This is a genomic window from Allobosea sp. BH3 (assembly GCF_025499465.1).
GTDB lineage: Bacteria > Pseudomonadota > Alphaproteobacteria > Rhizobiales > Beijerinckiaceae > Allobosea.
In genome coordinates, this window is record NZ_JAIMCA010000007.1 from 108,382 (window position 1) to 165,321 (window position 56,940).

Here is a 56,940-nt window from a genome sequence, read left to right on the forward strand (position 1 = left end):
AGACCTCGGTTAGCCTCACGCTACGCGACGGCGTCACCTTCCACAGCGGCACCCCGTTCAAGGCGGATTCCGTGCTGGCGACGCTGCAGAAAGGCGCCGATCCCAAGCGCGGCAAGAACGTCTTTCCGACGATGTCGATCGTGAAGGACTGGTCGGCGCCGGACGACCGCACCGTCGTCATCAACTTCAAGGCGCCGGTGCCGGAGCGGCAGATCCTCGACCTGCTGCAGTTCCTGCTGCCGATCGATCCGAAGGGCATCGACATGGTCGAGACGGTGCCGGCCGGCACCGGGCCCTATACGCTGGTCAGCCGGGCGGTCGGGCAGGGGCTGCGGCTCAAGGCCAATCCGAAATACTGGCGGCCGAACCAGCCGGTGATGCAGGACCTCGTCTTCACCGTCTTCACCGAGGATGCGGCCGCGACCGCCGCGCTCGAATCCGGAGCAGTCGACATCGTCTATGGCGGCTCCTCGCGCAGCGCGGTCCGGCTCAAGAACGGCGGCTATCAGGTCTTTGCCGGGCCGGGACCGCTGGTGCAGGTCTTCCGCATCAACTCGACCCGCGGACCCTTCCGCAATAAGTCCTTCCGGCAGGCCTTCAACCATCTGATGGACCGCGCCAGCATCCTGCGCGTCGGCTATGCCGGGATGGGGCAAGAGGTGGCGCTGCCCTGGGCGCCGGCAAGCCCGGCCTTCGACGCCGCCTATACCAAGACCTATGGCTACGACATCGAGAAGGCGAAGAAGCTCATCGCCGCCTCCGGCCTCTCGGCCGACGAGATGAAAGGCTGGAAGCTCCTGGTGAACGGCAGCGACGAGGCTTCCGTCTCGATCAGCCAGATCGTGCAGGGCTCGCTGCAGAAGGCCGGCATCCCCGTCGAACTCGACATGCGGCAGGGCGCGGAATACGTCACCGCGCTGCTCGGCGGCGATTTCGCTGCGACATTCGGCGCAGTCGGCAATGTTCAGAAATTCCCGTCGCGGGTCGCCACGAACTCGATCTACCGGACCTCCGGCAATCCAGTCCTGAAGGACCCGCATCCGCATCCGGACTATGTCGCAGCCATTGCGAAGGTCGATGCGGCGACCGGCAGCGCGGCCGAGGTCAAGGCGTCCTATGACAACCTCAACAAGGTCATGGTGGAGGAGGCCTTCGGCGTCCCGACCAACTCCTACGACGTCGGACTGATCGTGGCCTCGGACAAGATCGGCGGGATCACGCTCGACATTGACAACCTGCTCGTCGCGCGGACCATCGGGTTCAAGTGACGGGGCTTGCTGCGGCAGGGCGCCTGCTGCGCCGGCTTCTGGCCCGGCGCGGCGCGGCGCTCAGCCTCGCCTTCCTGACGGTGGTGGGGCTGGCGGCGCTGTTCGCCGGCCTCATGCCGCTCGATCCGTTGCGGCAGAACATCGCGGAATCGCTGAAGCCCCCGTCTCCGGACGCCTGGTTCGGCACGGACGAACTCGGCCGGGACATTCTTGCGCGTGTGATCTATGGCGCGCGAACCTCGCTGGTGACCGCCTTCGGCGCGGTCGTCATCGCGGCGCTGATCGGCGTGCCGGTCGGGCTCGTCGCCGGTTTCTACGGAGATTGGCGCGATTCCATCCTGATGCGCTGCATCGACGTGCTGCTGGCGCTGCCGAACATCCTGTTCGCCATGGCGCTGATCGCGGTGCTCGGCCGCAGCCAGGGCGCGGCGCTGGTCGCGGTCGGCGTCGCCGGCATCCCGGGCTTCGCCCGCATCGCGCGGGCGCAGGTCATGGCGCTGCGGCAACTCGATTTCGTCATGGCGGTGCGCGGCTTCGGCGGCGGGCCAGCCTACATCATGTTCCGCACGATCCTGCCCAACGCCCTGAGTCCATTGGTGGTTCAGGCGATCGTGCTCGCCTCGATCGCGATCCTGCTGGAAGCGGCGCTGGCCTTCCTCGGGGTCGGAGTGCCGCCGCCGACGCCGAGCTGGGGCGAGATGCTGCGCACCGGCAAATCCTATCTCTACGAGGCGCCGAGCTATGCCGTGCTGCCCGGGCTTGTGCTGACGCTGACGATCCTGTCCTTCGACACGATCGGCCGGGCGCTGACGGCGATCATCGACCGCGACGAGACCGACGGCGTCCGCGAGACGGCCGGGGGCGGCCGATGACGGGCTATATCCTGCGCCGCCTTGTCCAGATGCTGCCCGTTCTGCTGCTGGCCTCCTTCGCGATCTTCGCGATGATCTATGCCGTGCCGGGCGGGCCGGTTGCGGTCATCGTCGGCGAGAACGCCTCGCAGGAGGAGATCGCCGCCGCGATCCAGCGCTACGGGCTCGATCGGCCGATGGTGGTGCAATATCTCGACTGGCTCGGCCGCGCGCTCACCGGCGATTTCGGGCTTTCACTGCATAGCCGCCAGCCGGTGCTGCAACTGATCGGCGAGCGGCTCCCGGCGACATTGCAGCTCGCGCTCGCCGCCATCGTCGTGGCGCTGGTGCTGGGCGTTCCCGTCGCCATCGCCAGCGCTGTGAAGCCGAACTCCTGGCTCGACCGGGTTCTGAGCGGCTGGAGCGCGCTGGCGCTCGGCGTGCCGACCTTCTGGCTCGGCATCCTGCTGATCCTGCTCTTCGCGGTGGAGCTGCGCTGGCTGCCTTCGGCCTCGCGCCATGTGCCGTTCTGGGAGTCACCCGTCGAGGCGCTGCGCAGCCTCGTGCTGCCGGCGCTCACGCTCGGCACCTATGTCTCCGGCATCCTCGCCCGCTTTCTGCGCGCTTCGCTGATCGGGGAGCAGCGGGCGGACTATGTCCGCACCGCCCGCGCCAAGGGCGTGCCGGAGAGGCGCATCGTCGGCCTGCACATCATGCGCAACGCGCTGCTGCCCTTCGTGACCATCGTTGGGCTGATGATGGCGAACTTCATCGGCGGGGCGGTGGTGACGGAAGCCGTCTTCACCTATCCGGGCATCGGGCGCCTGCTCATCCAGGCCATCAGCACGCGCGACTACCCGCTGATCCAGGGCTGCATCCTGATCATCCTGGTGGCCTATATGCTGATCAACCTCGGCGTCGACCTGCTCTATGCCTGGATCGATCCGCGGATCGAATACCGATGAGCGGAGCGTCAGCCCGGCGGGTGCGAGCCGAGCGTGGCCGAGATGCCGGCCGCGACCTCTCGCAGTCTCACGCCCGCCTTGGCCGCCAGAGAATGCGGCATCCGCATCAGCGGCGCGGAGATGGACAGTGCCGCGACAGGGTAGCCGTCCGCGTCGAGGATCGGCACGCCGACGCACATGGCGCCGTCCTCGTTCTCTCCCATCTCGGTGGCGTAGCCGGAGCGCGCCACCTGCCTGAGCTGCCGCTCGATCTCCTCGCGTTCCAGCAGGGTTCGGCCCGTGCGCTCGGTCAGCGGCAGGTCGAGCTGGTGCTGGCGTTCGGCGTCGGGCAGGAAGGCGAGGATCGCCTTGCCGAGCGCGGTCGAGTGCATCGGGTGGCTGTCGCCGATGCGCGCCTGCATCCTGAGCGAGCGGTTGGCCTCGACGAGGTCGATATAGACGATCGTGCCGTTGCCCTTCACGGCGAGGTTCACGGTCTCGTTGAACTCCTGCATCAGCCCGATCATCGCCGGCCGGGCCAGTTCGCGGACCTTGCTGACGCTGGCATCCGCGCGCGCGATGGAGCGCAATTGCGGGCCGAGATTGTAGCGGTCGGTCGCGCGGTTGTGGTCGAGGAAGCCGGCGGCCGTCAGCGTCTGCAGATAGCGGAAGGTCGTCGTCTTCGGGATCTTCAGTTCCTTGCTGACGGCGGTGAGCGCGATCTCGTGGCTGTGGCGGGCGACGAGCTCCAGCACCTTCAGCGCCTTCATCACCGGCTGCACGACGTAGGGATTGTCCGGCTTCTTCGCCATGGCGGCTGCGCCCTTCCTGGCCTGTCTGCGGGCCGAATAGCCGCCTGAAACAAATTCCGCAAGGCGAAACGAGTGTTCCTTTACACGGTCCGGACGCTCTGGTGAGGTCGTAGGAAAGCAGCGAAGGACAGCAGGGGAGAGACGCCAGTGGCAACGAATGGCACCGAGCTCAGCTTCGCGGAATCGGCCCGGCAGATCGCCGAGAATGCGCGCTACATCGCGGGCGGCGCGAATAGCAATTTCCGGCTCGGCATGGCGGGTGGGCCGCTCGTCTTCGAGCGTGGCGAGGGCCCCTATCTCCATGACGCCGACGGCAACAGGCTGATCGACTATTACTGCGCCATGGGCGCCACCGTGCTCGGACACACGCCCGGCCCTGTACTGGAGGCGGTGCGCAAGCAGAGCGAGAAGGGCATCCTCTACGCCGGCCAGGCGCCGATCGAATACGAGGCGGCGAAGCTGATCTGCGAGCGTATTCCCTGCGCCGAGCGCCTGCGCTTCGGATCGTCCGGCTCGGAGGTGGCGCAGGCCGCGATGCGGCTGGCGCGGGCCTTCACCGGCCGGAACAGCATCGTGAAGTTCGAGGGGCATTATCACGGCTGGTTCGACAACATCCTGTGGTCGACGGCCCCGGGCCTCAACGCGGCCGGGCCCGAGGACGCGCCGACGCCGGTGATCGGCTCCAAGGGGCAGGATCCGGCGGCGGGCGAGGGGCTCTCGATCCTGGGCTGGAACGATCTGGCGGTGCTGGAGGCGCGGCTCGCCAAGGGCGATGTCGCCGCCGTGCTGATGGAGCCGGCGATGTGCAACCAGGGCGCCATCGCGCCGGCGCCGGGCTATCTGGAGGGCGCGCTCGCAGCCTGCCGCAAGCACGGCGCGCTGCTGATCTTCGACGAGGTCATCACCGGCTTCCGCCTCGCGCGCGGCGGGGCGCAGGAGCGCTTCGGCGTGACGCCGGACCTCTGCATCATGGCGAAGGCCATCGCCAACGGCTTCCCGGTCGCGGCCATCGCCGGCCGGGCGGACGTCATCGATCTCTTCGCCGACGGGGTGCTGCATGGCGGCACCTTCAATGCGCAGCCGATGGTGATGGCGGCGCTGGTCGCGACGCAGACCATGCTGACGCCGGAGCATTACGCGCGCAGCTCGGTCAACGGCCAGCGCCTGCAGGACGGCATCCGCGCCATCCTGGCCGAGGAGGGCATCAAGGCGCAGGTCGGGGGCTTCCCGCTGATGTTCCACGTCGCCTTCGGGCTCGACCAGCCGGCGCGGAACTACCGGGACGTGGCGCGTGCGGACAAGGCGACTTACGTCCGCTTCGCCCATGCGCTGCTCAAGCGCGGCGTGCGTGCGCTGGAGCGTGGCGCGTGGTTCGTCTCGTCCGAGCATGATGCCGGGGTGGTCGACGCCACGCTCGAGGCTGTTCGCGGCGCGGCGCGGGAGGTGAAGGCGGCGGCGTGAGGGTTTCGCGCGACGTCGGTATGCTGCATGCTGGGCTTGACCCGGGCCTCGCCTGGACGAGATTCTCGGGTTCCCGCTGCGCTGCGCCCGAGAGAGAGGCGCCGGTTGCGGCATGACCGAACGGGAGCGCAGCTTGAACGACGAAATCCTCTATGCGGTCGAGGGCGGGATCGCGACGATCACGCTCAACCGGCCGCAGGCGCGCAATGCGCTGACCTTCGCCATGTATGAGCGCATTGCCGAAATCTGCCGCGACCCGGCGGCGCATGGCGATCCGCGCGTCATCGTCATGACCGGGGCGGGCGAGAAGGCTTTTGGCGCCGGCACCGACATTTCGCAGTTCCGCTCCTTTTCGACTGGCGAGGATGCGCTCGCCTATGAGGGGCGCATCGAGACGGTGATAGGCACGATCGAGCGCTGCCCCGTGCCGACGCTGGCCGCGATCTCGGGTGCGGTCACCGGCGGTGGGGCGAGCATCGCGCTCGCCTGCGACATCCGCATCGCGACGGTGACGGCCCGCTTCGGTTTCCCGATCGCGCGCACGCTCGGCAACTGCCTGTCGATGGAGAATTACGCCCGGCTCTACGCCCTGCTCGGGCCGGCGCGGGTCAAGGACATCGTCATGACCGCGCGGCTGGTCGAGGCGGAGGAGGGGCAGCGGATCGGGCTCTACAGCGAATTGCTGCCGGACCATGCGGCGCTGATGGCGCGGGCAGGCGAACTGGCGAAGACCATCGCCGGCCATGCGCCGCTGACCATGCGCGCCACCAAGGAGGCGATGCGCCGGCTGACGGGCGCTGCGGCCGAGGGGCTCGATGGCGATGACCTTGTCAGGCTCTGCTACACCAGCGCCGATTTCCGCGAGGGCATGGAAGCCTTTTTGGGCAAGCGGCCGCCGGTCTGGCAGGGGCGCTGACACGTCGTCATTGCGGGGAGCGTAGCGGCGAAGCAATCCAGGGGCGGCAGAGTTCTGCGTCGTCCTGGATTGCTTCGCTGCGCTCGCAATGGCGGCGCGCGCTACCCGTAACGCCCCTGCATCCGGCGGTCGATCGCCAGCGCCGCGAGCGTGCAGAGCGCGCCCGAGAGCAGGTAGACGCCGACCCAGGCGAGGCCGAAGTCACTGGATACAAACAGCGCCACCAGCGGCGCGAAGCCGGCGCCGAGCAGCCAGGCGAGGTCCGAGGTCAGGGCCGCGCCGGTATAGCGGTACTGCGCACCGAAGCTCGAGGCGACGGCGCCCGCCGTCTGGCCGTAGGAGAGGCCGAGCAGGCCGAAGCCGATGATGACGTAGATGGTCTGGCCGGCGAGGCTATCGCCGAAGAGCAGCGGTGCGAAGATGCTCGAAAGGCTGAAGCCGGCGATCATCGCGCCCGACAGGATCAGCGTGGCGCGGCGCCCGATCTGGTCGGCGATCAGGCCCGAGGTGACGATCGCACCCGCGCCGACCACGCCGCCGGCGGCCTGCACCATCAGGAACTCCGAGACGGAACGATCAGTGAAGAGGTTGATCCAGCTCACCGGGAAGATGGTGACGAGGTGGAAGAGCGCGAAGCTCGCCAGCGGCACGAAGGCGCCCAGCACCAGCGTGCTGCCATGGGCGCGGATGAGCTCCGCGACCGAGACCGGCACCAGCTCGCGCGTTTCCATCAGCTCGGCGAATTCATGGGTCGCGACCATGCGCAGCCGCGCGAAGAGCGCCACGACGTTGATCGTCAGCGCGACGAAGAAGGGATAGCGCCAGCCCCAGCCGAGGAAATCCTCCTTCGAGAGCGCGCCCTCGAAATAGGCGAAGAGCCCGGCGGCGAGGATGAATCCGAGCGGTGCGCCGAGCTGCGGCAGCATCGCATACCAGCCGCGCCGGTTCGGCGGGGCGTTGAGCGCGAGCAGCGAGGACAGGCCGTCCCAGGCGCCGCCAAGCGCGATGCCCTGCAACAGGCGGAAGCCGGCCAGGATCACCACGGACCAGATGCCGATCGTCGCATAGCCGGGCAGGAAGGCGATTGCCGCGGTGGAGCCGCCGAGCAGAAACAGGGCTGCCGTGAGCTTGGTCGCGCGGCCGTGGCGGCGGTCAATGCCGAAGAACAGCACCGAGCCGAGCGGGCGCGTCACGAAGGCGAGCGCGAAGATACCGAAGGCGTAGAGCGTTCCCGTGAGCTTGTCGACGAAGGGGAAGACCAGCTCGGGGAAGACCAGGACGCAGCCGAGGCCGAAGACGAAGAAGTCGAAATATTCGGAGGTCCGGCCGATGATAACCCCGAGCGCGATGTCCGCCGGCGTGACGTGATCCCGCCCATGATCATCGGTCCGATGCCCTGATGGGTGGCTCAACGCGTCCGCGCTCATGACCGAGCTCCTAGCTGGCGGCAGGCAGGAGCGATCGGGCTTGCCCGCATGTCCTGTAAATGGATACGGTGGATAGAAGCGAGGCGTCAAACCCCACAATGGGACAGATTGTCCTATGTGCGTTGCGAAAGAACGGACGTAGAGAGCGGCAGTTCCCGGCTTAGGGAGGTCTTGAGTCTCGTGCGAAATCCGCGCTTTTTCCTGCTGTTGCCGCTTTTTGCCGTGCTTGGTGGCTGCCAGATGGTGCTTTTGTCGCCGTCCGGCGATGTTGCGGTGCAGCAGCGGAACCTCATGCTCGCCTCCGTCGCGCTGATGCTGATCGTCATCATCCCGGTGATGGCGCTGACCGTGTTCTTCGCCTGGCGATACCGCGCTTCGGCCAAGGCGACCTATCATCCGGACTGGAACCACTCGCTGCCGCTGGAGGTGGTGATCTGGTCGGTGCCGCTGCTGATCATCGTGGTCCTCGGTGCGATGACCTGGATGGGCACGCATCTGCTCGACCCCTATCGTCCGCTTAACCGGATCAGCGCCAGCAAGCCTGTCGCGACGGCCAAGATGGGCGAGAGGACTCCGGCGAAGCAGCCGCTCGTGATCCAGGTGGTGGCGCTCGACTGGAAATGGCTCTTCCTCTACCCGGGGCAGGGCATCGCCTCGCTCAACGAGGTCGTGGCGCCCGTCGATCAGCCGATCGAATTCCGCATCACATCGTCTGCGGTGATGAATTCGCTCTTCATTCCGGCGCTGGCCGGCCAGATCTACGCCATGCCGGGCATGCAGACGAAGCTCCACGCCGTGATCAACCATGCCGGCGAATTCGAGGGCTTCTCGGCCAACTACAGCGGCGCCGGATTCTCCGACATGCGCTTCCGCTTCCGCGGCGTCGACGACAACGCCTTCGGCGAGTGGGTCCAGACCGCGAGCCGCAATGGCGGCCCGTTGCAGCGCGAGGACTATCTCGTGCTGGAACGCCCGAGCGAGCGCGAGGCGGTCCGCCATTTCCGCGACGTTCCGGCCGATCTCTTCGAGGCCATCCTCAACCGCTGTGTCGACCGGGCCAAGCTCTGCATGCGCGACATGATGGCGATGGACGCCCGCGGGGGCGGCGGCAAGGAAGGCATCGCGACCGTCGCCGCGCTCGAATACGACAAATCCGTCCGGCGAGGCGGGCAACCGCTGCCGCCGCGCCCGTTCGTGCTCGCGATCGCCTGCACGCCGTCCGACGTCTACGGCACGGCAGGCGCGCGCCGGTCGAACTGATGCCGGTCTGCCGGCTCAAGCAATCGAGGGAAGCATGACCTCCTATCCCGACTGGTGGAAGCTTCTTTTCGGGCGCTTCACCCTCGAAGCGATCCCCTATCATGAGCCGATCCTGATCGGCACCTTCGCGGTCGTCGTCCTCGGCGGGCTCGCGCTGGTCGCCGTGGTCACCCGGTTCAAGCTCTGGGGCTATCTCTGGCACGAGTGGTTCACCAGCGTGGACCACAAGAAGATCGGGATCATGTACATGATCCTCGGCGTGATCATGCTGCTGCGTGGCTTCGCCGACGCGCTGATGATGCGCGGCCAGCAGGCGATCGCCTTCGGCGCCAACGAGGGCTATCTGCCGCCGCACCATTACGACCAGATCTTCACGGCCCATGGCGTCATCATGATCTTCTTCGTGGCGATGCCCTTCGTCACGGGACTGATGAACTATGTCGTGCCGCTGCAGATCGGCGCTCGCGACGTGGCATTCCCATTCCTCAACAATTTCTCGTTCTGGATGACGGTCGGCGGCGCCGTCCTCGTGATGGCCTCGCTCTTCATCGGGGAGTTCGCCAAAGTCGGGTGGCTGGCCTATCCGCCGCTGTCGGGAGCCGCGTACTCGCCCGGGGTGGGCATGGACTACTACCTATGGGCCCTGCAGGTTGCGGGCGTGGGTACGACCCTGTCCGGCGTCAACCTGATCGCGACCATCGTGAAGATGCGCGCGCCGGGCATGGACCTGATGAAGATGCCCGTCTTCACCTGGACGGCGCTGTGCACCAACGTGCTGATCGTCGCGACCTTCCCGATCCTGGCGGCGACGCTCGCTCTGCTGACGCTCGACCGCTATGTCGGCACCAACTTCTTCACGAACGATCTCGGCGGCAACCCGATGATGTACGTGAACCTGATCTGGATCTGGGGGCACCCGGAGGTCTACATCCTGATCCTGCCGATCTTCGGCGTCTATTCGGAAGTGGCCTCGACCTTCTGCGGCAAGCGCCTCTTCGGTTATGCCTCGATGGTCTACGCCACCGTGGTCATCACCATCCTGTCCTATCTCGTGTGGCTGCATCATTTCTTCACGATGGGCTCGGGCGCCAGCGTGAATTCCTTCTTCGGCATCACGACGATGATCATCTCGATCCCGACGGGGGCGAAGATCTTCAACTGGCTGTTCACGATGTATCGGGGCCGCATCCGCTTCGAGCTGCCGATGATGTGGCTCGTCGCCTTCATGCTGACCTTCGTCATCGGCGGCATGACAGGCGTCATGCTGGCGGTGCCGCCAGCCGATTTCGTGCTGCACAACAGCCTGTTCCTGATCGCCCATTTCCACAACGTCATTATCGGCGGCGTCGTCTTCGGCGTCTTCGCTGCCATCGCCTACTGGTTCCCCAAGGCCTTCGGCTTCAAGCTCGACCGCTTCTGGGGGCTGCTCTCCTTCTGGTTCTGGGTCATCGGCTTCTACGTCGCCTTCATGCCGCTCTATGTGCTGGGGCTGATGGGCGTGACGCGTCGCCTGAACCGCTTCGAGGACCCGTCGCTGCAGATCTGGTTCGTGGTCGCGGCGATCGGCGCGGTGCTGATCGCGCTCGGCATCCTGTGCTTCATCATCCAGATCGCGGTCAGCATCCTGCGGCGCGAGCAACTGCGCGACACGACCGGCGACCCGTGGGAGGGACGCACGCTGGAGTGGTCGACCTCCTCGCCGCCGCCGGCCTACAACTTCGCTTTCACCCCCGTCATCCACGACCTGGACAGCTGGGACGACATGAAGAGGCGCGGCTACGAGCGCCCGCTTTCCGGCTTCGGGCCGATCCACATGCCGAAGAACACCGGCGCAGGTGTCATCATCGCGGCGCTGGCGACCCTCTGCGGCTTTGCGCTGATCTGGTACATCTGGTGGCTGGCGGCAGCGAGCTTCGTCGGCATTCTGGCGGCCGTGATCATCCACAGCTTCAACTACGATCGCGACTTTCACATCCCGGCCGAAGCGGTTGTGCGCGAGGAAGATTCGCGCAGCCGGGCGCTGGCCGGGGCCTGAGGAAAGACGATGGCCAAAGCGACGACGATGCCGCACACGCCGCAGGGCGACGTTCCGGTCTTTCACCTGATGGAGGGCGCGCCCGAGCATCATCCCGGCGACTCGACGATGCTCGGGTTCTGGATCTACCTGATGAGCGACTGCCTCATCTTCGCGGTTCTCTTCGCGACATATGGGGTGCTGGGCCGCAACTATGCGGCGGGGCCGTCGGGGGCGGATCTCTTCGACCTCAGGCTGGTCGCGGTCAACACGGCCATGCTGCTGTTCTCCTCGATCACCTACGGCTTCGCCATGCTGGCGATGGAGAAGGGCCGCCAGGCGGCGCTGCAGGGGTGGCTCGTGGTGACGGGCCTCTTCGGCCTCGCCTTCATCGGCATCGAGCTCTACGAGTTCTCCCATCTGATCCATGAAGGCGCGGTGCCGCAGCGCAGCGCGTTCCTGTCGTCGTTCTTCGCGCTGGTCGGCACGCACGGCCTGCACGTCACCTTCGGCCTGATCTGGCTCGTGGTTCTGATGGTGCAGGTCCGGCAGCGCGGGCTGATCGCGGCCAATCGCCGCCGGCTGATGTGCCTGAGCCTGTTCTGGCACTTCCTTGACGTCGTCTGGATCGGCGTCTTCACCTTCGTCTACCTGATGGGCGTGCTGAAATGAGCGGAAGCCAGAACCACGCCGAACACCATGACGGGCACGGCAACCACGGCGGCGAAGGGCATGGCAGCCTGCGCGGCTATGTCACCGGCTTCCTGCTCTCGGTCATCCTCACCGCGATCCCGTTCTGGCTGGTCATGAACGACGTGCTCGGCAATTCGACGTTGACGGCCATCGTGATCATGGCCTTCGCGGCCGTCCAGATCGTCGTCCATATGGTCTATTTCCTCCATATGAACAGCCGCGCGGAGCAAGGCTGGAACATGATGGCACTGATCTTCACGATCATCATCGTGGTGATCGTGCTCGCAGGCTCGCTGTGGGTGATGTTCCACCTCAACACCAACATGATGCCGGACGTGCACAAAATGTAAGGCTTCAGGCCGTGCGGCTCGTCTTTGTCGCCGGAGCCTGTCTGCTGACTTTGGTCTGCGCGGGGCTCGGCGTCTGGCAGATGCAGCGGCGGGTCTGGAAACTCGACCTGATCGCCCGGGTCGATGCCCGCATCCACGCCCCGCCGGCGGCAGCGCCGGGGCCGGTGGAATGGCCACGGATCGATGCCGCGGCTTACGAATATCGCCGCGTCGCCTTGCAGGGCCGCTATCTCGACATTCCCGAGACGCTGACGCTGGCGGTGACCGAACGCGGACCCGGCTTCTGGGTGCTGGCGCCGCTGCGGACGCAAGCTGGCTTCACGGTGCTGGTCAATCGCGGCTTCGTGCCGGATGACAGGCGTGGAGCGGAGGAACGGCGCAAGGTTGCGGGCGAGGAGGCGAGGGTGGTCGGGCTGCTGCGGCTGAGCGAGCCAGGTGGCGGCTTCCTGCGCTCCAACGATCCCGCGGCCGGGCGCTGGTATTCGCGCGATGTCGCGGCGATTGCGCAGGCGCGTGGAGTGAGCAGCGTCGCGCCTTATTTCGTCGATGCGGATGTTGCTTCCGAGCCCGGCCCTCTGCCGCAGGGCGGGATGACGCAGACCGGTTTCCGCAACACGCATCTGGTCTATGCGCTGACCTGGTTCTGCCTTGCGCTGATGAGCGCGGCGGCCGGCATCTTCCTCGTCCGCAACAGGGACGAGGAGACGCCGGCCGCCTAGGTTCGGAGCGACCTCAGGCTGCCTTCAACTCGCTTTCTTGCTCAGTGCGGTGCTGCGTCAGCGGGCGGTTGCCCGCCAGCTTGCGCATCAGCACGTAGAAGACCGGCGTCAGGAAGATGCCGAAGGCGGTGACGCCGATCATGCCGGCGAAGACCGCGATGCCCATCGCCTGCCGCATCTCGGCGCCGGCCCCGGTCGAGATCACCAGCGGCACCACGCCCATCACGAAGGCGAGCGAGGTCATCAGGATCGGACGCAGGCGCAGGCGGCTGGCCTCGATCGCGGCCTCGACCGGCGTCCTGCCCTCGAATTCGAGCTCGCGCGCGAATTCAACGATCAGGATGGCGTTCTTCGCCGATAGACCCACCAAGACGACCAGACCGATCTGGGTGAAGACGTTGTTGTCTCCGCCCGAGAGCCAGACGCCGGTCAGCGCCGCGAGCAGGCCCATCGGGATGATGAGCAGGATCGCGATGGGCAGGGTCAGGCTCTCATACTGTGCCGCCAGCACGAGGAAGACGAGCAGGATGGCGACCGGGAAGACGATCACCGCCGAATTGCCGGCGAGGATCTCCTGATAGGTCAGCTCCGTCCATTCGAAGGCGAAGCCCTTCGGCAGGGTTTCGGCCGCGATGCGCTCCACCGCCTCTTGCGCCTGTCCCGAGGAGAAGCCCGGGGCCGCGCCGGCATTGATGTCGGCGGCGAGGAAGCCGTTATAGCGCATCGCCCGCTCCGGGCCGGAGTCCGTGCGCACGTTCAGCACGGCGCTGAGCGGGATCATCTCGCCGCTGCTGGAGCGCACCTTGAGCTGGCCGATATGCTCGGGCTGGGCGCGGAAGGGTGCGTCAGCCTGGACGCGCACCGTGTAGGTGCGGCCGAAGCGGTTGAAGTCGTTGACATAGGTCGAGCCGAGATAGGTCTGCAGCGTGTCGAACACCTCGGTCACCGGCACGCCGAGCTGGCGGGCCTTGGTGCGGTCGATATCGGCATAGAGCTGCGGGACGTTGACCTGGAAGCTCGAGAACATGCCGGCGATCTCCGGCGCCTGCGCGGCCTTGCCCATGAAGGCCTTGGTCGCCTCGTCGAGCGCGGCATAACCCAGGCCCGCGCGATCCTCGATCTGCAGCTTGAAGCCGCCGATCGTGCCGAGCCCCTGGACGGGCGGGGGCGGGAACATGGCGATGAAGGCCTCCTTGATGCCGGCGAACTCCTTGTTGAGCTGCATCGCGATGGCGTTGCCGGAGAGGGCAGGGTCCTTGCGCTGGTCGAAGGGCTTGAGACCCACGAAGACGATGCCGGCGTTGGAGGAGTTGGTGAAGCCGTTGATCGAGAGGCCGGGGAAGGAGATGGCGTTCTCGACGCCCGGATGCTTCAGCGCGATCTCGTCCATGCGGCGGATGACATCCTCCGTGCGGTCGAGGGTCGCGGCGTCCGGCAGCTGCGCGAAGCCGACGAGATACTGCTTGTCCTGGCCCGGGACGAAGCCGCTCGGCACGGCCTTGAACAGCACGCCCGTCATGCCCAGCAGCACGACATAGAGCGCGAGCACCACGGCGCGGTGCGAGATCGCGCGCTTCACGCCGCCGCCATAGGCCTCCGAGGAGCGATGGAAGAAGCGGTTGAAGCCGCGGAAGAACCAGCCGAAGGCGCGGTCCATGAAGCGTGTCAGCGCATCCTTCGGGGCGTGGTGCCCCTTGAGCAGCAGCGCTGCGAGCGCGGGCGAGAGCGTCAGCGAGTTGACCGCCGAGATCACCGTCGAGATCGCGATGGTGAGCGCGAACTGGCGGTAGAACTGCCCGGTCAGGCCCGAGATGAAGGCCAGCGGCACGAAGACTGCGACCAGCACCAGCGCAATCGCGATGATGGGGCCTGAGACCTCGCGCATCGCCTTGTAGGTGGCTTCACGCGGGGCGAGCCCGGCCTCGATGTTGCGCTCGACATTCTCGACCACGACGATGGCGTCGTCGACGACGATGCCGATAGCCAGCACCAGCCCGAACAGGCTCAGCGCGTTGATCGAGAAGCCCATCAGATACATCACCGCGAAGGTGCCCACGACGGAAACCGGCACGGCGATGAGCGGGATGATCGAGGCCCGCCATGTCTGCAGGAAGACGATGACCACCAGCACGACCAGCGCCACCGCCTCCAGCAGCGTCGTGATCACGGCCTTGATCGAGGCGCGCACGAACTGGGTGGTGTCGTAGACGATCGAGTAGTCGACGCCTTCCGGCATGTTCTGCTTGATCTCGCGCATCGTCTCCTGGACGCGGTCTGCAATGGCGATGGCGTTGGAGCCGGGCGCCTGGAAGACGGGGACGGCGACGGCCGACTTGCCGTTCAGCAGCGAGCGCAGCGAGTATTCAGCCGCTCCGAGCTCGATGCGGGCGAGGTCCCTCAGGCGCACCACCGCGCCATCGTTGCCGGTCTTGACGATGATCTCGCCGAACTGCTCCTCGCTCTGGAGGCGTCCCTGCGCGTTGACCGAGAGCTGCAGGTCGAGGCCGGGCGCGTTTGGCGAGGCGCCGATGACGCCGGCCGCGGCCTGGACGTTCTGGGCGCGGATCTCGCGCACCACGTCGCCGGGCGAAAGGCCGTGCTCGGCCACCTTCTGCGGGTCGAGCCAGATGCGCAGCGAATAGTCGCCCGAGCCGAAGAGCTGCACCTGCCCGACGCCGTCGATGCGCGCGAGCCGGTCCTTGACGTTCAGCACCGCGTAATTGCGCAGATAAGTCATATCGTAGCGGCCGTTCGGCGAGGTGATGTGAACCACCATCGTCAGGTCGGGCGAGCTCTTGATCGTGGTGACGCCGAAGCGGCGCACCTCCTCGGGCAGGCGCGGCTCGGCCTGGGCGACGCGATTCTGCACGAGTTGCTGCGCCTTGTCCGGGTCGGTGCCGAGCCGGAAGGTGACGTTCAGCGTCATGGTGCCGTCGGTCGTCGCCTGGCTGGACATGTAGAGCATGCCCTCGACGCCGTTGATCTGTTCCTCGATCGGGGTCGCCACCGTCTCTGCGATGACGCGCGGGCTCGCGCCCGGATACTGCGCGCGCACGACGACGGTGGGCGGCACGACCTCGGGATATTCCGAGATCGGCAGCGCCCGGATCGAGAGCAGGCCGGCGAGGAAGATCAGGACGGAGAGGACCGCCGCGAAGATCGGCCGGTCGATGAAGAATTTGGAGAGGTTCATGGGTTGCGCCCCCTTTCGAGCGGCTTATCGGACGCGAACCGCGGGCCCGCTCTGCGGCGCCCGCGGCCGGTCGTGAACTGTCAGCGTTGTGCGAGTTCGGTCGCGGGCTTCTTGAGTTCGCTCTTCTCGGCCATCGGCACGGGCTCGGCCGCGACGGTGGCGCCGGGGCGGATGCGTTGCAGGCCGTTGACGACGACGCGCTCGCCGGCCTTCAGCCCGGCATTGACGACGCGTAGCCCATCATAGGCGGCGCCGAGCGAGACCTCGCGCCAGGCCGCCTTGCTGTCGTCGCCGACGACGAAGACGAACTTCTTGCTCTGGTCGGTGCCGACGGCGCGTTCGTTGATGACGAGCCTGGGCTCGGCCTTCGCCTGGCCCAACCGGACGCGGACGAACTGGCCGGGCATCAGCCTGCCGTCAGGATTATCGAGCAGGGCGCGGACGCGCACCGTGCCGCTCGCGCCGTCGATGCCGTTGTCGACGAAGTGCAGCCGGCCGCTGAAGCGCGCGGCATCAGTGGTCGCGGTGGTCAGCTGGACCGGTATCTGCTCCAGCGCGCGCGACCCGACCGGCAGCGAGGCCAGCGCATCGAGCACGCTGCGCTCGTCGGCATTGAAGGCGGCATAGATCGGATCGACCGAGAGGAGTGTGGTCAGCACCTGCCCGCCGGCGGCGATCAGGTTGCCGGTGGTGATGTCGAGCCGGCCGATGCGGCCGCTGATCGGGGCGCGGATCTGGGTGTAGTCGAGGTTGAGCTGCGCCGTGCGGCGGGCGGCCTCGGCGGCGCGCTGATTGGCCTGCGCCTCGCGCAAGCCGTTGACGCGGGTGTCGAGATCGCGCTGCGAGAGGTTGCGGCTGGCGATGAGCTGCTGCCCACGCTCGTTCTCGCTTTCGGCAAGCGCGACGCGGGCCTTCGCAGCGAGCACCTGAGCCTCGACGCGCTCCAGCTCGGCAAGGTAGGGCGCCTGGTCGATGCTGACGAGCAGGTCGCCCTGCTTGACCAGATTGCCCTCGCGGAAATGGACGGCCTCGACCACGCCGGCCACGCGCGAGCGCAGCTCGACGCGCTCGATCGCCTCCAGACGGCCCGAGAATTCGGCCCAGGGCACGATCTCGCGGGCCTCGACGGTGGCGACGGAGACGGGGATGGCGGGCGGGGCGGCGGGTGCCGTGTCACCCTGCGCCCGGCCCCCCGAAAGGGTGACGGCGGCGATGGCGGCAAGCGCGACGGAGGCAGTCAGGCCGGCCAGAAGGCCACGGCGGTTCGTTCCCTGAAACATGGGTTTAGGTCCTTGCTTGAAATGGGTCGGAATTCGGAAAGTAATGTCGCCCGAACGGCGCTAGGACGGTGCGGTCCGGGCGTAGAAATCTGCGATGGCGCCGCGCGCGCTACACAGGCAGGAACTCTCGCGCGGCGCTTCGGCATAAGCCTGCGGCCAATGCGTCGGAGCGTTCTCGACGATATGCTTCACCGCGACGCCGGCCTTTGTCAGCAGCATGGCGTATTGAGCGACCTCGTCCCGCATCGGGTCATCCTGCGCGCTGACCAGCAGGGCGGGCGGCAGGCCGGCCAGGCGGGCCGCGTTGAGCGGCGTGGCATAGGGATGGCCGGCTCGCTCGGGCTCGCCGAGATAATCCGCCCAGCCATCGGCCCATTGGCAGCCGACAGGTCCGGCATGGGCCGCGCGCAGCGAGGCGGTGCCGAGGCAGGAATCGAGCATGGGCGAAAGCAGGATCTGGCCGGCCAGCGCCGGGCCGCCGCGATCCCGCGCCATCATGGCGAGCGCCGCCGCGAGATTGCCGCCGGCCTCCTCGCCCGCGACGTAGAGCGGCGCCTTGCGGGTGGCCCAGCGCGCGCGCCCTCTGGCGACAGCGTCGAGCGCATCATAGATGCTGTCGAGCGCCTGCGGAAAGGGATGGGCCGGGGCGAGCGGATAGGAGAGCGAGAAGACGACTGCGCCTGAATCGGCCAGGACCGTGGCGACGGCTTCGCCCTCGGCCAGCGAGCCGCTGTTGAAGTGGCCGCCATGCAGATGCAGCACGAGGCCAGCCGCGTCCGGAACCTCTGCCGGCGCATAGAGCCGGCCGTCGAAGCGGCTGCCCTGCACCAGCAGACTCTCCTTCCGCCAGAAGACGGATGGGACGGTCTGAAATCTCTCGGTGGCGATGGAAGGCATGCTCGCCTCCGCTGTTGCGTTGCAGCATGAGATAATTGCGAGTTATTCGGCAATAAATAGGCTGTTTGCTTATTCATTATTCCTGTATGGAAACAATCTCCATTTGAACGAGGCATTCCCATGGATCAGCTGACAGCGATGCGGGCCTTCGTGCGGGTCGTCGAGGCTGGCACCTTCACCCGCGCCGCCGACCTGCTCGAAATGCCCAAGCCGACGGTGACGAAGCTGATCCAGCAGCTCGAGACGCATCTGCGCGCGCGCCTGCTCAACCGCACGACGCGGCGTGTGACGGTGACCATGGACGGCGCCGCTTATTACGAGCGGGCGCTGCGCCTGCTCTCGGAACTGGACGAGCTCGACGCCTCGATGACGCTCGCACAGGCGCGGCCGAGTGGGCGGCTCAAGGTCGATTGCAGCTCGGCGCTGGCGACTTCGGTCATCATCCCGGCGCTGCACGAGTTCCATGCGCGCTATCCCGATATCCAGGTCGATCTGGGGCTCAGCGACCGCGCGGCCGACTTGCTCGCCGAGAATCTCGACTGCGCCATCCGTGCCGGCGAGATCGTCGACCAAAGCCTGATCGCGCGGCGGGTCGGGGAGATGCAGCTGATCTCATGCGCGACGCCGGACTATCTCGCACGCGCCGGCACGCCGCGCCATCCACGCGAGCTGGAGGAGAGCCACCATATCGTCGCCTATCGGCCGGCACAGACCGGGCGCGTCATGCCCTTCTTCTACCAAAACCACAGCGAGGCGATTGAGGTCACCGGGCGCTACACCGTCTCGGTCAATGACGGCATGGGCTATCTGGCAGCGGCGCTGGCGGGGCTCGGCGTCGTGCAACTGCCGACCTTCATGGCGCGCGCGCCGATTGCGGAGGGGCGCCTGGTGCCGATCCTGCTGGACTGGTGCACGGGGCCGAAGCCGCTGCACATCGTCTATCCGCCGAACCGGCATCTGAGCAACAAGGTCCGGGTCTTCGTCGATTGGCTGGCCGAGCTGTTCTCGCGCGACATGCTGGTGCTGCAGCCGGGCGAGAAGATGGCCTGCATGGTCGAGGCCGCGGCGTAGCAGGCGTCAGGCTGTCATGCTCGGCCGCCCGGCAATGACGCTCTTCCCCGACGTCAGTCCTGCCCCGAGGCCGCCTTCAGCTTCGGCTCGCCCTCGTAGTCGGGCGCACGGGCCTCGATCGCCTGGCGGTTGCGCGACATGGCCTCGATGAGCTGGCGGTTGGAGTGCTCCAGCGTCCCGACATGGTCGATGTGGTGGCGCAGATCGTTGCGCAGCTGCTGGTTGACGCCGGTGAGGAAGTCGGACTTCGACTGCAGCGCCGAGATCTTGATGTCGAGGTCGTAGAGCTTCTTGTCGCGCTGGGCGACATCCTCGGTCAGCTTGCGCTCGCGTTCCGCGGCGGCGGTGGCCTGGGCCTCCAGCTCCTTGATCGTCTGCAGGGCGTGGACGATGCGCGCCTGGGCCGCGCTCGCGGCGTCGTTGGCGTCCTCGCGGTCGGCGACCATCTTCTCGGTCAGAGAGGAGAGGTCCCGCTGCAGGCGCTGGTTCTCGCCGTTCGAGGCGACGAGGTCCGATCGCAGGATCGCGACCTCACGCGAGAGGTTCTGCGTCGAGGCCGATTTCTCAAGCAGCTTCTGCTCGACGACCTGCCGCTCCTCGGTCAACCGCTGGATGCGCGAATCGGAGCCGGAGAGCTTCTGGAGAAGCCCGTTACACTCCCCCTGCAGCTTGCCGTACTCGGTTTCGAGCCCGGAAAGCTGATCCTGCGTCTTGTCGAGCGAGGCGCGGCTGCGGTGCAGCTCCTCCTCGTAGCGGATCGCCAGCGGACGATAATGCTCCAGCTCGATCCTGAGCCCTGAGATCTCGCGATCCTGCTGGTTGCGGATGCCGGAGAGTTCCTCGATCTGCGCCGCCTGGTCCTGCGCCATCTGGACGAATTTCGGCAGCACCTGCTGCATCGTCGCCGTGCGCGTCATCAGCAGGTCGAGCTGGACGGACCAGTTCGAGATCTTGGCGAATTCGGTCTGGAGCTCGTTGGACTGGTCGCTGATCGCGGTCATCAGCTGACCGATCTCATGCGAGCTGTTAGGCCGGGCATGGGTCGGCTGCGGCGCGACAGTAATGAGCGGTGGTTCGCCGGGCTCGTTGGCAGCACGTTCGGGGGTGCGCGACATGGCTGGGTATTCCGGCGCGCGCGGCATGGACGGCTCCAGCCGCGCATGCTGCTCCTCGCCGCGTCCGCTCATCAGACGCTTCAGCCTGTCACCGATCATGACGCCACCCCACCCCTGTCCCCTCGACGCCGGGACACCGCCTTTGGCGTTTGGTCAGCAAAGGGCCCGGCGGGTCGCAACGCAATCCCGCCGGTGCCGATTCCGGTGAGTTGCAAACAACTTCTTAAGAGCTGTGTAGTTTGGGCCTCAGGTACCCCGATCGCCGGGCTCCCACCACGCGTCGGCCGACTGTTCCTGGGCGCCCTTTGCTGTGCCCGAGATGATGTGTGGGCTCAGGAAGCGGTCCGCCTATCAGGCGTTTGATCCGGCCGCTTGAGCGTCCCGGATCGCGCGCCAGACCCGTTCCGGGGTCGCCGGCATGTCGATATGTGTGACGCCGAGCGGCCGGAGCGCGTCGAGGATCGCGTGGATCACGGTCTGCGGCGCGCCGATGCAGCCGGCCTGGCCCGCGCCCTTGACGCCGAGCGGATTGGCATTGGTCGGCAGCTCCACCATCGCGAGTTCGAAGCCGGGCAGGTCGGCCGCGCGTGGCATGGCGTAGTCCATGAAGGTCGCGCTCAGGAGCTGGCCGCTGTCGGGGTCGTAGCGGGCCTCCTCCATCAGCGCCTGGCCGATGCCCTGTGCCAGCCCGCCATGGACCTGGGATTCGGTCAGCAGAGGATTGATCAGCGTGCCGTAGTCGTCGACGGCGACATAGCGCAGCAGCGTCACGGCGCCGGTCTCGGGATCGACCTCGATCTCGGCTGTCTGAGCGCCGTTCGGGAAGGTGATGGGGGCGTCGCGATGGGCGCCATGGCTGGCGAGCGGCCGGCCGGTCGTCTCGGCGACATGGCGGGCGACCGTGGCGAGATCGACCTCGCCGGCGCCCGGCGCATGGAACCGCCCGGCCTCGAAGGTGACGGCCTCGGGCGCGGCCTGCAGCAATTGCGCGGCGGCGGGCTTTGCCGTTTCGATCAGCGCACGAGCCGCCAGAACCAGCGCGCCGCCGCCCATATGGAGCGAGCGGGCGCCGCCATGGCCGCCGCCGGTGGGGACGAGCGCGGTGTCGCCCTGGATCAAGCGGAAGCGCTCGACCGGCAGGCCGAGCTGGGCCGAGAGGAGCTGCGCGAAGCTCGTCTCATGGCCCTGGCCGTTCGACTGGGTGCCGACCGCCATGTCGACGCCGCCATCGGGGCGGAAGCTCAGCCAGGCGTCCTCGTTCGGCCCGCCGCGCGAGGTTTCCAGGAAGCAGCCGATGCCGAAGCCGCGCAGCTTGCCGCGGAGGCGGGATTCGGCGCGCCGGTGCCGGAAGCCGGCGCGGTCGGCGGCCTCGACGACGCGGTCGAGATTGCCGCTGAAGCTGCCGCAGTCGATGACGGCGCCGAACGGCTTCCGATAGGGGAATTTCCGGATGAAGTTGCGCTTGCGGAGCTTGGCGGAGTCGATGCTCAACTTCTGCGCCGCCTTTTCCACAAGCCGCTCGATCAGGTAGTTCGCCTCCGGCTTGCCGGCGCCGCGATAGGCGTCGATCGGCGCCGTGTTGGTGAAGGCGCAACGGACATCCATGGTCATGGCCGGGATGTCGTAGAGCCCGCCCATGGCGGGTGTCGGCGCGGTCGTGGCGCTGCCCGGACCGAGCGACGAGACATAGGCGCCGATATTGGCGATGGTCTCGACGGCGAGCGCCAGGAAGCGCCCCTTCTCGTCGAAGGCTAGCCGGCCCGTCGTCAGATTGTCGCGAGAATGGGCACCGCCGGTGAAATCCTCGATGCGGTCGGCCAGCCAGCGCACCGGCCGGCCAAGGCGCTCGGCTGCGACCAGCAACAGGGCATATTCGGGATAGGTGACGTTCTTCATGCCGAAGCCGCCGCCCACATCGGGGCAGGCGACGTCGATCCGCTCCGGCGCGATGCCGAGAACCTCCGCAAGCTCGCGGCGGATGTCGTGGACGGAGGCGCCGCTGAGCGAGAGCCGGTAGCGCCCGCTCGCCGGATCAAAATGCCCCAGCGCGGCGCGCGGCTCCATGGCTGCGGCCACGATCCGGTTGTTGACGACCCGGCAGCTCACGACATGGGCCGCCTTTTCAAAGGCTGCCGATACCGCCGCCTCGTCGCCGAGGCGATAGCGCAGGGCGAGATTGCCGGGCGCTTCCGGCCAGATCTCGGGCGCGTCTGGTCCCACCGCGGCGGCGAGATCCGTGACGGCTGGCAGGATGTCGTAGTCGACTGCGATCAGCTCGCAGGCCTCGCGCGCGGCTTCGGCTGTCTCGGCCACGACGAAGGCGACGGGATCGCCGACATGCCGGGCATGGCCCCGCGCTAGCGGCGGCCGCGGCGGCACGATCAGCGGCGGCTGGCCGACGATCTTCAGCGAGCAGGGCAGGGAGCCGAGGCCCTCGATCTCCGCTGCCGTATAGACCGCGCTGACTCCCGGCAGTTCGAGCGCGGCCTGTGCGTCGATGGATAGGATCGCGGCATGGGCATGGGGCGAGCGGAGCACCATCGCATGCAGGGCACCGCTGATCGCCTCGTCGTCCTGATAATGTCCCTTGCCGGTGAGGAAACGCTCGTCCTCGAAGCGGCGCAGTGAGCGCGGATCCGCTGGTGCCTGCCAGCCTGCGCCGGCCGTCGTCATGTCAAGCCGCTTCACGGAAGCCGGCCCGGAGCCGGCAGTCGGATCGCTATGCGCCGACGAAATTCAAGGGCAATGGTCGAGAGCACCGTGGAGCCGATCTTCGCGGGGAATGTCCGGCGGAGACTCCACCGTTTCGCCCCCCTTCGCAAGCGCAGCAAACGGATGGTGCTCGGGCGTCCGGCTCATGGAAGCGGATACGGGCTGCCCGCTGCAGGCAAAGCGCGTCAGGCGACGGCGTTCTGCGCATTCTCCCCGCTTTCGCTCATCTGCGCGGCGTGGAGCCTGCGATAGCGGCCTTCCTGGCGGGCCAGAAGCTGGGCGTGGCTACCCTGCTCGACGACCTTCCCGTTCTCGACGACGACGATCCGGTCCGCATTGGCGATGGTCGCCAGCCGGTGGGCGATGACGAGCGTGGTCCGCCCCTGCGAGAGTTCCGTCAGCGATTGCTGGATCGCCTTCTCGGTCTCCGTGTCCAGCGCGGAGGTGGCCTCGTCAAGGATCAGGATCGGCGGGTTCTTCAGGAAGATGCGGGCGATGGCGAGCCGCTGCTTCTGGCCGCCGGAGAGCTTGACCCCGCGCTCGCCGATGACCGTATCGAGCCCTTCGGGCAGGGCCGCGATGACGCCGTCGAGCCGGGCGCGCTTGGCCGCCTCCCGGATCGCCTCGTCGGAGGCGTCGAGCCGGCCATAGGCGATGTTCTCGCGGATGGTGCCGGCGAACAGGAACACGTCCTGCTGCACGATGCCGATATTCGAGCGCAGCGACTTCAGCGTCATGTCGCGGATGTCGATGCCGTCGATCAGGATCGCGCCGCCGGAGACCTCGTAGAAGCGCGGCAGCAGCGAGCACACGGTCGTCTTGCCGGCGCCGGAGGGGCCGACGAAGGCGATCGTCTCGCCGGCCGTGATGCCGAGATCGAGCCCGGCGACTACCGGCCGGTCCGGGCTGTAGCCGAAGCGCACGTCGCGATAGGCGATGTCGCCCCTGAGCCGCGTCATCTCGGCGGCACCGGGCCGGTCGGCGATGTCGGGACGCGTCGCCAGGAAGGCGAGGTAGCGCTGGAAGCCGGCGATCCCCTTCGGATAGCTCTCGATGACGGCGTTGATCTTGTCGACCGGGCGGAAAAACACGCCCACCAGCAGCAGGAAGCCGACGAATCCGCCCGCTGAAAGCTCGCCGCGCACGACGAACCAGCCGCCCGCCAGCATCACGACGACCTGTACGAAGCGCATCGAGAGATAGGAGAGCGAGGTCGAGGCGGCCATCAGCTTGTAGGCGGCGAGCTTGGTGTCGCGGTAATTGCGGTTACTCTCGGCGAAGAGCCGGCGCTCATGGTCCTCGTTGGCGAAGGCCTGGACCACGCGGATGCCGCCGACATTCTCCTCGATGCGGGCATTGAAATCGCCGACGCTGCGGTAGAGCGCGTGCCAGTTCGTGGTCATGCGGCTGCCGTAGCGGATGGTGACGAAGGCCGTGAGCGGTACGACGAGCGCGGTCACGACGGCGAGTTGAGGATGCACCCACAGCATCAGCGCGAAGGCGCCGATCAGGGTCATGATCGCGATGAACAGGTCCTCCGGGCCGTGATGGGCGACCTCTCCGATCTCCTCGAGGTCCTTGGTCAGCCTCGCGACGAGGTGGCCGGTCTTCTGGTTGTCGAAGAAGCCGAAGGAAAGCTTCTGCAGATGGTCGAAGGCCTTGGCGCGCATCTCGGTCTCGATGCCGATGCCGAGCATGTGCCCCCAATAGACGACGATCACCTGCAGCCCGGCGCTGAGCAGATAGGCGACGAGCAGGCCGGCTGCCGCCAGCGCGATCAGGCCGAGCTCCCCGGTCGGCAGGAGCCGGTCGATGAACAGCGTCACGGCGACAGGAAAGGCGAGCTCCAGCAGGCCGGCCGCGACCGCGCTGCAAAAGTCCAGCAAGAACAGGCCGCGATGCGGCCGGTAATAGGCGGCGAACCGCTTGATCAGGTCCATCAAGGTCTCCGCGGGATCGCGCTTCAGGCGGGAAGGGCGATCGGGCGCTGCGTCTGTGGATGCGCGAGGACGCTCATCTCGAGGCCGTAGATACGGGCAAGCTGCTGCGAGGTCATCACCTGATCCGGCGTTCCCCTGACGATCATCCTGCCCGAATGCAACGCGATGATCTCGTCGCAGAAGCGCGCGGCCATGTTGACGTCATGCAGCACGACGACGACGCCGAGCCCGCGTTCCGCCGAGAGCCGGTGCACCAGCGAGAGCACCTCGATCTGATGGGCTATGTCGAGGGCCGAGGTCGGCTCGTCGAGGAGCAGGCATTCGGCGTCCTGCGCGACCAGCATCGCGAGCCAGACGCGCTGGCGCTCGCCGCCGGAGAGGGTATCGACCAGCCGGTCGGCGAAGGGCTCGACATCGGTGAGCGCCATGGCTTCCGCGACCTTCTCGCGGTCCTTCGCCCCGAAGCGGCCCAGCGCGCCGTGCCAGGGATAGCGACCGAGCGCGACCAGTTCCTTGACCAGCATGCCTGAGGAGGGCGGGGTCTGCTGCGGCAGATAGGCGACCTTGCGCGCGAAGGCGCGGCCGCTCCAGTCGTTCAGTGCCTTGCCCTCGAAGCGGATCGTGCCGCCCGAGGCGGGCTGCTGGCGGGCCATCAGCTTGAGCAGCGTCGACTTGCCGGAGCCATTATGGCCGATGAGACCGATCACGCGGCGTGCGGGCAGGGACAAGGAGAGGGGCGCGAGCAGATCGCGACCGGGCACGCTGAAGGAAGCGCCCTCCAGTTCGAAAAGATCGGCTTGGCCGGCCGCATCTGCCCGCGCCAGCGAAAGGGCTGGCGCCGCCAGCGGGCCATTTCCGGCCGGAAGTGCAGGGGCCGTGCTTTCCATGATGACTCGCCTTCGGGTCCGCTGAGCATCGTCAGCGTTTCTTCGACCTACACCGCAGGGACGAAGGGTGAAAGTGGGCGCGCGGCAGCTTCAGCCCACAAGCGCCGAGCCGCGCCGCCAGGCGGCAGGCGTCTCACCGACCATGCGCCGGAAGACCCGCGTGAAATGCGCCTGGTCGGAGAAGCCGGCCTCCGCCGCGATCTCGGTCAGCGGCCGGTCGCCCGCCGCGAGCAGGCGCTGGCCGCGTTCGATCCTGGCCTTGAGCTGCCATTGATGCGGCGGCAGGCCGGTCGAGGCCTTGAAGGCGTGGCTGAAATGGGACTGCGACATGCCGACGAGCTCGGCGAGGTTCTGCAGGCGGATCGTGCCGGCGGCGTGCTCGACGATATAGTCGGTCGCGGCCTTGATCTGAGCGCTGGACAGCGGCGTCCGGCGCCGGGGCGCGCTGCCGCGCACGCCGAAGAGGTCGATCAGCACCGCTAGCACCAGCCCGTCGCCATAGAGATCGTGCCGGGCATGAGGCTCGGCGCATTCGCCGGCGATCAGCCGGGCCAGTGTCTGGATGCGCTCGTTCGAGAACATGATGCGCGGCTGCATCAGCAACTCAGGAGACAAGGCCTCGCCGAGCCGCTCGCTCACCTCGGCCGCGTCGAAATGCAGGTCGAGATGGCGGATGCGCATGCGCTGCTGCGTGCGGCCCCAGACCGGCACGCCCGCCGGCATGAAGCTGATCGAATGGACGCGGCCACGGCTGGAGATGCCGGGATCCGAAGGGTTCAACCGCGTCTCGAAATTGCCGCCGACCTTGTCGAGCACAACGAAGAGCCGCGGATGTTCTGAAACGTATTCGCCGCTCGCCCCGGCCTGGCATTCAGCCTGCCAGAGATCGGCGACGACGCCGTTCCAGACCCGGTATTTGAGCGCGCCGATGACGCTGATGCCTTCGCGAACCGAACGCATGCGCGGCTGGAAACCCATCCTGACCTCTTCCGATGGCGGGGCGGTTGCGCCGCATTGCGTGACCGAAATGCAACGCGAAGGCAAGACTATAGCTGCGCGCCCAAGAACGTTCAATGCATGGCAGGAACGATCAATCCCAATTATCGCAACGATGATACGGGATCGAACAAAGCGTTACTCGCATTTTGAATGATTCTAAATTTGAGTAATTCTGATCAAGGACGCAAGGCTGGGGATTGATCTGAGTATGTGCTACGTTCGTAACATGAAGATGCAATTTATTCTTTGCTCCACTGCGTCTGCGGCCGCGCTTCTTTACGGTGCGGCGGCGTTTTCCCAGACTTCGCCTCAGCCGACGGTGCAGCTCGATACGATCACGGTCGAAGGCCAGGCCGAGACGGCGACCGGCCCGGTTAACGGCTATGTCGCCACGCGCTCGGCCACCGGCTCGAAGGACAACACGCCGATCATTGCGATTCCGCAGGCGGTTTCCGTCGTCGGGCGCGAGGAGATCGACGACCGCAAGGCGCTCAAGGTCGACGAGGCGCTGCGCTATACCGCCGGCGTGGCCGCCCAGACCTTCGGCCCCGATCCCGATACGGACTGGTTCTTCATCCGCGGCTTCCAGGCGACACAGACCGGCGTCTTCATGGATGGGCTGCAGCTCTATTCCTACGGCTTCGGCGGCTTCCAGATCGATCCGTTCCTGCTGGAGCGCGTCGAGGTGCTGAAAGGTCCGGCCTCGGTGCTCTATGGCGGCGCCAATCCGGGCGGCATCATCAACCTCGTTAGCAAGCGCCCCAACGGCAAGAATTTCGGATTCGTCGAGGCCGGCATCAACAATTTCGGCAATGCCTATAGCGCCTTCGACATCGGCGTCAGCGACAAGGCGGGCGTCTGGAGCACGCGCCTGACCGGCAAGATCTCCGGCGGCGACCAGTACACCGATTATTCCAAGGATTTCCGCGGCGTGATCATGCCGCAGATCACCTATCAGCCCACGGGCGCGACCCGCTTCACCGCCTACGGCATGTATGCGGCGCTCGACCAGGTCCACGTCGGCGGTGGCTTCCTGCCTTATGTCGGCACGGTGGTGAACGCGCCCTTCGGCAAGATCCCCCGCAAGGCCTTCTATGGCGAGCCGGCCATCGACGATCAGGAGCGCACCCAGACGCTGCTCGGCTATGAGTTCCAGCACCAGTTGGCCAACAACTGGAACTTCACGCAGAACCTGCGCTACGGCGTGATGACGGGCTCGCAGCTCGGGCCGTATGGCTATGGCTATTTCGGGCCGGATGCGCTCTTCGGCAATCGTTTCCAGCCGCTCGGCCCCGATTATCAGCTTTACCGTATCGGCTTCCAGGAGCGGACGCGGGTCCAGACCTTCACGGTCGACAATCGCGTCGACGGCAAGGTCGACACCGGGCCGCTGCAGCATTCGCTGCTGTTCGGCGTCGACTACAAGTACTTCAATATCGATCACACCCAGGCCTCGGGCGGCGCGACGCCGATCAGCGTCACCAACCCGGTCTATGGCGCGCCGCAGGGCCTGCCCGGGGTCTATCTCGACCAGGACCTCAAGCACCATCAGCTCGGCTTCTACGCGCAGGACCAGATCCGCTTCGGTGGCGGCTGGCTGCTGACGCTGAACGGCCGCTACGACTATGTCGACAAGAAGTCGGTCAGCGCGCCGGGGCTGCTGTTCTCGCCGAGCTACGAGAAGAAGGAGGCCGCCTGGAGCGGGCGCGCCGGCCTCGGCTACGAGTTCGCCAGCGGGCTCACACCCTATGTCAGCGCGGCGACGTTCTTCAATCCTGTGTTCGATGCGAATCCGAACCTCACGGGCGGCGCGGCCCAGCCCTTCCGCCCGGAAGAGGGGCGGCAGTTCGAGGCGGGCGTGAAGTACAAACCAACCTTCATGGACGCGCTGTTCACGGCCTCGTTCTTCCACCTGACCAAGCAGAACGTGCTGAACCCGGCGCCGACCGTGATCAACCCCTTCGCCCAGAACCAGCTCGGCGAAGTGACCTCGCGCGGCTTCGAGTTCGAGGCCAAGGCCAACATCACCAAGGATCTGAAGCTGCTCGCCTCCTTCACCGCCTTCGATCTGAAGACGACCAAGGACATGCGCCCGGCGCTGGTCGACAAGACGCCCATCGTCGTTCCGGAGGTGATGGCTTCGGGCTGGCTCGACTACACCGTGCCGGACGGCTTCTTCAAAGGCGTCGGGCTCGGTGCGGGCGTCCGCTATGTCGGCCGTTCCTTCGCCGATGCCGAGAACACGCTGAAGGTGCCGTCCGCGACGCTGGTCGATGCCGCGATCCGCTACCAGATCGGCAACTGGGGTATGGCGGTGAACGTCACCAACCTGTTCGACAAGGCCTATGTGAAGAGCTGCAACGGCTATTCCGGCTGCGGCTACGGCGATGCCCGCACCGTCACCGTCTCGGCGAACTACCGCTGGTAGTCGGTGCAACCCGCCGCTATCGAAGGCCGCGGCCCGGCGCTGCGGCCTTCGGCTATGCTAAAGTCAGCATGATCCCTACCAAGCCATCTCCCACACGACGCAGCGCGCTGGCGCTCTTGGCCGCAGCCGGCCTGCCGCTGCCTGCGCAGGCCGCAGGTCTGCGTATCGCGACCGTCGACTGGTCGGTGCTGGAAACCCTGCTCGCCCTCGATGCCCCGCCCGTCGCGGCGCCGGAGCTGCTGCAGTTCCGCGAGGTCGCGGTCGAGCCGGCGGTGCCCGCGAGCGTCACCGATCTCGGCCTGCGCGGCACGATCAATTTCGAACTGCTGCTCTTGTCGCGACCGGAGTTGATCTTCTCGTCGAGCTTCTATGTCGGCTCCGAGCCGCGGCTGCGACGGATCGCGCCGGTCGAGAGCTTTTCCGTTTATGCCGCCGGACGGCCGCCCTATGAGCCCGCGCTCGCCATGACCCGCGGCATCGGCGCGCGGCTCGGCATCGCCGCGCGGGCCGAGCGCTACATCGCCGAGACCGAGGCCGAGCTTGCCAGCCTGCGCGAGAAGCTGAAGCCCTATGCCTCGCGCCCGGTGATCCCGATTAATCTTGGCGACGCGCGGCACATGCGGGTCTTCGGAGGCGATAGCCTGTTCGGCGAGGTGCTGAAGCGGCTCGGCCTCGCCAATGCCTGGGTGGACCAGACGAGCTATTCCGCAATGGCGCCGATCGGCCTGGAAGCGCTCGCGCGCGTGCCGGACGCCTTCATCGCGTTGATCCCGCCCGTGCCGCCGGGAGCGATGGAAACGCTTGCGCGCAGCGCCTTCTGGAATGCGCTGCCCAATTTGCGCGAAGGCCGGCTGCTCCCGCTCGCCTCGATCAATCCCTATGGCGGGTTGCCGGCTGCACGGCGCTTTGCGCGGCTGCTGACCGAGGCCTTGCTCAAGGCGGGGTCCGCGCATGGCTGACGCCGCCCGGCCCGCGCGCCTGCGCCCCGCCGGCCATCCCGGCGCCTGGCTGCTGGCTGCGCTGATGGCGGCCGTTCTCCTCGCCGTCGTCATAGCGACGCGTCCGCCGCTGCCGGCTTCGCCCGCGCTCGCCCGGACGCTCGAAAGCATCCTGCTCTGGCAGAGCCTGATTCCGCGCGCCGTCACGGCGCTGATCTGCGGCGCTTCGCTGGGGTTGGCCGGCATGCTGCTGCAGCGCGTGCTGCGCAACCCGATCGCCGATGCCTCGACGCTCGGCATCGCCTCCGGGGCCCAGCTCGCGCTGACCGTCGCGACGGCCTATGCGCCCGCGCTGATGGTGCTTTCCAGCGAGGGCGTCGCGCTCGTCGGCGGTGTCGCCGCCGTCGCGCTCGTCCTTGGGCTGAGCTGGCGGCGCGGGCTCGACCCGATGACGGTTGTTCTTTCAGGCATGGTCGTTTCGCTGGTCGCGGCCGCCGCGAGCGCCGCCGTCATCCTCGCCAAGGGCGAATATGTGCTCTCGCTGTTCATCTGGGGCGCCGGCTCGCTCAACCAGCAGAGTTGGGATGCGGTTCTGGCGCTCGGCCCGCGCCTCGTGCTCGGCCTCGCCGCCGCGGCGCTGCTGCTGCGGCCGCTCGCGCTGCTCGGGCTCGACGAGGATGTGGCGCGGGGCCTGGGCCTCGCTTTGCATGCGACACGTTTCGCCGTTCTCGGCATCGCCGTCTGGCTGGCGGCGAGCGTCACGGCCGAGGTTGGCGTTATCGGCTTCGTCGGCCTTGCCGCACCGGCGCTGGCGCGCGAGCTCGGCGCGCGCACGCCGCGGCAGATGCTGCTGGCCGCGCCGACGCTCGGCGCGCTGCTGCTCTCGATCACCGACAGTGCCGTGCAACTGCTCGGCTCCGGCTTCAATGATTTCGCGCCGACCGGCGCCGCGACCGCCCTGTTCGGCGGCCCCTTGCTGCTCTGGCTGATGCGGCGCGTTCCACCGGCTCTGCCGCCGCAGGCGAGCGACCCGGCCTTGCGCTCCGGCCGGACGCTGCGCTCGCTCCGCGCTCTCGGTCCAATCGCCGTGCTCATCGCCGCGCTTGCCGCGCTCGGACTGCTGCTCGGACGAGGGCCGGGGGGGTGGGAGCTTGCAACCGGCTCGCTCTTTTCGGAGCTGCTGCCTTTTCGCGGGCCGCGCCTCGTCGCCGCAGGGGCGGCCGGTGCGCTGCTGGGAGCCGCTGGCTGCCTGATGCAGCGGCTCACGGCCAATCCGCTCGCGGGGCCCGAGGTGCTGGGTGTCAGCGCCGGCGGCGGTGTCGGGCTACTGCTCGCGCTGACGCTCCTGCCGGCGGGCCCCTTCGCGATGCTGGGAGGCATCGCGGTCGGCTCGCTTTCCGTGCTCCTCGTCATGCTGCTCTTCGCCGCTCGTCCGGGCATCGGGCCGCAGCGGCTGCTGCTGGCCGGCATCGCCATGGGCGCACTCTGCATGGCGCTGGTTTCGACGGCACTCGCGCAGGGCGATTTGCGCGCCTACATGCTGCTGGTCTGGCTATCGGGATCGACCAACCGGGCCGGCGAGATCGAAGCCTGGACCGGCCTGATCGCCTGTGTCGTGTTGATCGCGCCCGTGCTGCTCGCGGTGCGCTGGCTCGACATGCTGCCGCTCGGAGAGGCGACGAGCCGCAGCCTCGGTCTGCCAGTCCAAGGCAGCCGCATCGGCCTTGCTGGCCTGGCCGCGTTGATGACGGCGGTTGCATCGCTGCTCGTCGGGCCGCTGAGCCTGATCGGGCTGATCGCCCCGCATATGGCGCGGCTCGCGGGCTTCGCGCGCAGCCGCGACCAGCTGATCGCTTCCGTGCTGATCGGCTGCGGGGTGATGATCCTGGCGGACTGGCTCGCGCGTCTGGTCGCGTTTCCCTATCAGATGCCGGTCGGGCTGTTCGCCGCTCTGATCGGCGGACCTTATCTGATCTGGCTGCTCAACCGCGGGGGAAGCCGGCAGGGCTGACGCCGCCGAGCTTCGCGGGCTGACGGTCGTCGGGCGAGGGCAGAGTTGGAGGCTGTGGGCTTCCGGCGAAGCGCAACGTCATCCCAGGCTGGACCCGGGATGACGCGATGGTTGCTTGCAACGCCAGCGCGTGTCAGCCCTTCACGAAGGCGAGCAGGTCGGCGTTCAGCACGTCGGCGTGGGTCGTCAGCATGCCGTGCGGGAAGCCCGGATAGACCTTGAGCGTGCCGTTCTTCAGGTGCTTGATCGATTCGTGCGCAGAGGCGCCGATCGGCACGATCTGGTCGTCGTCGCCGTGGAGGACCAGCGTCGGCACGCTGATCGCCTTCAGATCCCCGGTCTGGTCGGTCTCCGAGAAAGCCTTGATGCCGTCGTAATGGGCCTTGGCGCCGCCCATCATGCCCTGACGCCACCAGTTGCGGATCACGCCTTCGTCGACCTTCGCGCCCGGCCGGTTGTAGCCGTAGAACGGCCCGGTCGGGACATCGAGGAAGAACTGCGCACGGTTGTCCGCCAGCGCCTTGCGGAAGCCGTCGAAGACCTCGATCGGCAGGCCGCCGGGATTGCTCGCGGTCTTGACCATGAGCGGCGGCACGGCGCTGACCAGCACGGCCTTGGCGACGCGGCCCTGCGGCTCGCCGAACTTGGCGACATAGCGGGCAACCTGGCCGCCGCCGGTCGAGTGGCCGATATGGACGCTGTTCCTGAGGTCGAGATGCTCGAACACCGCCGAAGCATCGGCGGCGTAGTGATCCATGTCGTGGCCGTCCCAGACCTGCGTTGAGCGGCCATGACCGCGCCGGTCGGTGGCGACGACGCGATAGCCATGGCCGAGGAAGAACAGCATCTGCCCGTCCCAGTCATCGGAGGACAGCGGCCAGCCATGGTGGAACACGATCGGCTGGGCGTCCTTCGGCCCCCAATCCTTGTAGAAGATCTCGACGCCGTCCTTGGTCTTCACGAAACCGCTGGTCATTTTGCTCTCTCCTTCAAAATTGGGTGACGGGTCGATCCGCTCTGCGCGAGCGCATCGGTTGACAGCAGGGCGACAGCGGCAAGTGCCGGCATCGCCGTGACGAGCTCGCGACGGGAGAAGCCGGAAGCCCCATCAGGGCCGCGCTCGCCGAACATGGATGAACTGGCCATGCCCATGTTCGCTTCTCCAGGTCGGATACTGACGAAGGGAAGCTGGAGCGGGAAGGCCGACCAACGGGATTCTACGCTCGGTTGCAAGAACCATACGAAGCTGTGATCCGGGCGCTCAACGATGCAGTGCCTCCATCCGCCTGCAAGGGTGGCGGCGCCTGCCCATCATGAGTGCAGCGCCTAATCGTGGGGTGCGGCGATCACCACCAGCGCCTGCGCTTTCCGGCTGCCGATGCTGCGGACTTCGTGCTGGGAATCCGACGAGAAATAGAGGCAGTCGCCCTGGTTGAGCAGGATCTCCTCGCCGTTCATCCGGATGCCGATCTGGCCGCTGAGGACATAGAGCATCTCCTCGCCGGCATGGCTCGCCCGTGCCGCCGACTTGAAGGGCGGCTGCATGATGAAGGGCTCCATGATCTTGCCTGTCCGGCTAGCCGCGAGCGGCGAGAGCCAGAAGCCGCCATAGCCGGGCGAGGGCGGATCGTCCTGGTCATGGCGATAGAGCGAATATTGAGGCGCCGGGGCTGAATCGCGGTTGAAGAGCTGCGCGACGTTCAGCTCCAGCGCATCGGCAATGCGGACCAGCGCGGCGATGGAGGGAGTCTTCAAGCCGCGCTCGACGAGCGAAAGATAGCCGCGCGTCAATCCGCTGAGGGCAGCGAGTTTATCGAGCGTCAGCTCCCGGGCCTGGCGCGCCTCCTTGAGGTTCGCGCCGATCCGCTCGTCCTTGTAAACCGGCTTCACCGTCTGCCCCGTTTCTTGAGCCGCAATATATGCCTGCGCGCCCGGCTGCCCGCAACGGCGTCGATAGCGACTGTTGGTAAACATTCGCTTCGTTGTATTCCTGCGGGAATGACGAAAATTTCGTCAAAGAAACCTGGAGTTTGATCTGAATCGCGCCGATGCGGCGTAGATGAGGCAGCAAGCGCTTGATTTTCGGGCGTGTCTGCGGTTGATTTCTGTCAGTAAACATTATCGCCTTGGAGCCTGTCTGCAGTGCCGAGGGAAGCCGTCACAGGGGAGACGGCACGGCCTGCGCAAGCCAGGTGGAGGTCGAGATGAGCACAGCCGAAGGACTGTCGGTGCCCGGAGCCGTTTCCGAGCAGGCGAGGCAGATGCGGAAGATCGTGACGTCGAGCGTCGTGGGGACGGCGGTCGAATGGTACGACTTCCTGATTTACGGGACGGCGAGCGCGCTCGTCTTCAACAAGCTGTTTTTCCCGTCCGTCGATCCGGCGATCGGTACGATCGCGGCATTCGGCACCTATGCGATCGGCTTTCTGGCCCGGCCGCTGGGCGCGGCGATCTTCGGGCACTATGGCGACCGCCTCGGCCGCAAGGCGATGCTCTCGCTGACGATCATCATCATGGGTCTTGGCACCTTCCTCATCGGGTTGCTGCCGACCTATGAGCAGATCGGCGTCGCCGCGCCGATCCTGCTCGTCGCGTTGCGCTTTCTGCAGGGCATCGGGCTCGGCGGCGAATGGGGCGGGGCGGTGCTGATGGTGGTCGAGAACGCGCCGGCGAAAAAGCGCGGCCTGCTCGGCTCGATGGTGCAGATCGGCAATCCCATCGGCAACCTCGCGGCGATCGGCATGTTCGCGCTGCTGACCCAGCTGCCCGAGCCCGCCTTCCTGTCCTGGGGCTGGCGCATCCCGTTCCTGATCAGCATCCTCCTCGTCGCGGTCGGCCTGTTCATCCGCATGCAGCTGGACGAGACGCCGGCCTTCCGCCAGCTCGAGGCGCGCAAGGAGGTGGCGAAGCTGCCGCTGGTCGAGGTGCTGACGACCTATCGCCGCCCATTCCTGACCGCGGTCGGCCTCAAGCTTTCCGAGATCGCCTATGCCAGCATCGGCGGCGTCTTCGTCATCGCTTACGTCACCGGTACGCTCGGCCTGCCGCGCTCGCTGGTCCTGAACGCGATCTTCCTTTCGGCCGTGGTGGCGCTCGGGGCGATCCCGTTCTTCGGCTGGCTTTCCGACAAGGTCGGCCGCAAGCCGATGTTCTATGCGAGCTGCCTGTTCTCGATGGCCTTCGCCTATCCGATGTTCTGGCTGCTCGACACCAAGGACCCGACCATCATCACCTGGACGATCGTCGCGGCGATCACCTTCGGACAGATGGTCGGCTTCGGCATCGGCGCGCCCTGGTATTCGGAGCTGTTCTCGGCGCGGCTGCGCTACAGCGGTGCTTCGCTGGGCTTCCAGATCGGCGCGGCGCTGAGCGGCGGGCTCACGCCCTTCGCGGCGGCGAGTTTCATGGCCTGGTCGGGCGGCGCGACCTGGCCGATCTCGCTCTACCTGATCGCGCTCGCGCTGTTGACCTTCGTCGCCACGGTGCTGGCGCCAGAGACGGCCGGCAAGGAAATGAACTGACGTAGGCTATCGAAAATGCGATGGCCGGCATCGATGCCGGCCATCGCCTCGCGGAGAAAAAGACATGTCGACCCTCGACACGCAGACCCGGACGGCGGCTACGCCCGAACATATCGCGGCCTTCGACCATCCCGTAGGCAAGATCGCCCGCGAAACGCCCGGCGGTGCGCTCGGCTGGCGTGGGACGCTGCTGCACATCCACATCGCCCCGGCCGCCAGCTTCGAGATGGAGGAGCTCACCGAGGCGCAATGCGTCGCCGGGCGCGGCATCGTCGGAGACCGCTACTATGAAGGCACCGGCAGCTACTCGAAGCGCCCCGACGTGCGCGAGGTCACGCTGATCGAGCAGGAGGCGCTCGACGCGCTCGCCCGCAACGATCCGCCGCTGCAAGAGGGGCCGATCACGCTGCTGCCGGTCGACCATCGGCGCAACCTCACCGTGAAAGGCGTGCCGCTGAACCATCTCGTCGGCCGGCGCTTCCGGGTTGGGGAGGTCGTATTCCGGGGCGGGAGGCTGAACTTTCCCTGCAAGTATCTGGAGGAACTGCTCGGCCTGCCGGTCTTCCTGCCGCTCTACAACCGATCGGGCCTGAATGCCGGCATCGAGAGCGGCGGCGTGATCCGCCCGGGCGATACCATCGAGCTGCTGGACTGACGGCGCATGTCCGCGCGCCTCATCATGAAGCTGCGCGTCGCCGAGGCGCGTTTCATCACCGACGACACACTGCTGCTGCGGCTCGTTCACCCGAGCCGGCCGCAACTGCCGGCCTGGACGGCCGGCGCCCATGTCGACCTGGTGCTGCCGGACGGCAAGGTCCGGCAATACTCGCTCTGCGGCGACCCTGCCGAGCGCGGCAGCTACACGATCGCGGTCAAGCGCGAGGAGGCGGGGCGCGGCGGGTCGGCCTGGATTCAGGAGAGCCTTGTCGAAGGGGCGCTCGCGCATGTTTCGGCGCCCCGCAACAATTTCGCGCTCGCGGAGACAGCCTCGCACCACCTGCTCGTCGCAGGCGGGATCGGCGTGACCCCCATCCTCGCCATGGCGCGCTCGCTCGCGGCGGCGGGCGCCTCGTTCCGTGTCCACTACTGTGCCCGGAGTGCTCCAACCGCTCCGCTGCTTGAAGAACTGCGCGACATCTGCGGTGAGCGCCTGAGCTGCTGGTTCTCGGAGGATGGCCGGCGCTTCACGGCCGCTGCGATCGAGGCTCCGCGTGACGAGGAGCATCTCTATGCCTGCGGGCCGCTCGGCCTGATCGACGATCTCACGGCGCATGCGCTCAGCCTTGGCTGGTCGCCCGAGCAGATCCACGCCGAGAAGTTCCAGGCGCTGCGGGATGAGGATTTCATTCCCGAGGATTTCGAGGTCGAGCTGTCCTCGACCGGGCAGCGGCTGCATGTGCCGGCCTCGTCGACGCTGCTTGCGGTGCTACAGGCCCATGGCGTGCCGATGCGGACCTCCTGCGAGACTGGCATCTGCGGTTCCTGCATCTGCGACTATTCGGCCGGCGACGTCATCCACCGCGATGCCGTGCTCCAGCTCGCGGAGCGTTCGCACCGGGTCGTGCCTTGCGTCTCGAGGGCGAGAGGGACGCTGACGCTCGCGCTCTGACGATCCCGCCGGAATGACGATGGCCTCGGTCGTCGGCGCGACATCGACACGCTACACAATGCGGGCGGTTGCGGACTGCTGGATTACGCGTTCGCTGCTCGGCGGGGCAGGGGCGTCGTCTTGACTTGCCATTCCAATAATGGAATTCCTATTCCAACAAGGTGGCTGAATAAAAAAAATATGCCACGGTTCAGGGGAGGTCGTCGCGCTGCCGGAAGCCGGTTCCTTAGCCAACGATTCGCAGCCGCGCCGGCCAGCACGATCCGTGCTATCCCGTAGCCAAGACGGAGCACCGCGTCAGCGGAAGCCCGCTTCGTGCCAGAACATAAAAAACGGAAATATCAGGGAGGTTCAGATGCATTCGAAATCCTGGCTCCGGGCGGGGCTGTTTGCAGCGGTCGCTACTGCTGCCTTTGCTGCCGCGCCGGCCCGCGCGCAGGGCTCGCTCGTGATGTATTGCGGCGTGCAGGAGGAATGGTGCCGCGCCATGTCGACGGCCTTCGAGAAGGAGACCGGGATCAAGGTCGCGATGACCCGCAAATCGGCGGGCGAGATCTATGCCCAGCTCAAGGCTGAATCCTCGAATCCGCGCGGTGACATCTGGTGGGGCGGCACCGGCGACCCTCATCTGCAGGCGGCGGAAGAAGGCCTGACGCAGGAATATGAATCGCCGAAGAATGCCGAGCTGCATCCCTGGGCACTGGACCAGTGGAAGGCGGCCAAGCAGCGCTCCATCGGCATCTATGCGGGCGCGCTGGGCTTCGGCTTCAACACCGAGCAGATCAAGGCGAAGGGCATCCCCGAGCCGAAATGCTGGGCGGACCTGCTGAATGCAAAGCTGAAGGACGACGTGCAGGTCGCCGATCCCAACTCGTCTGGCACCGCCTACAACCTGCTGGCCACCGTCATCCAGCTGATGGGAGAGGAGAAGGGCTTCGACTATCTGAAGCAGCTCCACAAGAACGTCAGCCAGTATACGAAGTCGGGCGCCGCGCCAGCCAAGGCAGCGAGCCTCGGCGAGACCGCCGTCGGCATCGTCTTCATCCATGATGCGGTGGTGTTCGCCGTGCAGGGCGACCCGATCAAGCCGGTCGCGCCCTGCGAGGGCACGGGCTACGAGATCGGCTCGATGTCGATCGTCAAGGGCGCGCGCAATCTCGACAACGCGAAGAAGTTCTACGACTGGGCCCTGACCCCGGCCGCCCAGGCGCTCGCCGCGCCGGCCAAGTCCTATCAGGTTCCGTCGAACAAGGCCTCGCCGGTGCCGGCGCAGTCTCCGAAGATGGATCAGATGAAGCTGATCAACTACGACTTCGTGAAATACGGCTCCTCGGCCGAGCGTACCCGCCTGCTCGCCAAGTGGGACAAGGAGGTCAAGGCGCTGCCGAAGTAAGGCTGCGTCTTCCGGCGTGTTTCTGGACGATCTCGGAAACACGCCGTCATTCCGGGCTTGACCCGGGAGCCATGCCTGAACTTCCGCCGGACACGTTCCGGCATGGATCCCGATCTCCGCTTCGGTGCGTCCGGGATGACGACGGCGGGGCTGCAGGCGACATTCAAACGATAACAGTCGGCTCGAACCGGCGGCATAGATCAGGGTGAGGGCGGAACGAGGATGGCACCGGCGACGAGGCTTGCGCTGCTGATCGGCTGGATCGGCTATGCGCTGATGCCGTGGTATCTCGTCGAGGGCATGAGCCTGACGAGCCTGGGCTGGCTTGCCGAATATCCCTTCGGCAAGGCCGGCAGCGCGCTCGCGCTCGGCCTCTCGGGGCAGGCGCCCTGGCTGCTGCCGGTCGGTGCCGCGTTGGCCGCGGCGACGGCCGTGATAGGCAACCAAGATCGCCAGCGCGTCGCAGGCGTACTCGTCTGGGCCGGTTTACTCGGCATGGCGCTGTTCTTCGCGCAGGCCTTCGCCATCGTGCTCAAGGATCAGGGCATCGGCTGGCTCGCCGCCCTGCTCGGCGGGGCGGGCGCGGCGCAGCGCGGCATCGGCGGCGGCGCCTTCGTCACGCTGGTTTCGCTGCTGCTGCTGCTCTGCCATGGCCTCGCCTATCGCGGGGTCTGCCGGGGCGATCTCTTCACCACCTCAACGATCGGCGTCGTCATCCTGCTGATCGGCCTCTTCATCTTCTTCCCGGTCGCGATCATCCTGAAGAGCGCGCTCGTCGACCAGACCGGCGCGCTGGCACCCATGGCCTTCGTCGAGCGCTTCCTCGATTCCTCGATCTGGGGCTTGGGCTGCATCACCAGCGGCACCAATTGCGGCGTCGCCTGGAATACGCTGGTACTGGCTGTGCTCTGCGGCGTCATCACCACGCTGCTAGGCCTGGCCTGCGCGCTTTTGATCCTGCGCACCGGCATGCCCGGCAAGCGCGTCATGCGCGCGTTGACGGTGCTGCCGATCATCACGCCGCCCTTCGTCATCGGGCTGGCGCTGATCCTGCTCTTCGGCCGGGCGGGTGCCGTCTCGACGCTGCTCTACGAATGGTTCGGGGTCCCGCGCTCGCGCTGGCTCTACGGATTGCCGGGCGTGCTGCTGGCGCAGGTGCTGGCCTTCGCACCGATCGCCTTCCTCGTGTTGATCGGCGTGGTGCAGGGCATCTCGCCCAGCCTCGAAGAGGCGTCGCAGACGCTCGGCGCCAAGCGCTGGCAGACCTTCCGCACCGTGACCTGGCCGCTGCTCAAGCCCGGCATCGCCAACGCCTTCCTGCTCGGCTTCGTCGAGAGCATGGCCGATTTCGGCAATCCGCTGGTGCTGGGCGGCAATTTCGAAGTGCTCTCCACCAAGATCTTCTTCGCGGTCGTCGGCGCCTCCTACAATCAGGGGCAGGCGGCGGTGCTCGCCATCATCCTGCTCGCCTTCACGCTGGGGGCGTTCTGGGTGCAGCAGCGCTGGCTCGGCGACAAATCCTACACGACCGTCACCGGCAAGGGCGACGCCGGCCTGCCGACGCCGCTGCCGAGGCGCATCACCTGGCTCTCGGCGGCCGTGATCGTGCCCTGGGTGGCGCTGACCGTCGTCATCTACATCGTCATCATCGTCGGCGGCTTCGTCCGCAACATGGGCCGCGATTACCGGCCGACGCTGGAGCATTACCGCACCGGCTTCGCCGTCGACTTCAGCAACGGCATCTATTTCGAGGGCTCGGCCTGGCCGTCCTTCTTCACCACGGTGAAGGTGGCTGCGATCTCGGCGCCGCTGACGGCGCTGATCGGCCTGCTGACCGCCTATCTGCTGACCCGCCAGCGCTTCCGCGGCCGCGGCATGCTGGAATTCGCGACGATGCTCTCCTTCGCGATTCCGGGCACGGTGCTGGGCGTCGCCTATATCCTCGCCTTCAACGTGCCGCCGATCGAGATCACCGGGACGGGGCTGATCCTCGTCATCGCCTTCGTGTTCCGCAACATGCCGGTCGGCGTGCGCTCCGGCATCGCCGGGCTGTCGCAGATCGACCGGAGCCTGGACGAGGCCTCGACGACGCTACGTGCCCGCAGCTTCACCACGCTCCGGCGGGTGGTGCTGCCGCTGCTGAAGCCCGCGCTGGTTTCGGCGCTGGTCTATTCCTTCGTGCGCTCGATGACGGCGGTCAGCGCCGTGATCTTCCTGGTTTCGGCCGAATACAACCTCTCCACCGCCTATATCGTCGGACGCGTGGAGGCGGGCGAGTTCGGCCTCGCCATCGCCTATTCCTCGGTGCTGATCGTGTTCATGACGCTCGGCATCGCGCTCATCCAGTTCACTGTCGGTGAGCGCAAGCTCGGCAGGCGCAAGGTCGTGGCGCTCTCCAGTTCCGTTTCCGACCCCATCACCCAAGGAGCAGCGAGTTGACGAAGGTCGGGCCCGCATCCGTCGAATTCCGCAACGTCTCGATGCGCTACGGTGCGGTCACGGCGGTCGACAATGTCAGCTTCACCATCGAGGCGGGAAAGCTCGTCACGCTGCTCGGCCCCTCCGGCTGCGGCAAGACTACGACGCTGCGCATGATCGCAGGGCTCGAGATCGCCAGCGAGGGCCAGATCCTGATCGGTGGCAAGGACGTGACGAAGCTCTCCGCCGCCGACCGCGACGTCTCCATGGTCTTCCAGTCCTATGCGCTCTTCCCGCACATGAGCGTGCTGGAGAACGCGGCCTATGGCCCGACCGTCAAGGGGCTCGGCAAGGAGGAGGCGGCGCGGATGGCTTTGGACAAGCTCGCGCTCGTGGGCCTCAAGGGCTTCGAGAAGCGCTATCCTTCCGAGCTTTCCGGCGGCCAGCAGCAGCGCGTCGCGGTGGCGCGCGCGCTGGTGCTTGAACCGCAGGTGCTGCTGTTCGACGAGCCGCTCTCCAATCTCGACGCCAAACTGCGCCGGCGCGTGCGCGAGGAGATCCGCGAGCTGCAGCAGGAGCTCAACCTGACCGTGGCCTATGTCACCCACGATCAGGAGGAGGCCCTGGCCGTCTCCGACCGCATCATCGTGATGTCCAATGCGCGGATTGCTCAGGAGGGCGCGCCGCGGGACCTCTACGAACAGCCCGCCAATGCCTTCGTGGCGGACTTCATCGGCGATGCCAACCTGGTCGATGTCACGGTGCGGAAGGTCACCGAAGGCCAGGCCGATGTCGGCATCGGCTCGGCGACCATCTCGCTGCCGGCGCGCGGGCTGCAGCCGGGCGCTGCCCGCGTCGCGATCCGGCCGGAAGCGCTGCTGCTCGGCGCGGCGGGGCAGGGCGGATCGCTCCCGGGCACGATCCGCAAATGCGCCTATCTCGGCAATCACCTCGACATCATGGTCGAGACGGAGGTGGGCGAGCTTTTCGTCGTGCAATATGGCGCGCGCGATATGCTGGAAGCGGGCCTGCCCGTGGCTGTGTCCTTCGCAGGCTCGGGCGTGACGCTCATTCCGCCGGCGTGACCGGCGCGAACAGGCCGGTCACTGCTTTGGCGCAAGGCTTCCCGGGGCGAATGCGCCTCCGAAAGGCGAGGGGTTCGCGCTGGCGGGCGGTGGGGCGGCCGGGGCGGGTATCGTCGACGCCGGAGGCGCCAGAGTATTCGGATTGAAGGCGCCGCCGAAGGGCGAGGGGTTGTTGCCCGGGGCCTGCGGCGCCGCCGCAGCCGGCGCCTGTTGCTGGAGCCGGTGCATGCGCTCCTGCTGTTCGCGCAGGAGGCGCTCCTGCATCTCCTGCTTCTCGCGCAGGATGTTCGCCCGGCAGACCGAGGCATCGTGGCGGCTGCCCTGCCAGGCGAGGAAGGCCGCGAAGCCGGCGAGCGCGACGAAGATCGTCGCCGGATGGACCAGCGTCCGCGTGAGCGGGCTGGCGTAGAGGCCGGACGGGCCGGAACGGCGCAGGCGCTCGCCGCGGCGGGCATGCGCTTCCCTGACCATGGCGCCGATCAGGGTCAGCGCGATGATGATGACCGCCAGTGCCGAAAGAGAGGGGTCGGTGCCGAGCCGGACCTTTGAGGCCAGCGCGGTGGTGAAGGTGTTGCCGGAGAGAATGGTGAAGACGGTGGTGTTGTAATTCTCGAAGGAGGCGAGGAAGGCGATGAAAGCGGCCGAGCCGATGGCCGGCTTCATGAAGGGCAGCAGGATCCTGCGAAAGGCCTGTCCTGGCGTCGCGCCGAGGTCGAGCGCCGCCTCCGTCAGCAGAGGGTCGAAGCGCTGCAGCCGGGAAATGAAGATCAGCATCGTGTAGGAGGCGATGAAGCTGACCTGCCCGAGCAGGGTCAGAAAGATGCCGTTGAAGAAGGGCGAGTCATAGCCGGCGCCGACGCCGCGGGCGACCGCGCCCCAGAAGACGATGGTCGAGATGCCGATGACGACGCCAGGAATGAGGATCGGCGTGATCAGCGTGCCGTAGAGCGCTGCGCGCGCCTTCGGCCCGAGGTCGGACAGCGCGAGCGCCCCGGCCAGCCCCAGCGGCACCGAGAGGGCTACGACCGCGAAACCGATCCAGAGGCTGGCCCAGAGCCCCGTCATCAGCCGCTGATTGGCGAAGAGCACGCCGAACCAGTCGGTGGTGAAGCATTCCCATGGCACGATGCGGGGGAAGGCCGAGGAGTTGAAGGCCGTGATCACCATGATGATCAGTGGGCCGAACAGGAACAGGAAGAAGAGCAGGGCATAGCCGAGCGAGAACAGGCCGCCGCCGATCGCCCGGTTCATTTGCCGATCGCCCCGATCGAGACGCGGAAGACCCGCATCGTCAGGAAGACGAAGATCAGGCAGGCGATGAGCAGGATGGTCGAATAGGCCGCGCCGCGCTGCCAGTCGCCAGCGTCGTTGAACCACTGGTAGATCAGCTGGGTGAACCAGAGATTGGACGGGCCGCCGAGGATCTGCGGGGCGGCGAGCGCACCCGCCGTCAGCATGAAGACCATGGTGGCGCCCGAGGCGATGCCGGGCTTGGCGACGGGAAGGACCACTCGCCAGTGCACCCGCCACCAGCTCGCGCCCATGTCGCGGGCGGCCTCGATCTGGTTACGATCGAGCGTCTCGACCGCGCCGTAGATCGAGAACACCATCATCAGCACATAGGTGTAGGCGAGGGCCGAATAGAGCGCGACATCGGCGCGGATGAAGTCGACCGGCGTATCCCAGAGGCCGAGCGCCTGGCCGATGCCGTTGACGACGCCGGTGGCGCCGAACAGCACCCGGAAGGCGAAGGCCCGCAGGATGTCGTTGATCCAGAAGGGCACGATCAGCCCCACGATCATCAAGCGCGCGCCGACGCCGGTCGCCGAATGGGCGAGGATGAAGGCGATCGGATAGCAGATCACGATGTCGATCAGCGTGACGAACGCCGCCGCGGCGAAGGTCTTCACCAGCACGCCCATGTCCAGCGTGTTGAGGCCGCTGCCGCTGCCGAACAGGAAATAGCGGTAGTTGTCGAGCGTGTAGACGTCGCGCGGGCCGCCGATCTCGGAGCGTGGCAGATTGTGCCTGAGCGAGAAATCCAGCATCGCGACCTGCGGCAGCACGATCAGGACGAAGATCCAGACCAGAACGGCGCCGGCGACGAAGAATGCGACGCCGAGGCCGTGGCGGCTCGCCATGCCGGCGAAGATGCGGCGCAGCGCGCTCATGCGGCGGCGTCCGCGTCGGCGCCTTGCGGGAGGACGATCGCGGCCTGCGGATCGTAGCCGATCGTCAGCGCGCCCGGACCCGGCGCAGCCGCAGTCAGGCCTCCGGCATTCATGCGGCAGAGCCTGAGCGGGAGGCCGGCCGCCTTGAGATGCAGGGTCTGGACGCTGCCCTCGAACTCCTCGGCCTCGCAATCTGCCAGGAAGCTGTTGGCGCCGGGGGCTGAACCGGAGGTGAAGAGCTGTTCGGGACGGATGAAGAGCAGGCAGGCGGCGCCCGGACGATGGTCGCGCCCACCGCCGGACTGGCCGGAGAGGGTGCCGAGCGGGGTCTGGAGCGTCACCGTCGTGCCGAACTGGGCGACGACCTGGCCCGGAATGCTGTTGGTCTCGCCGACGAAGGAGGCGACGAAGGGGGTGCGCGGCCGGTTGTAGATCGTCTTCGGATCGCCGACCTGCTCGATCACGCCGGCATTCATCACCGCCACGCGGTCCGACATCGTCAGCGCCTCGCCCTGGTCGTGGGTGATGTAGATGAAGGTCAACCCGACACGCTGCTGGATGGCGCGCAGCTCGGTGCGCATATGCTGGCGCAGCTTGAGGTCCAGCGCCGAGAGTGGCTCGTCGAGCAGCAGGATGTCGGGATCGGCGGCGAGCGCGCGCGCGATCGCGACCCGCTGGCGCTGGCCGCCGGACAGCTCGTGCACCTTCTTGTCGCCGGTGCCGGGCAGCGCGATCATCTCAAGCAGCTCGTCGGCGCGCTTGCGCCTGTCCTTGCGGCCGACACCGCGGACCTCGAGCGGGAAGGCGATGTTCTCCGCCACCGAGAGCAGCGGGAACAAGGCGAGGTTCTGGAAGATCAGCGCGGTCGGCCGCTTGTTCGGGCCGACATTTTTCATGTCCTGCCCGCCGATCAGCACTCGCCCTTCCGTCGGCTGGACGAAGCCGGAGATGCAGCGCAGCAGCGTGGTCTTGCCGCAGCCGGAGGGGCCGAGGAAGGAGAAGAACTCGCCGCCCTGGATCGAGAGATGGGCGTTGTCGACGGCGGTGTAGCTGCCGAAACGGATCGAGACGTGATCGAGAACGACGTCCTTCGTCATGCGGGTCCTGGTCGGCAGGGAGCGGGGAAAACGTGCTTGCCTTCCGCAGCCCTCATCCTGAGGAACGCCGAAGGCGCGTCTCGAAGGATGCTCCAGATGATTCCGGAGTCTCCTGGAGCATCCTTCGAGACGCATTCCTGCGGAGCGCTCCTCAGGATGAGGGCTTCGGATGATGCCGGGCCCCAAGGAGCCCGGCATCGGATCCCGTTCAGGCGCTGAGGAACTTGTTGGTGAATTCGGAGCGCGCCTTGGCATACCAGGGGGCTTCGGCCGGCCAGGCGTTGAGCTTGGCGAGCGAGTCCCCCGGATAGGCGTCGGCGAAGTTCTTGGCGTAGGTCTCGCCGCCGAACTTGTCGGCGCCGACCACCGGCGAGTTGTAGCCGTGGGTCTTGATCGCCTCGCCGGCGAGCTGCGCGTCGTAGCAGGCCGCGATGAAGGCATAGACCTGGTCGATGTTCTTCACGCCGATCGGCAAAGCGAGGCCGTCGACCCAGGCCATCGCACCTTCGACGGGCGCGCGGTACATCACCGGCTCGCCCGCGGTCTTGAGCGCGATCGGCGGGCCGTCCCAGGTCTGGCCGACGATGACGCCCTCGTTGAGCAGGCCGTTCTTCTGCGCGTCGGCATCGTTCCAGACGAGCTTGATGTTCTTCTTCTTCTTGATCGCGACATCGGTGAGCTTGGCCCAGACCTCCTTCATCTTGTCTTCGCTCTTGTAGGCCGCCCAGATCGAACCGGGAGCCATTTCGCCGCGCCGCTCCAGGCCGAGGCCGAGGCCAAGCAGCATGGAGTGTCCGCGGCCCATGGTCTTGCCGGCGTTGGCGTCGTCCCAGACGTCATAATAGGAGGGGGCGGTGCCGGCGGGTGTGAACTTGTCGGTGCGCCAGGCCACGCCTTCCGTGCCCCAGATATGCGGTAGCCAGTGCACGCCCTTGCCGCCGAAGTTCCAGTGCGCCTCGCCCAGCGCCATCGACGGGTTCACCTTGGCGATGTCGACCTTCTTCATGTCGAAGGGCTGGAGCAGGCCGAGCTCAGCCCAGAGCGGGCTGCGGTTCACGGTCGGGGTGACGATGTCGAAGCCCTGGCCATTGGTGGCCTTCATCTTGTTGAGGATGTCGTCGTTCGAGCCGATGCCGGTGAAGTTCACCTTGATGCCGGTCTTGGCGGTGAACGCCTTGACGAAGCTCTCCGGCAGATAGTCCGACCACATCATGATGTTGATCTCGCCGGAGGAGGCGAGTGCTGCCCGGCTGATCAGCGCCGGCGCGGCGATGCCGGCGGCAGCAAGCTTGATAACGTCACGGCGGAGCATCCCGCCTGCCTTCATCGTCGACATGACCGATCCCCTCTTTTCCACCTGCTTCGTGCAGGAGCTTTGCCGGGCACACGCAAGAAGCGGGCCGCAATGCCTGGAGGTTGATCCGCCGCGCCGCAGGGCAGGTAGAGCCAGAGGCACAATTCGATGGAGCCACCGCTGCGGCAGCCGTCACCAGCCTCCGCGCCGCGTCACCGGGCCCGCTGCGGTGAGCACTGTGTCGGCAAGAGTCTGGTCGAGATGGGCGGCCCGCAGAGTGGCCAACGCTTCGGCATGATGCAGCCTGACCGAGGTATAGGCGGGGTTTTCAGCCCGGTTCTCGCGCTCCTGCGGATCGCGGGAGAGATCGAACAGCAGCGGCGGCAGCCCGGCGAAGTGCACGTATTTGAATGCGTCGCTGCGCAGCACCGCCAGATTGCAGCGATGGGAGGGCAGGCCGAAATGCGCCTCTGCCGCACCGTGCTCGATGTCGCGGAAGTCGAACTCCCAGAAAGCCGCCTCTCGCCAGCTGGCCGGCGTCTGGCCACTGAGAAAGGGCGCGAGCGAGCGCCCATCCTGATGGCCGGGCGCCGGCTCCCCGAGCCGTTGCGCCAAGGTCGGCATGATGTCGGCCGCGCTGGTGAAATGCCGGACGACGTGCCCGCCCGGCTCGGCCGGATCGCGGATCAGCAGGGGGATGTGGTAGCTCGCCTCGTAGAAGCCGCCCTTGCCGAAGAGCCAGTGGTCGCCGGCCATCTCGCCATGGTCCGAGCAGAAGACGATCAGCGTCTTGTCCCAGTCGCCGGATGCCTTCAGCGCCGCGACGATGCGCCCGATCTGGGCGTCCACCTCGGCGATCATGCCGTAATAGGTCGCCCGCAGCGTCGCGATCTCCTCCTCGCTCCAGTCGCGCACCAGTCCCTCAGCGCCATGGACGAAGCCGGATTGCCGGTTCTGGGCGATCTGCCAGGCGACGAAAGGATGGATGCCTGCTTCCGCGGCGGAGCTCGCGGCCCGCGCGAAGGGTGGACCGTCGCTGACGTCGAACATGGTGTTGTAGGGCGCCGGCACGACGAAGGGCGGGTGCGGGCGCAGGAAGGAGAGATGCGCGAACCAGGGAGAATCCTGCTCCGAGCGCCAGCGCAGGAAGGCGCCCGTCAGATAGGCGGTCTGCGTTTCCTCGGCGCGGTAGAGCGGCGCGTTGCTGGTGACGCGGCCCCTGGTTCCCGGCGGCGCGTGGATGTCCCGGCTCGTCGCCTCGGCATGGCCGCGCGAGCGCAGCCAGGAGAGCCAGGGCCGTTCATGCTCCGGCAGCAATTCGCGTACGCTGAAGCCGGGCAGGACCTGCTCATAGGTCCGCAGATGCGGATCGCCCGGCGCCAGCCGGCGCGGGTCGAGCGAGACGTCGGTATAGCCGAACAATGTGGGGTCGTAGCCCGCGCGGCGCGCCAGCCGTGCGAGGTTGTCGAAGCGATCATCCAGCGGCGAGCCGTTGCGGCAGACCCGGTGGTTCATCTGGTAGAGGCCGGTATAGAGCGATGCCCGGGCCGGCGAGCAGGGCGCGGCTCCGGCGTAGTGCCGCGCGAAGAGCGTGCCCTGTGCCGCCAGCGCGTCGATGTTGGGCGTGCGCACGCAAGGATGGCCGAGCGCCGAGAGGCAGTCCCCGCGCCACTGGTCGGCGGTGATGAGCAGGATGTTGGGTCGCAAGGCCGCCTCGCAAATCCGGCCGCAGGATGCGGCTCGCGGTGAGCTTTGCAGAATGACCGGCCTCGATGACAAGCAGGTGCACTGGCGCCGCCCCGCTGGACCCACCGAATGTCATGGCTGGCTCTAAGCCGCGCATGGACGCGGCGCGTAGAGCTTGCACAGCGCGGATCGGCTCGAGGAGGTCGCGATGGACCAGCAAGCCTTCACCATGGATCACCACTGGCTGCCCTTCACCAACAACAGGCTCTTCCATGCCGAGCCGCAGATCTTCGCGAAGGCGCAGGGCGTGCGCTACTGGACGCCGGAGGGCCGCGAGATCCTCGACGGCGCGTCCGGGCTGTTTTGCTGCGCCGCCGGCCATGGCCGGCCGGAGATAGCCGAGGCCGTGCACAAGCAGCTGCTCGAACTGGATTACACTCCGCATTTCCAGCGCGCCGCGCCGATCTCCTTCGTGCTGGCCGAGAAGCTCGCCGGCATCCTGCCCAAGGGGCTCGACCGGGTGTTCTTCGCCTCCTCGGGCTCCGAGGCGGTCGACAGCGCCATGAAGATCTGCCTCGCCTATCACCGGGCGAAGGGGCAGCCGCAGCGGACTCGCTTCGTCTCGCGGGCCTGGGGCTATCATGGCGTCAATCTCGGCGGCACCGCGCTCGCCGGCATGGTCGGCAACCGGCGCGAATACGGCGCCGTGACCTGTGACGTCGTCCATATGCGCCACACCTGGGCCGATGAGCGGCGCTTCACCCGTGGCCAGGCGGAGGAGGGCGCCGATCTCGCCGACGATCTGGAGGCGCTGTGCCAGACCTATGGGCCGGAGACGATCGCGGCCGTTTTCGTCGAGCCGATCGCGGGCTCGGTCGGCACCGTCGTGCCGCCGAAGGGCTATCTCCAGCGCCTGCGCCAGATCGCCGACAAGCACGGCATCCTGCTGGTCTTCGACGAGGTGATCACCGGCTTCGGCCGCACGGGCGAAGCCTTTGCCGCGCAGGAATTCGGCGTGACGCCGGACGTGATGACGATGGCGAAGGCGCTGACCAACGGCGCCATCCCGATGAGTGCCGTCGCGGTGAAGACCGAGATCCAGAAGGCGGTGATCGACTCGATCAAGGCCGACCGGCCAGAGCTGATGCACGGCTATACCTATTCCGCGCATCCGGTCGCCTGCGCGGCGGCTCTGGCGGCGCTGGAGATCTATCGCAGCGAGGGGTTGTTCGCTCGCGGCAAGGCGCTGTCGCAGCCTTTCCTCGACGCCGTCTTCGGCCTGCGCAACCTGTCGCAGGTCTATGATCTGCGCGGGTACGGCATGCTCGCCGGCATCCAGCTGACCCCCGGCAAGGCGCCGGGCGAGAAGGGTTCGCTGATCCAGCGCCTGCTCTTTAACGAAGGGCTGCATGTCAAGGCGACGGGCGATGCGCTGCTCTTCGCGCCGGCGCTGGTGGCAAGCGAGGAGGAGATCGGCCGGATGACCGAGATCCTGCGCAAGGTGCTCGGCAGGGCCGATCTCGACGCCCTGCCGGCCGCGGCCTGAGGTCAGCACCCCGCCAGGGCTTCGGCCAGTTCCGTGAGGCCCGGCGCGATCCGCTCCAGCGCGATCGCGCCGAAGCCGAGCCTGATGCGGTTGCGCGGCGGCTCGCCGCCCCAGTAATGGACGTCGCCGGGCTCGATCAGCACGCCGCGGGCAGCCGCGCGGTCCTGCAACTCGCGCGCGGCGATGCCGTCCGGCAGGGTCAGCCAGAGGCCGGAACCGCCCGTCGTCATGGTGACGGCGCAGCCGGGCAGCAGCCGCTCGATGCCGCTCAGCATCGCCGTCCATTTCGCCGTCAACTCCTTGCGCTGGCGGCGGATATGCGCGTCGTAATGCCCCTCGGCGAGGTAGAGCGCCATGGCGCGCTGGTCGAGCGCGGAGGGGTGGCGGTACATCAGCCGCCGCAGCGCCCTCAGTTCCCGCACCAGCGGCTCGGCAGCGGCGATGAAGCCGAGCCTCAGGCCCGGAAAGAGCGGCTTCGACAGGCTGCCGACATGCAGCACGCGGCCCGAGACGTCGAAGCTCTTCAGGGATGGCCGAGGCGGGCCGACGAAGTTGAGCTCGTGCTCGTAATCGTCCTCGATGACGAGCAGGTCATGCGTCTCGGCCGCCGACATCAGCGAGAGGCGCCGCTCCGTGCTCATCGTGACGTTGGTGGGCGACTGGTGGCCGGGCGTGACATAGACAAGCTGCGCCTCGGCCAGCGCCGGGGCGACGCGCATGCCATTGGCGTCGATGGCTTGCGGCAGCAGCGTCGCGCCCATGGCCAGAAACATGTTGCGGGCATCGACATAGCCCGGGTTCTCGATGGCGATGCGGGTTCCGGCTCGTGCGAGCAGGGTAGCGATCAGGTAGAGCGCATTCTGGGCGCCGACCGTGACGAGGAGCGTGTCCGGCTCGGCATCGAAGCCGCGCTGCGGCAGCAGCCGGCGCCTGATCTGCTCCAGCAGCAACTGGTCGTCGCCGTCGATGCGGTCCCCCATCCATTCATGGCTGTGGCGGGCCGTGCCGGCGAGGCGCACGCAGTCCCGCCAGCGGGCGAGCGAGGTCTTGTCCGGCGAGATCTGGCCGTACACGAAGGGAAAGGGGTAGTCGCGCCAGTTCGCCGGCTTGACGATGTTGTCCTGCTCGGACGGGCGGCTTGCCAGCCATTTGTCGAAGGAGAGGCCAGCCTGCGGGAAGAGACGCCGCTCCCCGCCTCCGACGGCAACGTTGAGGCGCTCCCGCAGTTGCGCCTCGTCGATGAAGAAGCCTCGCCGCCCGACCGGCTTGAGGTAATGGTCGGCCGCCAGCCGCTCATAGACGAGGCTGACGGTATTGCGCGAGACGCTGAGCGCGCGCGCCAGCACCCGCGTCGCGGGCAGGGGCGTCTGCGCCGAGAGCCGCCCCGAGAGGATGCCCTCGACGATGCGCTCCTGGAGCTGCTCCTGGAGACCGCGCCCCGGCAGGAGCGGGGCGGAGAGGATCGCTGGGGGGACGGGATCGCGCATGACAGTGCGGCCGGTAAAGCACGGCCCGTGCCACGCGCCCTCCGACGCACCCCAATCGAAGCCTCGCAGGCCTTCGCTCAGGCGGCGGCAAGCTCACGCTTGGCAAAGTCGCCCTTGTCGAGCTTGGCGACGAGAGCGGCGAGCTCGGCCACCTCCGCTTCGCTCAAATCCGTCAGCGGCGCACGCACCGGCCCGGAATCGCGGCCGATCACCTTCATGCCCGCCTTGATGATCGAGACCGCATAGCCGCGCTTGCGGTTGCGGATGGCGATCAGCGGCAGGATGAAGTCGCGCAGGCCGGCCTGAACCGTGGCGCGGTCGCGCCGGCGCACGGCTGCGTAAAACTTCGTCGAGAAATGCGGAACGAAGTTGAACACGGCCGAGGAATAGGTCGTCACGCCCATCTCGAGATAGGGCAGGGCGAAGGTCTCGGCCGTCGGCAGGCCGCCCACATAGGTCAGCCGGTCGCCCATCCTGAGATGGATGCGCGTCATCAGTTCGATGTCGCCGACACCGTCCTTGAAGCCGACGAGGTTGGGGTTACGCTCGCAGAGCTTGGCCAGCGTGTCTTCGTTGATGATGGCGTTGTCGCGGTTGTAGACGATGACGCCGAGCTTGGTCGCCTTGCAGACGGCCTCAATATGGGCAGCAAGGCCGTCCTGTTCCGAGAAGACCAGATAGGGTGGCAGCAGCAGGATGCCGTCGGCACCCGCCTTTTCGACATCTGCCGCGAGCTGCGTCGCGATCTGCGTGCCATGGCCGACGCCGGCCAGCACGGGCACGCGGCCCCGCGTCTCGCTGACGGCGGTACCGACCACCTTCACGACCTCTTCGGGAGAGAGCGAGAAGAACTCGCCCGTGCCGCCGGCGGCGAAGAGACCCGCGACCTCGTATCCGCAGAGCCAGTCGAGATTGGAGCGATAACGCGTCTCGTCGAAGACGTTGCCGGCCGTGAAGGGCGTGACGGGGAAGGACAGGAGCCCATCGCCAATCGTGCGTGCCATCTCCTGCGGGGTCATCTTGCTCATGGTCTCGTCCTTCGCTGGGTGATGGCGAAGAAGTAGACCAGGATCGATGCCGATGGAGACCAATCACTGTATCGAATGATGCGTTGATTGGATGAGTGAGTTGCCGTTGGCCCGTTCCCTCTGCCCTCATCCTGAGGAAGCCCGAAGGGCTGAGGAGAACGCCCCGTCAGGCGCTCTCGCGGCGCTGTGCCTCACACCGCCGTCGCCAGCTCCCGGGCCAGAGTCGCGATCGTCGGCAGCAGTGGATTGTCGTTGTCCTCGCGGCTGACGAAATAGAGTTCCGCCCTGCGCTGCTGCGGCAGGGCGAGCGGCCGCAGGACGACGCCGCTGAAATGCAGGCTCACGGCGGCCTCCGGCACCATCGCGACGCCGACGCCGGAATGCACCATGGCGAGGATCGAATGGATCTGCGCGAGGTGCTGCACATAGTCGGGCACCAGCCCGGCCCGCGTGAAGAGTTCCACGACAAGATCGTGGAAATAGCGTGCCTCATAGGGGGCGTAGGTGATGAAGGGCTCGGCCGCCAGCTCTTCGAGCGAGAGCGCCTCGGCCCGGGCGAGAGGATGGCCGGTTGGCACGGCGGCGATCATCGCCTCGGCGCAGACGCGGAAGGCGCGCAATCCCGTGCGCGGCACCGGCGGGCGCAGGAGCCCGACATCGATCTCGCCGGAATCAAGCCGCTTGAGCTGGTCGCCGCTGACCATCTCCTTCAGCGCGATCTCGACTTCCGGCAGCTCGCGCCGGCAGGCGGCGACGAGCTGCGGCACGTAGGAATAGGCCGAGGCGGCCGTGAAGCCGATATTGATCGAGCCTGCCTTGCCCTTGGCGACGCGCTTGGCGAGCAGCGCGGCGCTCTCCGCCAGCTTGAGCAGGCGGCGCGCCTCGGCGAGGAAGCTGTGGCCGGCCGGCGTCAGCCGCACCGTGCGGTTGCTCCGTTCCAGAAGCGCTACGTCGAGGATGCGCTCGAGGATCTGGATCTGCCGGCTGAGCGGCGGCTGCGTCATGTTAAGACGCGCCGCCGCCCGCCCGAAATGGAGCTCCTCCGCCACGGCGACGAAGCAGCGAAGCTGGCTCAGTTCGAACATCGGGATGCCCTCGCGCGGTCGCGTTCCGGTCCGCGCATCTGGCGCCGTTCAGTTCTGGATGCTGATGCCGGCCTTGTCGATGATGCCCTTGAATTTGGCCATCTCGGAAATGGCCTTCGCCCGCGCCTCGTCTCCGCCGGAAGGTGTTGCGGCGGCGCCCAGCTCCTCGAAGCGGCTGACGACCGTCGGATCCTGCAGCACCGCCCGCATCTCGACGATCAGCCGGTCGCAGATCTCCTTCGGCGTGCCTTTCGGCGCCAGGAACCCGTTCCAGGAGGCGATGTCGAAGCCGGGCAGCGTTTCGGCAAGTGCGGGGATCTCGGGCGCGATCTTGGCGCGTTGCGTCGTGGTCACCGCGAGCCCGCGGATCGTTCCGGCCTTGTAGTGAGGATAGGGCGAGGTGAAGTTGTCGAAGGTGATCTTCACGTTCCCGGAGACGACGTCCTGGATCAGCGCGCCGGATGACCGATAGGTGACGTGCTGCATCTTCACCCCCGCCAGCTGCTGGAAGAGCTCGCCGCTGAGATGGATCGAGGTGCCGATGCCCGACGAGGCGAAGGCTTCCTTGTTCGGGTTGGCCTTCAGATAGGCGATCATCTCCGCGACGTTCTGCGCCGGCAGAGACGGGTGGCAGCACATGAAGTTCGGCTGGGACGAGGCCAGAGAGAGGAACTCGAAATCCTCGAGCGGCCGGAACGGCAGCCTTTCCTTGTAGAGGTTCGGGTTGATGCCGTGCGTCGACGGCGTCGTCATGCCGATCGTGTAGCCGTCCGGCGCGGAATGGGCGAGGCCCGCGACGCCGGTATTGCCGCCGGCGCCGGCCCGGTTCTCGATGACGAAGCTCTTGCCCATCCGCTGCGACAGCTTCTCGCAGACGATGCGGCCGATCAGGTCGGTGGTGCCGCCGGCGCCGAACGGAATGATGACGGTGACGGGCTTGGCGGGATAGCTCTGGCCGAAGCCCGAGCGCGCCGTGAACGGCATGGCGAGTGCGCCGCCGGCAAGTCCGAGTGCGGCGCGGCGGGTGATCTTGTTCTTCATCGATAGTCCTCCCCAGGAGATGACGCGGCATTCTTGCCGTCTACATCCCAGAGTAGGTCCGGTGCCGCTCCCCGCAACATCGTTCGCGCTATGGCACGATCCAAAAAAGGTATCTTTCCATTGCCAAACTAACTCACCACGGCATCGTGCCTGACCTATCCTCGTTCTCAAGCGGCCAGAAGACCGCATGCGTTCCGTGCGCCCCGGTTCGGGCGATGCGCGCGGCCAACCAACGGAGGAAATCACTGCTATGACCAAGGCCACATTCCGCCTGGATTCGTTCTCCCGCCGCCGCGCGCTCTCGCTCGGCTTGCTCGCGCTGGCAGGCTTCGCAGCCCAGCCGGCCGCGGCGCAGAATTTCGAGCGCCCCGTGCGCATCGTCGTGCCCTTCGCGCCGGGCGGCACCTCGGACATTCTTGCGCGCCTGATCGGCCCGAAGCTCTCGGCTGCCATCGGCCAGCCCGTCGTCGTCGAGAACAAGCCCGGCGCGGCCGGTAATCTCGGCGCGGATGCCGTCGCCAAGGCGCCGGCCGATGGCCACACGCTGCTGCTGATGGATGTCGGCTCGCTCGCCACCGCTCCGAGCCTGTTCTCGGACCTGACCTATGACCCGGTGAAGGATCTCGCGCCGGTCAGCATGGTGATGTTCGGCCCTTATGTCCTGGCTGTTCATGAATCCGTGCCGGTCAAGACGCCGCAGGAGCTCGTCGCCTATGCCAAGGCCAATCCCGGCAAGCTGGCCGTGGCCAATGCCGGCGTCGGTGCGGCCAACCACATCACGGCTGTCTCCATCGCCAAGGAACTGGGCATCCAGTGGAAGAATGTGCCCTATCGCGGGGGAGCGGCCGCGTCGCGTGCCGTCGTCTCGGGCGAGAGCAACGTCATCATCAACGGATCGACCGCGACGCTGCCCTTCGTCTCCAACAAGCAGCTCGTCGGGCTGGCGGTCACGGGCGAGGAGCGCATTGCCGGCATGCCGACCTTCAAGGAAGCCGGCCTTCCGGGCAATGACGCCGGCACCTGGCAAGGGCTGCTGACCACGGCCAACACGCCGCCTGCGGTCGTCGCGCGCCTCAACACCGAGATCGGTAAGATCCTGCAGGATCCCGAGATCAAGGCCAAGATCGCCGAGCAGGGCGGCGTGGTAAAGCCCGGCTCCCCGGCCGAGTTCTCGGCCTGGCTCAAGAGCGCGACGGATCGCTGGGGCGGCATCATCAAGGAAGCCGGCATCAAGGGCGCGAACTGACCGGTGCCGGGGCCGATGACGCGCCGCGCGCTCGACTGGCGGGATTTGATCCTCGGGCTGTTCCTCGTCGCAGTGGCGGCGGGGGCGCTCTGGATGACCCGCACGCTGTCCATCGGCAGCGCTGCCGATATGGGGCCGGGCTACATGCCCCGCGTCGTTTCGCTGGCGCTGCTGGGCTTCGGGCTGTTCTTCCTTGTGCGCGGGGCGCGGCATGCAGGGGAGGCCATCCAGCCTGTCCATCTGCGCCCGGTTTTGGCAGTCCTGCTTGCGGTCGGCGTCTTCGCGCTGACAGCCGAGCGCCTAGGCCTCGCCATCTCGTCGGTTCTGACCGTGCTGCTGGCGGGCTTCGCCACCCGCGAAACACGTCCCATCGAGAGCGTCCTCTTCGCGATCGTGCTCTCGGGCCTCGCGGCTCTGCTCTTCATCAAGGTTCTGGCGCTGCCGGTTCCGCTCTGGCCGCGCTGAAGGCAGACACATGGAACTCTTCGACAATCTGCTGATGGGCCTGTCCACGGCCATGCAGCTCAACAATCTCGGCTTCTGCCTGATCGGCGTGCTGATCGGCACGGCCATCGGCGTGCTGCCGGGCATCGGCCCGATCCCGACCATCGCGCTGCTCTTGCCCTTCACCTTCGGCATGGAGCCGGCCGGCGCCATGATCATGCTCGCCGGCATCTTCTACGGCGCGCAGTACGGCGGCTCGACCACCGCAATCCTGGTCAATGTGCCGGGCGAGACCTCGTCCGTCGTCACCTGCCTCGACGGCCACCAGATGGCGCGGCAGGGCAGGGCCGGCACGGCGCTCGCCATCGCCGCCATCTCCTCCTTCTTCGCCGGCACGGTCGCGACCGTCGTCATCGCACTGCTCAGCGTGCCGCTGGCGGCGCTGGCGCTGAAATTCACGGCGGTCGAGTATTTCAGCCTGCTGGTGCTGGGCCTGATCGCCGCCGTCGTGCTCGCCCATGGCTCGGTCGCGCGCTCGCTCTCCATGGTCTTCCTGGGCCTGCTGCTCGGGCTGATCGGTATCGACGTCAGCTCGGGCGCGGC

Annotated in this window: 46 protein-coding genes (2 of these 46 cut by a window edge); 24 read left to right on the plus strand and 22 right to left on the minus strand. The window is 67.1% G+C overall.

Going from position 1 to position 56,940, the window contains the following annotated elements:
- The 3 genes in view from BoBH3_RS22955 to BoBH3_RS22965 are tightly spaced (each overlapping or abutting the next) and all read left to right on the plus strand, a layout consistent with a single transcriptional unit that may run on beyond the window.
- Positions 1 to 1,268: the 3' portion of an ABC transporter substrate-binding protein gene (locus BoBH3_RS22955; protein ID WP_262333185.1), read on the plus strand. The gene continues 274 nt to the left of window position 1, outside the view; only the last 1,268 of its 1,542 coding nucleotides appear in the window; the start codon falls outside the window, past its left edge; the stop codon is at positions 1,266 to 1,268.
- Positions 1,265 to 2,140, plus strand: coding sequence for an ABC transporter permease (locus tag BoBH3_RS22960; RefSeq protein ID WP_262333186.1), 876 nt, complete (start codon positions 1,265 to 1,267; stop codon positions 2,138 to 2,140). The genes BoBH3_RS22955 and BoBH3_RS22960 overlap by 4 nt, the downstream gene beginning before the upstream one ends.
- A complete protein-coding gene (locus tag BoBH3_RS22965) occupies positions 2,137 to 3,084 on the plus strand; it encodes an ABC transporter permease (RefSeq protein ID WP_262333187.1) in 948 nt (315 codons plus the stop codon). The genes BoBH3_RS22960 and BoBH3_RS22965 overlap by 4 nt, the downstream gene beginning before the upstream one ends.
- A gap of 8 nt (positions 3,085 to 3,092) precedes the next feature.
- On the opposite strand, the gene BoBH3_RS22970 is transcribed toward BoBH3_RS22965, so the two are convergent.
- Entirely contained in the window at positions 3,093 to 3,875 is a 783-nt protein-coding gene (locus BoBH3_RS22970) for an IclR family transcriptional regulator (protein ID WP_262333188.1), read from the minus strand.
- Between the two features lie 147 nt (positions 3,876 to 4,022).
- On the opposite strand from BoBH3_RS22970, the gene BoBH3_RS22975 reads away from it, so the two are divergent.
- Both BoBH3_RS22975 and BoBH3_RS22980 read left to right on the plus strand, forming a co-directional pair.
- The gene (locus BoBH3_RS22975; RefSeq protein ID WP_262333189.1) at positions 4,023 to 5,336 is read left to right on the plus strand and encodes an aspartate aminotransferase family protein; all 1,314 of its coding nucleotides are present in this window, start codon (positions 4,023 to 4,025) and stop codon (positions 5,334 to 5,336) included.
- A 112-nt stretch (positions 5,337 to 5,448) separates the two neighbouring features.
- The gene (locus tag BoBH3_RS22980; RefSeq protein ID WP_262333190.1) at positions 5,449 to 6,252 is read left to right on the plus strand and encodes an enoyl-CoA hydratase/isomerase family protein; all 804 of its coding nucleotides are present in this window, start codon (positions 5,449 to 5,451) and stop codon (positions 6,250 to 6,252) included.
- Positions 6,253 to 6,353: 101 nt separating this feature from the next.
- Here BoBH3_RS22980 and BoBH3_RS22985 read toward each other — a convergent pair whose 3' ends face one another.
- The gene (locus BoBH3_RS22985; protein WP_262333191.1) at positions 6,354 to 7,679 is read right to left on the minus strand and encodes an MFS transporter; all 1,326 of its coding nucleotides are present in this window, start codon (positions 7,677 to 7,679) and stop codon (positions 6,354 to 6,356) included.
- Between the two features lie 180 nt (positions 7,680 to 7,859).
- Between BoBH3_RS22985 and cyoA the strand changes: the two genes are divergently transcribed.
- Genes cyoA through BoBH3_RS23010 form a run of 5 tightly spaced genes read left to right on the plus strand, consistent with a single transcriptional unit; the run spans position 7,860 to position 12,715 of the window.
- Positions 7,860 to 8,939 (plus strand): ubiquinol oxidase subunit II, encoded by a 1,080-nt coding sequence (gene cyoA, locus BoBH3_RS22990; protein WP_262333273.1) that lies wholly within the window; start codon positions 7,860 to 7,862, stop codon positions 8,937 to 8,939.
- Positions 8,940 to 8,973: 34 nt separating this feature from the next.
- A complete protein-coding gene (gene cyoB / locus BoBH3_RS22995) occupies positions 8,974 to 10,974 on the plus strand; it encodes a cytochrome o ubiquinol oxidase subunit I (RefSeq protein WP_262333192.1) in 2,001 nt (666 codons plus the stop codon).
- Positions 10,975 to 10,983: 9 nt separating this feature from the next.
- Positions 10,984 to 11,625, plus strand: a complete 642-nt coding sequence (gene cyoC, locus BoBH3_RS23000) for a cytochrome o ubiquinol oxidase subunit III (protein WP_410050638.1) — start codon at positions 10,984 to 10,986, stop codon at positions 11,623 to 11,625.
- Positions 11,622 to 11,996, plus strand: coding sequence for a cytochrome o ubiquinol oxidase subunit IV (gene cyoD / locus BoBH3_RS23005; protein WP_262333193.1), 375 nt, complete (start codon positions 11,622 to 11,624; stop codon positions 11,994 to 11,996). Before cyoC ends, cyoD begins: the two co-directional genes overlap by 4 nt.
- Before the next feature lie 11 nt (positions 11,997 to 12,007).
- Positions 12,008 to 12,715, plus strand: coding sequence for an SURF1 family protein (locus tag BoBH3_RS23010; RefSeq protein WP_262333194.1), 708 nt, complete (start codon positions 12,008 to 12,010; stop codon positions 12,713 to 12,715).
- Positions 12,716 to 12,728: 13 nt separating this feature from the next.
- Here the strand turns inward: BoBH3_RS23010 and BoBH3_RS23015 are convergent, their stop codons facing one another.
- The 3 genes from BoBH3_RS23015 to BoBH3_RS23025 form a co-directional block, all read right to left on the minus strand.
- Positions 12,729 to 15,908 (minus strand): efflux RND transporter permease subunit, encoded by a 3,180-nt coding sequence (locus BoBH3_RS23015; RefSeq protein ID WP_262333195.1) that lies wholly within the window; start codon positions 15,906 to 15,908, stop codon positions 12,729 to 12,731.
- 80 nt (positions 15,909 to 15,988) lie between these two features.
- Positions 15,989 to 17,188, minus strand: a complete 1,200-nt coding sequence (locus BoBH3_RS23020) for an efflux RND transporter periplasmic adaptor subunit (RefSeq protein WP_262333196.1) — start codon at positions 17,186 to 17,188, stop codon at positions 15,989 to 15,991.
- Positions 17,189 to 17,248: 60 nt separating this feature from the next.
- Positions 17,249 to 18,085, minus strand: a complete 837-nt coding sequence (locus BoBH3_RS23025; RefSeq protein WP_262333197.1) for an alpha/beta hydrolase — start codon at positions 18,083 to 18,085, stop codon at positions 17,249 to 17,251.
- 120 nt (positions 18,086 to 18,205) lie between these two features.
- On the opposite strand from BoBH3_RS23025, the gene BoBH3_RS23030 reads away from it, so the two are divergent.
- Positions 18,206 to 19,156, plus strand: a complete 951-nt coding sequence (locus BoBH3_RS23030; protein ID WP_262333198.1) for a LysR family transcriptional regulator — start codon at positions 18,206 to 18,208, stop codon at positions 19,154 to 19,156.
- Between the two features lie 53 nt (positions 19,157 to 19,209).
- Here the strand turns inward: BoBH3_RS23030 and BoBH3_RS23035 are convergent, their stop codons facing one another.
- The 5 genes from BoBH3_RS23035 to BoBH3_RS23055 form a co-directional block, all read right to left on the minus strand.
- Positions 19,210 to 20,343 carry a coiled-coil domain-containing protein gene (locus BoBH3_RS23035; protein ID WP_262333199.1) on the minus strand — a complete coding sequence of 378 codons (1,134 nt, stop codon included), beginning with the start codon at positions 20,341 to 20,343 and terminating at the stop codon, positions 19,210 to 19,212.
- A gap of 279 nt (positions 20,344 to 20,622) precedes the next feature.
- Complete coding sequence (locus BoBH3_RS23040; protein ID WP_262333200.1) at positions 20,623 to 22,944, minus strand: xanthine dehydrogenase family protein molybdopterin-binding subunit; 2,322 nt, start codon at positions 22,942 to 22,944, stop codon at positions 20,623 to 20,625.
- Positions 22,945 to 23,168: 224 nt separating this feature from the next.
- A complete protein-coding gene (locus BoBH3_RS23045) occupies positions 23,169 to 24,923 on the minus strand; it encodes an ABC transporter ATP-binding protein (protein WP_410050639.1) in 1,755 nt (584 codons plus the stop codon).
- Positions 24,924 to 24,946: 23 nt separating this feature from the next.
- The gene (locus BoBH3_RS23050) at positions 24,947 to 25,810 is read right to left on the minus strand and encodes an ATP-binding cassette domain-containing protein (protein WP_262333202.1); all 864 of its coding nucleotides are present in this window, start codon (positions 25,808 to 25,810) and stop codon (positions 24,947 to 24,949) included.
- 90 nt (positions 25,811 to 25,900) lie between these two features.
- On the minus strand, positions 25,901 to 26,788 hold the full coding sequence (locus BoBH3_RS23055; RefSeq protein ID WP_262333203.1) for an AraC family transcriptional regulator: 888 nt from the start codon (positions 26,786 to 26,788) through the stop codon (positions 25,901 to 25,903).
- A gap of 229 nt (positions 26,789 to 27,017) precedes the next feature.
- On the opposite strand from BoBH3_RS23055, the gene BoBH3_RS23060 reads away from it, so the two are divergent.
- The 3 genes from BoBH3_RS23060 (at position 27,018) to fhuB (ending at position 32,186) form a co-directional block, all read left to right on the plus strand.
- Entirely contained in the window at positions 27,018 to 29,237 is a 2,220-nt protein-coding gene (locus BoBH3_RS23060; RefSeq protein WP_262333204.1) for a TonB-dependent siderophore receptor, read from the plus strand.
- A gap of 68 nt (positions 29,238 to 29,305) precedes the next feature.
- Positions 29,306 to 30,196 carry an ABC transporter substrate-binding protein gene (locus tag BoBH3_RS23065; RefSeq protein WP_262333205.1) on the plus strand — a complete coding sequence of 297 codons (891 nt, stop codon included), beginning with the start codon at positions 29,306 to 29,308 and terminating at the stop codon, positions 30,194 to 30,196.
- Positions 30,189 to 32,186 (plus strand): Fe(3+)-hydroxamate ABC transporter permease FhuB, encoded by a 1,998-nt coding sequence (fhuB, locus tag BoBH3_RS23070; protein ID WP_262333206.1) that lies wholly within the window; start codon positions 30,189 to 30,191, stop codon positions 32,184 to 32,186. The genes BoBH3_RS23065 and fhuB overlap by 8 nt, the downstream gene beginning before the upstream one ends.
- A 133-nt stretch (positions 32,187 to 32,319) precedes the next feature.
- On the opposite strand, the gene BoBH3_RS23075 is transcribed toward fhuB, so the two are convergent.
- The 3 genes from BoBH3_RS23075 to BoBH3_RS23085 all read right to left on the minus strand — a co-directional run bounded on the left by BoBH3_RS23075 (position 32,320) and on the right by BoBH3_RS23085 (position 34,076).
- A complete protein-coding gene (locus BoBH3_RS23075) occupies positions 32,320 to 33,162 on the minus strand; it encodes an alpha/beta fold hydrolase (protein ID WP_262333207.1) in 843 nt (280 codons plus the stop codon).
- Entirely contained in the window at positions 33,159 to 33,338 is a 180-nt protein-coding gene (locus tag BoBH3_RS23080; RefSeq protein WP_262333208.1) for a hypothetical protein, read from the minus strand. The genes BoBH3_RS23075 and BoBH3_RS23080 overlap by 4 nt, the downstream gene beginning before the upstream one ends.
- Before the next feature lie 174 nt (positions 33,339 to 33,512).
- Positions 33,513 to 34,076, minus strand: coding sequence for a helix-turn-helix domain-containing protein (locus tag BoBH3_RS23085; protein ID WP_262333209.1), 564 nt, complete (start codon positions 34,074 to 34,076; stop codon positions 33,513 to 33,515).
- A gap of 314 nt (positions 34,077 to 34,390) precedes the next feature.
- Between BoBH3_RS23085 and BoBH3_RS23090 the strand changes: the two genes are divergently transcribed.
- The 6 genes from BoBH3_RS23090 (at position 34,391) to BoBH3_RS23115 (ending at position 42,212) form a co-directional block, all read left to right on the plus strand.
- Entirely contained in the window at positions 34,391 to 35,707 is a 1,317-nt protein-coding gene (locus tag BoBH3_RS23090) for an MFS transporter (RefSeq protein WP_262333210.1), read from the plus strand.
- A 64-nt stretch (positions 35,708 to 35,771) separates the two neighbouring features.
- Positions 35,772 to 36,362, plus strand: a complete 591-nt coding sequence (locus BoBH3_RS23095) for an MOSC domain-containing protein (RefSeq protein ID WP_262333211.1) — start codon at positions 35,772 to 35,774, stop codon at positions 36,360 to 36,362.
- A 6-nt stretch (positions 36,363 to 36,368) separates the two neighbouring features.
- The gene (locus tag BoBH3_RS23100) at positions 36,369 to 37,316 is read left to right on the plus strand and encodes a PDR/VanB family oxidoreductase (RefSeq protein WP_262333212.1); all 948 of its coding nucleotides are present in this window, start codon (positions 36,369 to 36,371) and stop codon (positions 37,314 to 37,316) included.
- A gap of 355 nt (positions 37,317 to 37,671) precedes the next feature.
- Positions 37,672 to 38,709, plus strand: coding sequence for an ABC transporter substrate-binding protein (locus BoBH3_RS23105; protein ID WP_410050640.1), 1,038 nt, complete (start codon positions 37,672 to 37,674; stop codon positions 38,707 to 38,709).
- Between the two features lie 222 nt (positions 38,710 to 38,931).
- Positions 38,932 to 41,148, plus strand: a complete 2,217-nt coding sequence (locus BoBH3_RS23110; RefSeq protein ID WP_262333213.1) for an ABC transporter permease — start codon at positions 38,932 to 38,934, stop codon at positions 41,146 to 41,148.
- Positions 41,145 to 42,212, plus strand: coding sequence for an ABC transporter ATP-binding protein (locus tag BoBH3_RS23115; protein WP_316045126.1), 1,068 nt, complete (start codon positions 41,145 to 41,147; stop codon positions 42,210 to 42,212). The genes BoBH3_RS23110 and BoBH3_RS23115 overlap by 4 nt, the downstream gene beginning before the upstream one ends.
- Positions 42,213 to 42,230: 18 nt before the next feature.
- On the opposite strand, the gene BoBH3_RS23120 is transcribed toward BoBH3_RS23115, so the two are convergent.
- The 5 genes from BoBH3_RS23120 to BoBH3_RS23140 all read right to left on the minus strand — a co-directional run bounded on the left by BoBH3_RS23120 (position 42,231) and on the right by BoBH3_RS23140 (position 48,481).
- A complete protein-coding gene (locus tag BoBH3_RS23120; RefSeq protein ID WP_262333214.1) occupies positions 42,231 to 43,463 on the minus strand; it encodes an ABC transporter permease in 1,233 nt (410 codons plus the stop codon).
- Positions 43,460 to 44,383 (minus strand): ABC transporter permease, encoded by a 924-nt coding sequence (locus BoBH3_RS23125; RefSeq protein ID WP_262333215.1) that lies wholly within the window; start codon positions 44,381 to 44,383, stop codon positions 43,460 to 43,462. The genes BoBH3_RS23120 and BoBH3_RS23125 overlap by 4 nt, the downstream gene beginning before the upstream one ends.
- The gene (locus BoBH3_RS24565) at positions 44,380 to 45,480 is read right to left on the minus strand and encodes an ABC transporter ATP-binding protein (protein WP_410050641.1); all 1,101 of its coding nucleotides are present in this window, start codon (positions 45,478 to 45,480) and stop codon (positions 44,380 to 44,382) included. Before BoBH3_RS24565 ends, BoBH3_RS23125 begins: the two co-directional genes overlap by 4 nt.
- 208 nt (positions 45,481 to 45,688) lie before the next feature.
- Positions 45,689 to 46,816, minus strand: coding sequence for an extracellular solute-binding protein (locus tag BoBH3_RS23135; RefSeq protein WP_262333216.1), 1,128 nt, complete (start codon positions 46,814 to 46,816; stop codon positions 45,689 to 45,691).
- A gap of 150 nt (positions 46,817 to 46,966) precedes the next feature.
- Positions 46,967 to 48,481, minus strand: coding sequence for an alkaline phosphatase family protein (locus tag BoBH3_RS23140; protein WP_262333217.1), 1,515 nt, complete (start codon positions 48,479 to 48,481; stop codon positions 46,967 to 46,969).
- 187 nt (positions 48,482 to 48,668) lie between these two features.
- Between BoBH3_RS23140 and aptA the strand changes: the two genes are divergently transcribed.
- The gene (gene aptA / locus BoBH3_RS23145; protein WP_262333218.1) at positions 48,669 to 50,006 is read left to right on the plus strand and encodes an omega-aminotransferase AptA; all 1,338 of its coding nucleotides are present in this window, start codon (positions 48,669 to 48,671) and stop codon (positions 50,004 to 50,006) included.
- A 2-nt stretch (positions 50,007 to 50,008) separates the two neighbouring features.
- On the opposite strand, the gene BoBH3_RS23150 is transcribed toward aptA, so the two are convergent.
- From BoBH3_RS23150 to BoBH3_RS23165, 4 genes are all read right to left on the minus strand, one after another.
- Entirely contained in the window at positions 50,009 to 51,493 is a 1,485-nt protein-coding gene (locus BoBH3_RS23150) for an aminotransferase-like domain-containing protein (RefSeq protein WP_262333219.1), read from the minus strand.
- A 77-nt stretch (positions 51,494 to 51,570) separates the two neighbouring features.
- On the minus strand, positions 51,571 to 52,521 hold the full coding sequence (gene kdgD, locus BoBH3_RS23155) for a 5-dehydro-4-deoxyglucarate dehydratase (protein ID WP_262333220.1): 951 nt from the start codon (positions 52,519 to 52,521) through the stop codon (positions 51,571 to 51,573).
- Between the two features lie 191 nt (positions 52,522 to 52,712).
- Entirely contained in the window at positions 52,713 to 53,606 is an 894-nt protein-coding gene (locus BoBH3_RS23160; RefSeq protein WP_262333221.1) for a LysR family transcriptional regulator, read from the minus strand.
- Between the two features lie 48 nt (positions 53,607 to 53,654).
- Positions 53,655 to 54,647 (minus strand): Bug family tripartite tricarboxylate transporter substrate binding protein, encoded by a 993-nt coding sequence (locus BoBH3_RS23165; protein WP_262333222.1) that lies wholly within the window; start codon positions 54,645 to 54,647, stop codon positions 53,655 to 53,657.
- Between the two features lie 250 nt (positions 54,648 to 54,897).
- Between BoBH3_RS23165 and BoBH3_RS23170 the strand changes: the two genes are divergently transcribed.
- The 3 genes in view from BoBH3_RS23170 to BoBH3_RS23180 are tightly spaced (at most 15 nt apart) and all read left to right on the plus strand, a layout consistent with a single transcriptional unit that may run on beyond the window.
- On the plus strand, positions 54,898 to 55,893 hold the full coding sequence (locus BoBH3_RS23170) for a Bug family tripartite tricarboxylate transporter substrate binding protein (protein WP_262333223.1): 996 nt from the start codon (positions 54,898 to 54,900) through the stop codon (positions 55,891 to 55,893).
- Between the two features lie 15 nt (positions 55,894 to 55,908).
- Positions 55,909 to 56,358, plus strand: a complete 450-nt coding sequence (locus tag BoBH3_RS23175; RefSeq protein ID WP_262333224.1) for a tripartite tricarboxylate transporter TctB family protein — start codon at positions 55,909 to 55,911, stop codon at positions 56,356 to 56,358.
- 10 nt (positions 56,359 to 56,368) lie between these two features.
- Positions 56,369 to 56,940, plus strand: the start of a protein-coding gene (locus tag BoBH3_RS23180; RefSeq protein WP_262333225.1) for a tripartite tricarboxylate transporter permease. It continues 928 nt past the right edge of the window; the window shows 572 of its 1,500 coding nt (coding positions 1–572); it begins with the start codon at positions 56,369 to 56,371; the stop codon falls past the right edge of the window.

Excerpts from the sequence above, each read along its gene's own strand:
- BoBH3_RS23135 (WP_262333216.1), bottom strand. The coding sequence starts at position 46,816 with ATGTCGACGATGAAGGCAGGCGGGATGCTCCGCCGTGACGTTATCAAG.
- BoBH3_RS23165 (WP_262333222.1), bottom strand. The coding sequence starts at position 54,647 with ATGAAGAACAAGATCACCCGCCGCGCCGCACTCGGACTTGCCGGCGGC.
- BoBH3_RS23035 (WP_262333199.1), bottom strand. The coding sequence starts at position 20,343 with ATGAGCGGACGCGGCGAGGAGCAGCATGCGCGGCTGGAGCCGTCCATG.
- BoBH3_RS23065 (WP_262333205.1), top strand. The coding sequence starts at position 29,306 with ATGATCCCTACCAAGCCATCTCCCACACGACGCAGCGCGCTGGCGCTC.
- BoBH3_RS23090 (WP_262333210.1), top strand. The coding sequence starts at position 34,391 with ATGAGCACAGCCGAAGGACTGTCGGTGCCCGGAGCCGTTTCCGAGCAG.
- BoBH3_RS23025 (WP_262333197.1), bottom strand. The coding sequence starts at position 18,085 with ATGCCTTCCATCGCCACCGAGAGATTTCAGACCGTCCCATCCGTCTTC.
- BoBH3_RS23175 (WP_262333224.1), top strand. The coding sequence starts at position 55,909 with ATGACGCGCCGCGCGCTCGACTGGCGGGATTTGATCCTCGGGCTGTTC.
- BoBH3_RS23075 (WP_262333207.1), bottom strand. The coding sequence starts at position 33,162 with ATGACCAGCGGTTTCGTGAAGACCAAGGACGGCGTCGAGATCTTCTAC.
- BoBH3_RS23030 (WP_262333198.1), top strand. The coding sequence starts at position 18,206 with ATGGATCAGCTGACAGCGATGCGGGCCTTCGTGCGGGTCGTCGAGGCT.
- BoBH3_RS23105 (WP_410050640.1), top strand. The coding sequence starts at position 37,672 with ATGCATTCGAAATCCTGGCTCCGGGCGGGGCTGTTTGCAGCGGTCGCT.
- aptA (WP_262333218.1), top strand. The coding sequence starts at position 48,669 with ATGGACCAGCAAGCCTTCACCATGGATCACCACTGGCTGCCCTTCACC.
- BoBH3_RS22985 (WP_262333191.1), bottom strand. The coding sequence starts at position 7,679 with ATGAGCGCGGACGCGTTGAGCCACCCATCAGGGCATCGGACCGATGAT.
- BoBH3_RS23050 (WP_262333202.1), bottom strand. The coding sequence starts at position 25,810 with ATGGAAAGCACGGCCCCTGCACTTCCGGCCGGAAATGGCCCGCTGGCG.
- BoBH3_RS23045 (WP_410050639.1), bottom strand. The coding sequence starts at position 24,923 with ATGGACCTGATCAAGCGGTTCGCCGCCTATTACCGGCCGCATCGCGGC.
- BoBH3_RS23150 (WP_262333219.1), bottom strand. The coding sequence starts at position 51,493 with ATGCGCGATCCCGTCCCCCCAGCGATCCTCTCCGCCCCGCTCCTGCCG.
- BoBH3_RS23020 (WP_262333196.1), bottom strand. The coding sequence starts at position 17,188 with ATGTTTCAGGGAACGAACCGCCGTGGCCTTCTGGCCGGCCTGACTGCC.
- BoBH3_RS23120 (WP_262333214.1), bottom strand. The coding sequence starts at position 43,463 with ATGAACCGGGCGATCGGCGGCGGCCTGTTCTCGCTCGGCTATGCCCTG.
- kdgD (WP_262333220.1), bottom strand. The coding sequence starts at position 52,521 with ATGAGCAAGATGACCCCGCAGGAGATGGCACGCACGATTGGCGATGGG.
- cyoC (WP_410050638.1), top strand. The coding sequence starts at position 10,984 with ATGGCCAAAGCGACGACGATGCCGCACACGCCGCAGGGCGACGTTCCG.
- BoBH3_RS23080 (WP_262333208.1), bottom strand. The coding sequence starts at position 33,338 with ATGGGCATGGCCAGTTCATCCATGTTCGGCGAGCGCGGCCCTGATGGG.
- cyoD (WP_262333193.1), top strand. The coding sequence starts at position 11,622 with ATGAGCGGAAGCCAGAACCACGCCGAACACCATGACGGGCACGGCAAC.
- BoBH3_RS23015 (WP_262333195.1), bottom strand. The coding sequence starts at position 15,908 with ATGAACCTCTCCAAATTCTTCATCGACCGGCCGATCTTCGCGGCGGTC.
- BoBH3_RS22980 (WP_262333190.1), top strand. The coding sequence starts at position 5,449 with ATGACCGAACGGGAGCGCAGCTTGAACGACGAAATCCTCTATGCGGTC.
- BoBH3_RS23100 (WP_262333212.1), top strand. The coding sequence starts at position 36,369 with ATGTCCGCGCGCCTCATCATGAAGCTGCGCGTCGCCGAGGCGCGTTTC.
- BoBH3_RS23170 (WP_262333223.1), top strand. The coding sequence starts at position 54,898 with ATGACCAAGGCCACATTCCGCCTGGATTCGTTCTCCCGCCGCCGCGCG.
- BoBH3_RS23055 (WP_262333203.1), bottom strand. The coding sequence starts at position 26,788 with ATGGGTTTCCAGCCGCGCATGCGTTCGGTTCGCGAAGGCATCAGCGTC.
- BoBH3_RS24565 (WP_410050641.1), bottom strand. The coding sequence starts at position 45,480 with ATGACGAAGGACGTCGTTCTCGATCACGTCTCGATCCGTTTCGGCAGC.
- cyoB (WP_262333192.1), top strand. The coding sequence starts at position 8,974 with ATGACCTCCTATCCCGACTGGTGGAAGCTTCTTTTCGGGCGCTTCACC.
- BoBH3_RS23160 (WP_262333221.1), bottom strand. The coding sequence starts at position 53,606 with ATGTTCGAACTGAGCCAGCTTCGCTGCTTCGTCGCCGTGGCGGAGGAG.
- BoBH3_RS23125 (WP_262333215.1), bottom strand. The coding sequence starts at position 44,383 with ATGAGCGCGCTGCGCCGCATCTTCGCCGGCATGGCGAGCCGCCACGGC.
- BoBH3_RS23040 (WP_262333200.1), bottom strand. The coding sequence starts at position 22,944 with ATGACGACGGCCGGCGCAGGCTGGCAGGCACCAGCGGATCCGCGCTCA.
- BoBH3_RS23060 (WP_262333204.1), top strand. The coding sequence starts at position 27,018 with ATGTGCTACGTTCGTAACATGAAGATGCAATTTATTCTTTGCTCCACT.
- BoBH3_RS23110 (WP_262333213.1), top strand. The coding sequence starts at position 38,932 with ATGGCACCGGCGACGAGGCTTGCGCTGCTGATCGGCTGGATCGGCTAT.
- BoBH3_RS22965 (WP_262333187.1), top strand. The coding sequence starts at position 2,137 with ATGACGGGCTATATCCTGCGCCGCCTTGTCCAGATGCTGCCCGTTCTG.
- BoBH3_RS23095 (WP_262333211.1), top strand. The coding sequence starts at position 35,772 with ATGTCGACCCTCGACACGCAGACCCGGACGGCGGCTACGCCCGAACAT.
- fhuB (WP_262333206.1), top strand. The coding sequence starts at position 30,189 with ATGGCTGACGCCGCCCGGCCCGCGCGCCTGCGCCCCGCCGGCCATCCC.
- BoBH3_RS22970 (WP_262333188.1), bottom strand. The coding sequence starts at position 3,875 with ATGGCGAAGAAGCCGGACAATCCCTACGTCGTGCAGCCGGTGATGAAG.